Source organism: Streptomyces sp. NPDC051104, from assembly GCF_040682835.1.
Lineage (GTDB): Bacteria > Actinomycetota > Actinomycetes > Streptomycetales > Streptomycetaceae > Streptomyces > Streptomyces cynarae.
Window position 1 is genome coordinate 113,193 of record NZ_JBFBBS010000011.1, and the last position, 55,815, is coordinate 169,007.

Here is a 55,815-nt window from a genome sequence, read left to right on the forward strand (position 1 = left end):
ACCGACGCCGTCCTCGGTGAAGAACCGGGTGATCAGGACGTTGGTGTCGGGGAAGTAGAACTGCTTCGTGCGGCCCGGCACGGTCGCGGCGAGTTCGAAGCACCCGCCCCGCTCGGCGTCCAGGATCGCGCCGAAGACGCTCGGGCAGTCGAAGGAGGGGCAGCAGTACCAGTCGATGGTGCCGTTGCTCCCCACCAGCGCGACAGTGCGCATGTCACCGATCAGACCGTGGTCGGCGATCGGCAGGTACCGGGAGCGCCCGGGCCCGTACTGCTCGCTCGGCGTTTCGGCCATCGCAGCCTCCCTGACCACCGGGTACGCGCACCGCAGGTCCCAGAGTAGGCGCAAGGCGACGGGGCGGCACGGGGAGCGGATCCGCCCCCGGCCGCCGGTCGTCAGACCGTGATCACCCGGACGCCCGCCTCCTCGAACCGCCGCACCGTGTCCGCCCCGGCCGCCGTGTCCGTGACCAGGGTGTCCACCGCCTCCACCGCGCAGATCCGCGCGAACGCGCGCTGCCCCAGCTTGCTGGAGTCCGCCGCGACGACCACGCGCGCGGCGCGCTCGCACAGCACACGGTTGATCGCGGCCTCCGCCTCGTCGTGCGCCGCCGCGCCGTGCGTGACGTCCAGGGCCACGACGCCGAGCACGGCCACGTCCAGGGTGATCTGGCCGAGTACGCCGTCCGCGAGCGGACCGATCAGCTCGTACGAGTGCGGTCGCGCGACCCCGCCCGTGACCACGATCTTGAACTGGGGGCGCACGGCCAGCTCGTTGGCGATGTTCAGCGCGTTGGTGACGATCGTCAGCGCGGGCGAGCCCGACGCCAGGTCGCCGCGCACGGCAAGCGCCCGCGCCACCTCGGTGGTGGTGGTGCCGCCGGTGAGACCCACCGCCTCGCCGGGCGTGATCAGACCGGCCACCGCCTGTGCGATGCGCTGCTTCTCCGAGGCGCGGCGGGCGGTCTTGTAGCGCAGCGGCAGTTCGTAGGAGACCCCGTGCACCACCGCGCCGCCCCGGGTGCGCACCAGCATCTGCTGCTCCGCGAGCTGGTCGAAGTCGCGGCGGATCGTCGCGGCCGACACCCCGAGCTCGGCCGCCGCCTCCTCGACCTCCAGCCGGGCCCGCTCGACGAGCAGCTCCAGCAGCGCCTTCCAGCGGGCGTCGCGGGACATCCCCACTCTCCGTTTCCTTGACCTTGCGGGTGACCCTAGCGCACCGCACTTCCGTCACCATGCTTGATCGTGCTCGAAAGCTCGCTCTATCGTGCAACAACAAGCATCACTGGCATCGCTGGGAGGGTGCGGCATGACGTACGTCGAGCAGGAGCTGACCAGCCAGCCCGAGTGCTGGACGCGCGCCGCCGAGAGCGCGCAGGGTCACAAGGACGCGCTGCCGGCGGCGGGGGAGCGGGTGGCGATCGTCGGGTGCGGGACCTCCTTCTTCATGGCGCAGGCCGCCGCCGCGCTGCGCGAGCGGTCCGGGCAGGGCGAGACGGACGCCTTCGCCGCCTCCGAGTTCCCCCGCGGCCGGGCCTACGACCGGGTCGTCGCCCTCACCCGGTCCGGCACCACCACCGAGGTCCTCGACCTCCTCGGCCGGCTCCGCGGGCAGGTGCGGACCACCGCGATCACCGCCGATGCGCTCACGCCCGTGACGGAGTGCGCCGACGAGGTGGTGGAGCTCGGCTTCGCCGACGAACGGTCCGTCGTCCAGACCCGGTTCGCCACCACCGCCGTCACCCTTCTCCGCGCCCATCTCGGCCTGCACTCGGACGCCGTGGTCGCCGACGCCCGCACCGCCCTGAAGTCCCCGCTGCCCGAAGGGCTGGTCCAGCGCACGCAGTTCACCTTCCTGGGGCGCGGCTGGACCGTCGGGCTCGCCCACGAGGCCGCGCTGAAACTGCGCGAGGCCGCGCAGGCGTGGACGGAGGCATACCCGGCGATGGAGTACCGGCACGGCCCCATCAGCATCACCACCCACACCACCGCGACCTGGATGCTCGGCGAGGCACCCGACCAACTGGCCGCACAGGTCCGGGAGGCGGGCGGGCTATGGGTGGCCGGCGGCCTCGACCCGCTCGCCGAACTCGTCCGCGTCCAGCGGCTCGCCGTCGCCCTCGCCGCCGCCCGCCGACTCGATCCCGACCGGCCGCGCCATCTGACCCGCTCGGTGATCCTCGCACCCGATTCCCGCGCCCGGTGAGAAGGAGGAGCCGTGCCCCTCGCCCCCACCGGTGAGCTGATCGCCGCCGCCGCGGCGGCGGGCGGTGCCGTCGCCGCGTTCAACGTCATCACCCTCGAGCACATCGAGGCCGTGATCGCGGGCGCCGAGGCCGCGGGCGCCCCCGTCGTGCTCCAGGTCAGCGAGAACGCCGTCAAGTATCGCTACGGGCGGCTTCTCCCGCTCGCTCGCGCCGCCGCCGCGGCCGCCGCGCGTGCCGCCGTGCCCGTCGCCCTCCACCTCGACCACGTCCACAGCGACGACCTGCTCCGCCAGGCACCCGGCGCCGGGTTCGGCTCCGTGATGTACGACGCGGCCCGGCTGCCGTACCAGGAGAACCTCACCGCGACCCGCGCCGCCGCCGACTGGGTGCATGCCCAAGGGCTGTGGATCGAGGCGGAGTTGGGGCAGGTGGGCGGCAAGAACGGCGAACCGCCGCCCGGCCCGCACACACCCGGTGCCCGCACCGACCCTGCCGAGGCCGCCGCCTTCGTGGCGGACACCGGTGTCGACGCCCTGGCCGTCGCCGTCGGCAGCACGCACGCGATGACCACGCGCACGGCCGCACTCGACCACGCCCTGATCGAACGGCTCAGTGCCGCCCTCGACGTACCGCTCGTGCTGCACGGCTCGTCCGGACTGCCGGACCACGAACTGACCGCGGCCGTCGCGGGCGGCATCGCGAAGGTCAACATCGGCACCGCCCTGAACGTCGCGATGACCGGAGCCATCCGGGAGTTCCTCGCCGGGCGGCCCGAGGCGGTCGACTCGCGCGGCTACCTCGGCGTGGGACGGGAGGCGATGGCCCGGACCGTGACCCGGCTCGTGACCGTGCTGCGGGACGGCGGCACACCCGCATCGGAGCCCCCGCGCCCGTAGGCGTCCCCCCGGCACGCTCCACGCGGGGAACGGTCGCGGGTTCGGCTACTTCTTCACCGCCTTCAGCACGACGAACTTGGGGTCGCTCGCGACCAGTTCGCTGTTGCCGAAGAGGCGGCGCAGTTTCACGTGGTAGCCCAGATGACGGTTCCCGATCACCCACAGCTCGCCGCCCGGCCGCAGGGCGCGCCGCGCGCCGGTGAACATGCGCCAGGCGGTGGCGTCCGTCGTCGCCTGGTGGGAGTGGAACGGCGGGTTGTTGAGCACCAGGTCGACGCTGGCGGCGGGCACCCCGGACAGACCGTCACCGACCCGGAACTCCGCCCGCCCCCGGACGTTGTCCCGGTAGGTCGCCTCCGCCGAGGCCACCGCCTGGTACGACTCGTCGGTGAACAGCACCTCGGCCTCGGGGTCGGCCAGCGCGGCCGCCAGCCCCACGATGCCGTTGCCGCAGCCGAGGTCCACGATCCGCTCGGCGCCCCGGCCGCGCGGAAGGTGCTGGAGGAAGAAACGGGTGCCGATGTCGAGTCGGTCGGCGCAGAAGACGCCCGCGTGGTTGGTGACGGTCCGGCCGGACAACGGGCCGATGCCGTCCGGGAGTCGGTAGCGGTACGGCCACGGGTTGCTGCCCCGTTCGAGGTCCGGGGCGGGGGTGCAGAAGATCAGCCGGGCCTTCTGCTCGGCGAGCGAGGTACGGGTCGGCCCGAAGACGCGCTCGATCAGCTGCAGCGTCGAGGTGTGGATCTCCTTGACCATGCCGGTGCCGATCACCACCGTGCCCTCGTGCACTCCGGGCGCCAGCCGGTGCAGCTGGTCCTCCAGCAGCGCGAGGCTCTTCGGGACGCGGATCAGGAGCACGTCGACACGGGACGGCGGGTCGTCCCGAGTGCTGAGCAGCCGGACGGCGCCCGGGTCGACGCCGTTGCGTGCGAGGTTCGCGCGGGTCGCCTCCTGCACCAGGAACGAGTCGGTGATCTGTGTCGGACGGTGCGCCGCGAGAGCCGTGGTGAGCGCACCCCACCGGTCGCCGACGACCACGACCGCACCGTCGAGCGGGGTGCCGCTCGCCGCTAGGTGCCGCAGCAGATACGCGTCGGAGGCGTCCCAGGCGCGCAGCCGGTCGCGGGGGTCCTCCGGGAAGCGGGCCAGCGCGCACTCGCCCCACGGCGTGGTCAATCGGTCGTTCATGGTGCGTCCAGGCTAGCCGAGCCGCAGGTGGGGCCCCGTCCCCGGTGGGCCGGATACGTGATGATGGAGCCATGGACGCCGAGCTGTTCCCGCGGAGCCGCGCACAGATCGCCCCCGGCGCGGTCCATGTGCCCGACTGGCTCGACGCGGACCGTCAGCTGCGGCTCGTGGACGCCTGCCGGGAGTGGGCCCGCCCGCCGGCCGGACTGCGGACCGTGCGCACGCCCGGCGGGGGCACGATGACCTCACGGCAGGTCTGCCTCGGCCGGCACTGGTATCCCTACGGGTACGCCCGCACGGTCGTCGACGGCGACGGCGCCCCCGTGAAGCCGCTCCCGGACTGGCTCGCCGCACTGGGCCGCGACGCGGTCGAGGCCGCCTTGGGCCCGGGGGCGGTGGCGTCGGAGCCGTACGACATCGCCCTGATCAACTTCTATGACGCGGACGCCCGTATGGGGATGCACCGCGACAGCGACGAGAAGTCCGACGCGCCCGTGGTGTCGCTGAGTCTCGGTGACACCTGCGTCTTCCGTTTCGGCAACACCGAGACCCGGGCGCGCCCTTACACGGACGTGGAGCTGCGCAGCGGGGACCTGTTCGTCTTCGGCGGCCCGGCGCGGCTCGCCTACCACGGGGTGCCGAAGGTGCGGCCGGGGACCGCGCCGCCCGCGTTGGGGCTGACGGGCCGGTTGAACATCACACTCAGGGTCAGCGGCTTCGGCCGGGACCCGGAGCGGATCATGGGAGACTCGCCCTCATGAGCGGTAAGGCGGGCCCCCGGGCGGTAGGGGAAGGGAACACACGGACACGGCTGGACCGCGGGCGCGGCGCGCTCGGACCCGCGCTGGAGCTGGTGCACACCGGCCGTGCGCCGACGCGCGCCGTGCTCACCATCGAGCTGGGCGTCACCCGGGCGACCGCCGGAGCGGTGGCCGCCGAACTGGAGGCGCTCGGCCTGATCCGCGTCGACGCCCACCCGGGGGCCGCCGCCGGGACGCAGGGCCGGCCCTCGCACCGGCTGGAGATCGCCGAGGACGGACCCGTCGCGCTCGCCGCCCAGGTGCACGCCGACGGCTTCCGGGCCGCGCTCGTCGGCCTCGGCGGCCGCATCGTCGCGACCGCCCCCGGCTGCGAGACCGTCGACGCCGACCCGGCCAAGGTGCTCGGCTCGGTCGTCGAAGCGGGTGCCGAACTGCTGCGCGAGACCGGGCGGCGCTGTGTGGGCGCCGGGCTCGCCGTGCCGTCCGCGGTCGCCGAACCCGAGGGCCTGGCGCTCAACCCGCTGCACCTCGCCTGGCCTGCGGGAGCGCCCGTACGGGAGATCTTCGCCGAGCGGGTGCGCGCCGCCGGCATCACCGGGCCCGCCTTCGCCGCCAACGACATCAACCTGGCCGCGCTCGCCGAGCACCGGCACGGCGCGGGCCGCGGCTCCAGGGACCTGCTGTGCGTGGCCACCGGGCACCGGGGCGTGGGCGGTGCGCTGGTGCTCGACGGACGGCTGCACACGGGCAGTTCGGGTCTGGCGCTCGAGGTCGGCCACCTCACCGTGAACCCGGAGGGCCGCCCCTGCCACTGCGGCAGCCGTGGCTGCCTCGACGTGGAGGCGGACCCGCTGGCCTTCCTGGCGGCGGCCGGGCGCCAGGCCGGTCCCGAGGTCTCACAGCTTCAGCAGGCCAACGACCTCATCCGCACCGCGTACGCCACCGACCCGGCCGTCCGCGGCGCCGTCGAGCTGCTGATCGACCGGCTCGGCCTCGGCCTCGCCGGCCTGGTCAACATCCTCAACCCGGACCGCATCATCCTCGGCGGGCTGCACCGCACCCTGCTCGACGCCGACCCCGAGCGGCTGCGCGCCGTCGTCGCCGACCGCAGCCTGTGGGGCCGCAGCGGCCAAGTCCCGGTCCTCGCCTGCACACTCGACCACAACAGCCTGGTCGGAGCGGCGGAGCTGGCGTGGCAGCCGGTACTGGACGATCCACTGGTGGCCCTCACCTGACGCGGCTTCAGGCGCCGGACCGAGCAGAAGGTTGATTCGGCTCACCACCGCCGTCCCCACGGCAGCTCACCCGGTCCAGGTGCCGACATGGGCCGCCTCTGCAAGGAGCAGCACTCGCCCGCCCGCCTACTCCCCGGGAGGTATGCACACTGCCGCCGGCCGTACGACGACCCGGACCCCCTCCGGGAGCCAGTCTCTAGGCATCACCCGACAACCCACCGAGGGAGATGACCTCACGGTGCAGACCCTGGCTCACTGGGACGGCGGCCCCGGCCCGTGGATCCCGTTCTTCCCGCTGATCTGGGCGGCCGTCGTCGTAGGCGCCGTCACCGTCCTGCGCCGCACCGCCTGGCGCGGTCGCGGCGGCCCCTGGCGCCCGATGGAAGGCCGCCCCGCCGGCGACTCGCCGGTCGCGGTGCTCGGCCGCCGCTTCGCCTCCGGCGAGATCGACGAGGACGAGTACTGGCGCCGCCTGTCCGTCCTGGACGAGCAGTTCGGCCGCACGGGCAAGGGCGGTTACGCATGACCGCGGTGACCGGCACGCGGACGGCCGCCCGGGTCGATGACGCCGTCAAGGTGCGCGCCGGCGGCGACACCGCTGTGCGGGCCCCGGACGAGGTGAGTTCCGGCTTCCCGGCCGGCCGTTTCGCCTCGGTCACGGGCCCCTCGGCGTCCGGCGAGTCCACGCTGCCGCACTGCTCGGCGGGCGGCCCGCCTTGACGTCCTGCGGGCCATCCCCATGGAACGACCCGTCCGGCGCGCACCGGAAGGAGGGTCACCGCCCGGTCAGCCGGCAACGGCGGACCGGGCGGGAGCATGTCGGGTCGTGTGCTCGTCGACCGCCACCGGCCCGCGGGCGGGCACTTCGAGAGCCCGTTCGTACGGCGTACGGCTGCGCACCGGACCGTCCGGCGCCGCCGACGGCGCGGGAAGCGTGAACCAGACGACCTTCCCCGACTCGCCGTCCGGACGCGCCCCCCAACTGGCGGCCACAGCGGCGACCATCGCCAGACCGCGTCCGCTGGTGGCGGAGGGATCCGGCGCGCGCAACTCCGGCAGGCGCGGATCGTGGTCGTGCACCGAGACGGTGAGCCGGTCGAGCAGCAACTCCATCTCCACGGTGCACGTCTTGTCGGGCTGGGCATGCAGGTGGACGTTGGTCAACAGCTCCGTCACACCGAGCGCGGCCCGGTCGATCAAGGAATCGAGATGCCAGTAGCGCAACTGCGCCGATACGATTCTGCGGACCTGGCCGATCCGCGACGGCAGGGCTTGGAGCTCCACCGTGCAGTGCCTGCTTGGCTGGCTGATCACGGCTGCGACTCCCCGAATTGAGGTCCGGAAGAAGACACGGAGATCGGATCCAGCAGGGTGGCCGGGTGTGCACGCCGCCTGCTGTGCGGCTGAGTACTCCGGCCGCCTGGTGCGGAACGGCTTCGTACGGCGGCCGCCCGCTGTCGTGACCGGCGGCTGGTTCTTCAGCGTAATCGCCGGTAAACCGAGAGTGATGTGAGACCAGAGTGACGCAGGGCACGCCGCGCCGCAACTCACGCCGCGCTCAGCCGCCGCGACCTGCCGCCTTGCGGACCGCCTCGATGAACCGCCGCGCCGACGGCGGCCCCGGCTGCCCCGGTTCCGGGTCGTGATCACCGAGGGTCAGTGAATAGCGGGTGCCGTTCAGATCGGCCAGCGCCCGGTCCTCGGGCGCGAACCAGGGCTGGGACGCACACACCGCCTGCACCGGCGCGCTGTCGATCTCGCTGCCGTAACTGGTGAGCAGTCGCAGCCTGCCGTCGCTGATCCGGACCTGCCCGGCCCGGGTGAGCGACCGCAGCCCCCTCCCGATCCGCACACCCGTGGCCGTGAACTCCGGCTCCGCCATGATGTCCGCCCCCTTGTGCGTTCGGCTGGGCCCGCTGCGGATCCCGCCCGGCGGCGCGGTCCCACGGCCTCGATCGAGAGTTCGGTCGTGATCCAGTGTGCATCCCCGGCTCGGACGGGTCCTCCGGGCGGAGCCCGCCGCACCGGCTCCCGTCCCGCGGTGCAGTCTGCCCCGGGCCGGCGCGTCGCACCAGTGCGCATACCGAGGCGGCGGCGGCCGGCCGGCGCACTCGCGCGGATGCGCCCCACGGATTTGCGCCTGTTCCCCGCTCCCTTCCCAGGTGCGCCTTTGAGTGGCTCAAAGATGCGTTTATGCAGGTGAGAAGGCATGTGAAAGGTGCCTATGATGCAGAGGTCCGACCGAGTGATCCGGACATCGGCACGCCCCGGTAAGGAGTCCCGCCGTGAGTACCTCCCAGATGACCCGACCCGGCGAGACCCTCGACGTGGACCGCAGTGACCCCGAGTACCGGGCCTGGCTGAAAGCGGCCGTCCGCAAGGTCCAGGCCGACGCCAACCGTTCCGCCGACACGCATCTGCTGCGCTTCCCACTGCCCGAGCACTGGGGCATCGACCTGTATCTGAAGGACGAGTCGACCCACCCCACGGGCAGTCTCAAGCACCGTCTGGCGCGCTCGCTGTTCCTGTACGGGCTGTGCAACGGCTGGATCCGGCCGGGCCGCCCGGTGATCGAGGCGTCCAGTGGTTCCACGGCCGTCTCGGAGGCCTACTTCGCGAAGCTCATCGGCGTGCCCTTCGTCGCGGTCATGCCGCGCACGACGAGCGCCGAGAAGTGCCGCCTGATCGAGTTCCACGGCGGGCGGTGCCATTTCGTGGACGACCCGCGCACGATGTACGAGGCCTCGGCCGCCCTCGCGGAGGAGACCGGGGGCCACTACATGGACCAATTCACCTACGCGGAACGGGCCACGGACTGGCGCGGCAACAACAACATCGCCGAATCCGTCTTCCGCCAGCTGGAGTTGGAGCGGTTTCCGGAGCCCGCGTGGATCGTCGCCACGGCCGGCACCGGCGGCACCTCGGCGACCATCGCGCGGTACGTGCACTACATGGGGTACGACACCCGCGTCTGCGTCGCCGACCCGGAGAACTCCTGCTTCTTCGAGGGGTGGACGACCGGCGATCCGGAGGTCACCTGTGACCGCGGCTCGCGGATCGAGGGCATCGGCCGGCCCCGGATGGAGCCCAGCTTCGTACCCGGCGCCATCGACCGGATGATGAAGGTCCCGGACGCGGCCGCAGTCGCCGCGGTACGGGCCCTGGAGCGGGCGATCGGCCGCAAGGCGGGCGGCTCGACCGGCACGGGCCTGTGGGGTGCGCTGAAGATCGTCGCGGAGATGGTGGCCGACGGGCGCACGGGCAGTGTGGTCACCCTGCTGTGCGACCCGGGGGACCGCTATCTGGACAAGTACTACTCGGACGCGTGGCTGGCCGAACAGGGACTGGACGTCGCACCGTACGCGGCGGCGATCGAGTCATTGCTGCGGACGGGGGTCTGGCCGGGCTGATCCCGGCCCGGCGCCTCGGTGACGGGGCTGGGTCCCCCTGCTCGGCGAGTTGGGGGAGTGCGCCTCAGGCGTCGCGAGCCGGGCGCCCGTCCTGTTCGGAGCTCTGACCCGCGAGCCTGCGGTCCAGGGCCGTCACCGCGCCGCGGAACACCCGTGCCAGGGCACCGCGCGACAGCCTCACCAGCAGGCGGAAGAGCGCGTTGCCGTCGGCCGCCCACGTCCACTGCACACGGGTGCCCGTGCCGGCGGGGCTGAGCCGCCACTCCTCGAGCAGGGCGTGGACGCCGGGGACGGTCGCCTCGTCGACCCGGTACGCGTACAGCTCGTCGGGCTCGGCCGCGACGATCGTCTCGCGGAAGCGGGTGCCGCCGGCGAGACGCACCTTGCGTCCCACGCCCTCGTCGATGAGACCTATGGACCTCACCGCGGGAAACCAGTCGCTCCAGCCGGGGACGTCGTCGGCGAGGGCCCGGAAGACCACCTCGGGGGAGGCGGTCATCTCCCCGGCGAACACGAGCCGTACGGGAGCGGTCCGCGTGAACGCGAGTCCCACCGGGCGCAGGCGGTGTGCCATGGACGAAACCTCCTCGCGGGACGTGCGCGAACGGAAGCCGGCTCCGCTTCACCTTAGCTGCCGCGGTGTCAGCTGTCTGTGTCTTCCTCGGACTCTCCCGCGACCACCAGCCGCCGCAGATGCTCCGAGATCTCCATCCGCGCGTCCGTCGGCAGCCCCGCGTCGGTCACCAGCGTGTCGACCTCCTCCAGCGCGGCGAACGAACTCAGGCCCACCGTGCCCCACTTGGTGTGGTCGGCGACCACGACCACACGCCGTGCGGACTGCACGAGCTGCCGGTTGGTCTCGGCCTCCGCCAGGTTCGGCGTCGACAGGCCCGCCTCCAGCGATATGCCGTGCACCCCGAGGAACAGCACGTCGAAGTGGAGGGAGGCGATCGCCCGGTCGGCGACGGGGCCCACCAGCGAGTCGGACGGGGTGCGCACACCGCCCGTGAGGACGACCGTGGCCGCGCCCTGCCGCTGGCCCGAGGTGCGCTGCGCGGCGTGGAAGACGTCGGCCACTCGCACCGAGTTGGTGACGACGGTCAGATCCGGCACGTCGAGCAGGTGCTGGGCCAGCGCGTACGTCGTCGTGCCACCGGACAGCGCGATCGCCGTGCCCGGAGTGACCAGCTCGGCCGCGGCCCGGGCGATGTCCTCCTTGGCCGTCAGCTCCAGGCCCGACTTCGCCTCGAACCCCGGTTCGTGCGTACTGGCCTCGACCACGGGCACCGCGCCGCCGTGCACCTTCTCTAGCACGCCCTGGCGGGCGAGCGCGTCGAGATCGCGGCGGACCGTCATGTCCGAGACGCCGAGCTTGCGCGTCAGCTCGTTCACGCGGACGCCGCCGCGCCGTCGCACCTCGTCCAGGATCAGGGCACGGCGCTGCTCCGCGAGGAGGTTCTGATTCTCGCTCACGTCCGCTCCGTCCCCTTTCATCCCATCACATCCCGCATGTCGCCTATACCGGCTCGGACGAGGTCATTCTCCCGCCGCCGACACCGCGGACGCCCCATCCTCGCACGCCTCGCCGCAGGTGGCGGCATCGCCCGTCACCTGGGATCCGTCCGCCCTCCCCGCCGCTGTCACACGTATCGGGGAGATTCCGCGCCGGCAGGTGTGCGCCGCCGGCGCAGCGGAGATCCTCTCGCTGCTCGGGACACACCGTACGCAGCACGGCGGAAGAGCGGAACAGTGGAGCGTGCACGGGAACACGAGGGGGAGTGCGGCGACTTCGCCGAGCCCTCCGCGCCGGCCCTGGAACTCAGGGTGCACGGAGTCGGTGGCACCACGCCCGAGGAGATGCTCGGCGATGCGCGCACGGTGAGGATCACCGGTGACGAGACGGCCGCGGTGTACCGGCGCGCCGACGACGCCGACGCGGAACGGCGGCCCGGCGGGCACCGCGACGAGCCGGTGCCCGAGGCGTACGTCTGGTGCAACCTGACCTCCGGGAACGCCGCTCGCGCCCTGTGGTTGTTGCTGCTGCCGTTCATGGTCGCCAATCTCGCCCACTGGATGCGCCCCACGACCATCGGCCGGCGGCGGACCGTCCGCCTGTACGGAGTGATCGTCCGGCTCGTCGGGCTCTCCCTGACCGTGCTGCTGGTCGCCGCCGCCTGCGAGGTGGCCCTGGACCTGGTGGCCTGGCAGTGCGCGGGCACGCGCGCGTGCGCCGGGCGCCACAGCTGGCTCGGCTTCCTCTCGCCCGCCGTCTCCGGCCACGGCTGGTGGAGCCGACCCGGCAGGCGCCTCGCCCTGGCGTCGCTGATGCCGACGGCGCTCACCTGCCTGCTGTGGTACCTCTCGCACCGCACCTGGAGCGCCTACGAGTCCCAGCAGCCGATCTCACGCGATCCCGGGACCGACGACGAGTCCCACCGTGTCCCGCTCGGCCGCCCCGGGTTCTGGTACGGGCGCCGGTTTGTGGCCCGGCTGCGCGCCGCGCACACCGCCGCCGGCTTCCTGACGGTCACGGCGGCGCTCGGCGGCAGCGCCGCCCGCTACGACCGCCGCCACGGCTCGGTCCAGCTGGAAGTGCTCGGCTGGCTGCTGCACCTGGTGTTCCTCGGGGGCGCGGTGGTCGTGCTGTGGGTGGTGTGCCGTCGGGGGCGCTCGGAGAACCGGCTCGACGAGGATCTCGACCGGGCCCTGGTGCGATGGCTCCCCGCGGGCGCCCTCGCCCTGCTCGTCGTGACCATGGTCTACGCCGCCTGGTCCCGACCCGGCTGGCACTCGCCGGGCCGGCTGCCCGGCGAGGCGGCGTTCGGCGCGCTCACCCTGGCGCAGGGCGTCCTGGTGATCGCGCTCGGTGCCGTCGCCCACGTCCTGTACCGCACCCACCCCGACACACGCACCGCGATGCGCGGACTGGCCGGACCCGCCGTCGCGCTGCTGGCCTGCGCGCTCGGCGGCGTGATGTCCGGCGGCGTGGCCCAGCGGGTCGCCGACTGGCTGGACGGCACCGGGCACACCCTGACCGGCCCGCCCGCCCTGCTGACCTGGCAGGCGTCCACGATCCCGCCGCTGCTGCTCGTGCTGCTCCTCCTCGCCGGCCGGCTGGCCTGGCGCACCCGGCTGCTACGACGCGCCGGGACCGTCGCGGTCGAGGCGGAGTACCCGGGGGAGTCCAGGGACACGGCCCGCACCCTGCGGATCGCGCACACGCGGGCGATGGCCGCCCTCACCGACCGGGCACCGCTCGTCGTCGCCGTCACCTCCGCCATGACCCTGATCCTGGGCGCCGCCGCCCTGGCGGGGGCCTTCGCCACCGGTGACACTCCGGGAGGAGCCGCACGCGGCAGCCCACCGGTCATCCGGGCCGCCGCCGAGACCTGCCAGGCCCTCGGCTCCTGGCTGATCGGCATCGGCTTCCTGCTCTTCGTCACCTGGGGTCGCCGTGCCTACAAGGACGCCTCCGCGCGCCGCACCATCGGCATCCTGTGGGACGTCGGCACGTTCTGGCCGCGCGCCGCACACCCCTTCGCCCCGCCCTGCTACGCCGAGCGTGCCGTGCCCGACCTGACCTGGCGCATCGCCACCTGGACGAGCTCCACCGGAGGGCGCCTGGTCCTGTCCGGGCACTCCCAGGGCAGCGTGCTGGCGGCGGCCGCGGCCCGGCAGCTGGGGCCCTCCGTACGCAGGCGGGTGGCCCTCCTGACGTACGGCTCGCCCCTGGAGCGGCTCTACGGGCGCTGGTTCCCGGCGTACTTCGGCCCGGCCGCGCTCAGCTCCCTGCATCGCGAGGTGGACTGCTGGCGCAATCTGTACCGCCTCACCGACCCGATCGGCGGGCCGATCCGGCTGCACGGCGACTGCGGCCCGCAGGTGGACCACCCACCGCTCAAGGACCCGCTCGCCTACGGGCGGACCCCCGAGCACCCGCTGCCCGCGCCGATCCGCGGACACGGCGACTACCAGGCGGGCCCCGCGTTCGCCGAGGAGCGCGAGCGACTGCTGGCGCGCCTCAGACCCGGGCTGCCGGCGCCGCGGGAGGCGAACACCTCCTCGGCGCCGGGCGCTGCGGGAGGCTGGCGCGCTCAGCGCAGTTCCGGCAGGTCCTCGGGGTAGAGCAGGGACAGGTCGTCGGTGCTGGCGTCCGCGAGCTGGGCGACCCGGCCCGCGTGCCGCTCCACCATCGCCTCGAAGGTCTGGCGCGCGGTGCGGCCGTTGCCGAACGTCGGCCCCTTCGGGATCGCCGTGAAGTACTTCAGCAGCGCCTCGGCGGTCCCCGGTCCGAGCCGGTACTCGTGCTCCTCGGCCTGCTGCTCGACGATCCGCAGCAGTTCCTCCGCACCGTAGTCGCCGAAGGTGATCGTCCGCGAGAACCGCGAGGCGACACCGGGGTTGACGGACAGAAAGCGTTCCATCTCCGTCGTGTAGCCCGCGACGATCACCACCACGGCCTCGCGGTGATCCTCCATCAGCTTCACCAGCGTGTCGATCGCCTCACGCCCGAAGTCCCGCCCCGAGTCCTCCGGCGACAGCGCGTACGCCTCGTCGATGAACAGCACTCCGCCGCGTGCCCGGTCGAAGGCCTCCTGGGTGCGGATGGCCGTGGAGCCGATGTGCTCGCCGACCAGATCGACCCGGGAGACCTCCACGAGGTGGCCCTTCTCCAGGACGCCGAGCGAGGCCAGGATCTCGCCGTAGAGACGGGCCACCGTCGTCTTGCCGGTGCCGGGGGAGCCCGTGAACACCAGATGCCGCCGCACGGAGGCCGCCTTCAGGCCCGCCTGCTGCCGGCGGCGCCCCACCTCGATCATGTCGGTGAGGGCCCGCACCTCACGCTTGACGCTCTCCAGGCCCACGAGGGCGTCGAGTTCGCCGAGCACATCCTGCGAGGTGCGTGCGGGCCTCGGCTGCTCGGGGAGCGGCGTGACGAGTGGCTCCTGCTCGGTGGTGCGCTGGCTCGGAATGCCCAGCAGACCGGGCGACGGGCTCGTCGTCTGCACGGCCGTCTCCTGGGTCACCGCGGGCCGCAGTCCGGCGCTCTCGTCGCTGGCGCAGTCCTCGACGACCGCACCGCCCCCGCCGGGCGCGCCCGGGCCGCCGTCCGCGAACTCGTAGCCCCCGCGCGCACACCGCTCCGTACGGCACTTCCGCAGCGTGGCGCGGCAGCCGTCGATCACATGGAAGCCGTAGCCGCCGCTGCCCGTCACCCGGCAGTTCAGGAAGCTGCCCCGGCCCTCCGCCGAGACGTAGAAGCCCGCCTCCGCCGGCGAGGTCACCGTGCAGCGCTCGATGGTCGGATCGGCGCCCTTGGTGACGATCACGCCGGTCCGGGTGCCGTCGATGGTGCAGCCGGACAGCGTGCCGCCACTGCCGTGGTCCCGGAACCAGGCGCCCGTCGCCGCCTCCCGGACACGGCAGTCGTCCAGCTGAGCGGTGGCGCCGTCACTCACCGACACCGCCGTGTTGCGCACCTGGGAGAGGTCGCTGTCCACGACGTCCACGCGTGAACCCCGGTCGAGGACGAACAGGGCGTCCGGCACGTCGTGCACCCGGCAGGAGTCGAGCACCGCGGTCGCGCCGTCGCTGACCCACACCGCCGGGTAGTCCCCGGTGCTGTCGAAGATCTCGCACTGGTTGGCGTCCACACGAGTGCCCGGGTCCCACACCGACAGGCCGTTGCGGCCGAACTGCCGCACCGTCGTGCGGGTCAGCGTGAGCACCGAACGGGACCTGAGGTCGACCGCGTTCTCCGGGATGTCGTGGATGCGGCAGTCGGCCAGGGTGAGCACCGCGTCCGTGTCCATCGTGACCCCGTCCGCGGTGGTGCGGTGCACATCGCAGTCCGTCAGGTGCGCCGTGGCCCGCCCGGTGATCTGCACACCGGAGCCCTTCACCTCGTAGACCTCGCAACCGACCGCCTCCAGCGAGGAGTTCTCCCCGGTCGCCGAGAGGCCCGCGCCCGAGGTGTGGTGCACCCGGCAGCGCTCGAGGCGCGGGTGCGCTCCGCCGCGCACGGCGACGCCGGACTGGGCCGCCGCCACCACCTCGCACTCCTCGAACACTCCGCCACCGCCGTCCAGGACGGCGATGCCGATGCCGGCCGGGTTGTCGACCGTGCAGCGCCGCACCGTGGGGCGAGCGTTGCCGCGGACCTCGATGCCGGCCGCGGACCGCGTCATGATCCGCACGTCGACCAGCTCGGGCGTGCCTTCCTCGACGAGGAGCGCGGGCGCCGCCGCGTCCTGCCCCTCGACGTGCAGGTCCTGGACCACGGCGGAGGCCCGTACGGTCAGCGGCACGCCGTCCACCGGCGCGATGCGCACCGAGCCGGGGGAGCCCTCGGGCCCGCGCAGCGTCACCGCACGCTGGACGACGAGGTTCTCCCGGTAGGTGCCGGGCGCGACGGTCAGGACGTCCCCGTCGCCCGCGGCCTCCAGGGCGGCGGCGAGTGACGCGTATTCACCCGTGCGGCGCCGCCACCGCGATGTGCCGGTGTGCGTCACCTGGACCGTGCCCTGTGCCATGGCGCTGCTGTGCCCCCACCTCGTTGCTCACGCGGGTTCTCGCGAAGATGCCGGACGGCCCGGCGGGTCAACCGTAGCGTGCGGGGACGCGGCCGGTGACCGGAGGCCGAACGCCGTCAACTGCCCGTGCCGGTACGGCCCCAGTCCGGGCCTGCCTTGTCCCACGCCTGGTCCCAGCGGGCGTAGCGGCGGAGGACCAGGCGCCAGACGATCAGTCGGCGGCAGCCCTCGATGAGTCCCGCGGTCATCGCGGCCGCGCCGAAACCGGCCAGCACGGCGTGCGTCGTGGCGGTGGCGCTGTCCAGCGGGCGGGCGGTTGTTCGGCCGTGGTCGTCGGTCCAGAGCGGGAAACGGTCACCCGGGTGCGGGGAGGACAGGGTGGCCAGAACCGTGCCATGCTGCGCGGTGCCGTCCGGGGCGGTCCAGTCGGCGAGGACGCGGCTGTGCGCGTCCCGGGTCGTCGAGGAGTCCGGATCGGGGTCCAGCGATCCGCGGTTGAGCTGTTTGACGACGGTGGCCGCCACCTGGTGACGGCTGTGCTGCTGGTCCCGTACGGACCGCTGCAGGGAGTCCTGGGCGACCGAGCCGATCAGCGACCCGGCGACGGGCGCGGCGACGAGGATCAGCAGTAGGGCGACCAGCGCCACCCAGGCCTCGATCAGGTCGGTCGTGCGGCGCAGCGGATTGTGCCGCCAGCGCCACAGGCCGTTGATTGCTCGCACGTGCCGCACCCCCTTCCGCGTCCGTGATAACCCCCGCACCCGGCCGTTCACTCTCGAGGCCGGGGAAGAGAGAGGGAAATCACCTCTCTCCCGCCCCGCACGCCTCTCACGAACTTCTCACGCGGACTCAACGACCGCGGCCCTCGCCCGGGTTCCCACCCGTGCGTGGCATCGCGGCCTTTCGCGCCCCGGGTTCGGAACATCCTGTTCGCACTGCGGCGCGGGCAGCCGGAAACGGCTCGGCGCGGTCGGGGGAAACGGCCGGAGCGGCCGGCCGGGCCCTATTCGAGGATCGTGACCGGGTCGCCGACGCGGACCAGGCCGGTCGTCTCCGGTACGAGGTTCTGCCCGAAGGCGAGTCGGCCGCCGAAGCGGCGGTGGCGGGCGAGGGTGCGCAGCGGCTCCTTGCCGCGCTCGGCGGTGCTCTGGTCCGTGGTGGTCACGACACAGCGCCCGCACATCTTGGCGACCCGGAACGTGACCTCGCCGAGGGAGATCCGCTTCCAGCCGTCCTCGGCCCAGGAGTCGGTTCCGGCCACGACGAGGTTCGGCCGGAACCGGTTCATGGGCAGCGGGCCCTCGTCGGCGTGATCACCCTGTGCGATCAGGGAATTGAGGGCATCCAGAGAGGCGACCGAGGTGAGCAGCAGCGGGTAGGCGTCCGCCAGGCTCACGGTCTCGCCCGGGCGCCCGTACGGCGGGTCGTCGATCGGGCGGCGGGTGGCCGGATCGTCGAGGTGGACGAGGGTCACACGCTCACCGAGGAAGGCGCTGAACCACTCGCTCGCCTCTGGGCCTGCGGGAACCGTCTCGATCTTCTCTCCCGCCCACTTCGCGGTCGTCGTGCCGACGGGATCGGGCACGGCGACGGTCAGCGGCTCAAGAGCTTCCGCGGACACCCGGACACCGCCGCCGGGCAGCGGCTCGGCGGCCGCCAGCGCCAGAGTCGGGCGCTCGCGTTGGGTGACGACCTTGCCGGTGTCGTCGATCAGTGCCCAGCGCCGGTCCCCGGCCAGCCCCCATGGCTCCACCACGGCCTCGTGGGGCGCCTGACCCCGCAATGCCTTGACCGGGTGGACGTGAATCGAGTGCAGCGCTGAATTCGGCATGAGGCCATCGTGCCACCGGCATCGACGGCCTCACCCGGTCCGCGGATCAGTATCCGCGGTACTGCTGCCCGTTGTTGTACGGGTCCTGGTAGGGCGCCGGGGCCGGCCGCTGCGCCGCGGGGCGCATCGACTCGTAGCCCGAGGCCATCGGGCGCGGCTGCTGCATCTGCTGCGGGGCCGGGTAGCCGCGCGGCCCCGCCTGCTGCGGGATGTACGCGGTCGGGGCCTGCTGCAGCGGTGCGGGCTGCGGTGTCTGGGGGTAGCCGTAAGCCGGGGCCTGATGGGAGGGCCCGGACGGCAGCGCGGGCAGCGCCGACGGCAGTGCGGGCAGGCTGCTGCCCGGCGTCTCGTACGCGGAGGGGACCCGGATCGGAGCGATCTGCGGGGTGCCCCGCTCGGCGACGAGCTTGTCGTAGATCGGAGTGTCCGGGAAGGGCGACGCGGAGTAGTAACCGCCGCCATAGGTGGAGCGGGGGGAGGTCATGGGACATAAGTTAAGCCCACGATGTGCTGGTTGGGGAGACCGATAAGAGGGTTGTTTTCCGTGCCGTGGGTGACGCGGGATCCCCAATGCGAGCGAACTTGGCAAAAAAGGGCGGCAAACTGGGTCCGGATCGTGTAAAGGCCGAGTTCCGGGTGGGTTACCGGCGGTTGAGCAGCGGTCTCGCGGGGCGGGTCGTGGGAGTCCGGGCCCCCGGGGGAATAGGTTGGCCCCACGGATGCGAGGCGCTGCCCGGGCCCCGGTCCCGGCGTGGCGACAGGTGGATGGGGGCGGACATGTCGATGGCGAAGGGGTCCAACCTTCAGGTGCCGACCAAGGCGCTGCGCGTGGAACTGGGCCGGCGTTCCGGACCGGGCGTGCCCGACGCGGACGCCTCGGCGCTGCTGCTGGTCTCCGGCAGGGTCCGTACGGACGGAGACCTCGTCTTCTACAACCAGCCCGCGCATCCCTCCGGCGCGGTGCGCCACGAGGGCAAGCGGGACCTGGGCGGACAGGTGACGGACACCCTCCTCGTCGACCTCACGCGCGTGGAGCCCGAGGTCGAGACGGTGGTGCTCGCCGCCTCGGCCGACGGCGGCACGTTCGGCCAGGTGCCCGGCCTGTACATCCGGGTGCTCGACGCCCGGCAGGGCACGGAGGTCGCGCGCTTCGACCCCGCCGCCACCGTCGAGACGGCGTTCGTGCTGGGGGAGTTCTACCGCCGCCAGGGCGCCTGGAAGTTCCGCGCCGTCGGTCAGGGCTACAGCAGCGGACTCGAGGGCCTGGCCACGGACTACGGGATCACGGTGGACGAGCCGCAGCACGCCGCGCCCCAGCCTCCGCCCCCCGCCCCGCCGACGGCACCTCCCACCCCGGTACGCCTCACCAAGGTCACGCTCACCAAGCAGGCCCCCACCGTCTCGCTGGCCAAACAGGGCGGCACCTCCGGAGCGATGCGCGTCAACCTCAACTGGCAGGTGCGCGGGCAGCACTCCGGCGGGGGCCGCGAACAGGGCCGGGCGGTGCCCCGCCACGCGGACCTCGACCTGGACCTGTGCGCCCTGTACGAGCTGTCCGACGGCAGCAAGGGCGTCGTCCAGGCGCTCGGCAACTCCTTCGGCTCGCTGCACCGGCCGCCGTACATCCACCTCGACGGCGACGACCGCACCGGAGCCCTCGACACCGGCGAGAACCTCACCGTCAACCTCGACCACAAGGACCGCTTCCGGCGCATCCTCGTCTTCGTGACCATCTACGAAGGCGCCCGCTCCTTCGCCGACCTGCACGCCACGGTCACGCTCCAGCCGCAGCACGGCGCCCCCGTCGAGTTCTTCCTGGACGAGTGCACGGTGCCCTCCACCGTGTGCGCGCTCGCCCTCATCACGAACACCGGCGGCGACCTGGTCGTCCAGCGCGAGGCCCGCTATCTCGTCCCGGAGCGAGGGGTCAGCCCGCAGCGCACCGTCGACCGGGCCTACGGATGGGGCATGAACTGGACACCGGGCAGGAAATGACCGGATCGTGCGCCATCGCCATCGCCATCGCCATCGCCATCGCCATCCGGCCCGCTCAGCGCTCGTCCGGCACCGCGTCCGGGCGCGCGTACGTGCGGCCCTTCCATGCCGCGCCACGCCCCCGGTAGTGCTGCACCGCCGAATCGACCGTCATCAGCAGGTACAGGAAAGCGGTGACCGACAGCAGCGGAGCGAGCCACAGCGGCTGACGGTAGTAGCGCAGCATGGGCACGTACGTCGCCGTCATCACCGCCTTCGCGAGCCCGCCCACCACCACGGCCGCCACATCGCCGCTGACGATCCCGGCGACCAGCGCGACGGACGGCACCAGATAGACCAGGGTGAGTCCGAGCACCGTACCGACGAGCAGCAGCGGATTGTGCCTGAGCTGGGCGTAGGCACCGCGCGAGACCATCCGCCACAGGTCGTGCAGCCGCGGGTACGGGCGCACGCTGTCGACCCGGTCGGCAAGCCCCAGCCAGACGTGGCCGCCGCTCCTCTTGACCGCGCGAGCGAGCGCCACGTCGTCGATGACGGCCTGCCGGATGGCGTCCGGAATCCGCGCCCGCTCGGCCGCGTCGGCCCGCAGCAGCGCGCAGCCGCCCGCCGCGGCCGCCGTCCGCGACCCCTTCACGGCGATCCGGCGGAAGGGATACAGCTGCGAGAAGAAGTACACGAAGGCGGGCACGACGAGCCTGTCCCACACGCTCTCCACCCGCAGCCGCGCCATCTGGGAGACGAGGTCGAAGCCGCCGGTGTGCGCGGCCGCCACCAACTCCCGCAGGCTGTCGGGCGCGTGGGCGATGTCGGCGTCCGTCAGGAGCAGATACTCGGGCGCACGCGCGCGTGCCAGTCCGATTCCGTGGCGCACGGCCCACAGCTTGCCCGTCCAGCCCGGAGGAGGCCCGCCGGGGGAGCCCACGGTGAGCGGCAGCCCGCTGTGCCGCTCCGCCAGCTCGCGCGCCAGCTCCCCGGTGCCGTCGGAACTGCCGTCATCGATCAGGAAGACTTCGGCGCGCCCGGGATAGTCCTGCGCGAGCAACGAGGGGAGACTGTGCGGGAGTACGGCGGCCTCGTCCCGCGCCGGTACGACCACACAGACGGACGGCCACTCCTCGGGCTCCCGGCGCGGCGGCAACCGCACATCCGTACGCCAGAAGAAGCCCTGGCCGAGCAGCAGCCACACCCAGGCTGCCAGTGACGCGACGGCGATCCACACAACGGCACTCACCCGTGGCAGTCTGCCCCACCACGGGGTCCGTTGGGTGCATCGTCTATGGTTGCCGGGTGAAGATCGCGCTCATGGACTCCGGAATCGGACTGCTGCCGGCCGCCGCCGCGGTACGCCGTCTGCGGCCAGACGCGGACCTCGTCCTCTCCTGGGACCCCGACGGGATGCCGTGGGGGCCGCGCACACCGGAGGACATCACGAAGCGGGCACTGGCCGTCGCGGAGGCCGCCGCCGCCCATGGTCCCGATGTCCTGATCGTCGCCTGCAACACCGCGTCCGTGCACTCGCTGCCGGAGATGCGTGCCCGTTTCGAACCGGACCTGCCGATCATCGGCACGGTCCCGGCGATCAAGCCGGCCGCCGCAGGGGGCGGACCTGTCGCGATCTGGGCCACGCCCGCGACCACGGGCAGCCCCTACCAGCGGGGGCTCATCGAGGAGTTTGCGAACGGCGTGACGGTCACCGAGGTGCCGTGCCCCGGACTCGCGGACGCCGTGCACCATGCGGACGACTCCGCGACCGAGGCCGCGATCGCCGCCGCCGCGGCGCTCACCCCGGACGATGTCACGACCGTCGTGCTCGGCTGCACCAACTACGAACTGGTCGCCGACCGCATCCGCGAAGCCGTGCAGAAGCCCGGCGCGGCGCCGCTCATCCTGCACGGAAGCGCCGGGGCGGTGGCCGCGCAGGCGCTGCGCCGCATCGGTGAGGGTCCGGTGCCGGAGGCTCCCGCCGAGGGCGGTCTGACGGTCCTGCTGAGCGGTCGGGAGACTGTACTGCCGGCCGAGGCGCTGACGTACCCCGAGGGCAGGTTCCTGCAGGCGGTCAGCCCGGCGCGGTGAGCGACGCGGGCGACAGAACCGGCTCTTGGCCTAAACCGGTGATGCCGCACGATGCGGTGCCCCCGTTACGGAACATGGGTACTCTCGTGGCATGAGGGACCACCCCCACGGTGACGAAGCCCCGCACCCCGACATCTGGACAGGGCGGGCGACCAATCGGGCGCAGTGGCTGGCGGCGCTCGTCGGTGCGGCCTGCATGGCGCTCGGCATCGAACTGGCCGTCGACTCCGCCTGGACGTCCGGCATCGCCCCGCTCGTCATGTCGGTCGTGGGCTGTATCGCGGCCGGCCTGCTGGTCCTCTTCGGTACGCTCGCGTTCGTGCACGTCGCCGTGAAGGTCGACGAGGAATGCCTCGAGGTGCGCTGCGGCCACATCGGTGTGCCGCGCCGCCGCATCCCCCTCGCCCACGTCGCCGGTGCCGAATTCGTGCCCCGCGTCACACCACGCCAGTGGGGAGGCTGGGGCTACCGCTGGCGGCCTGAGAAGGGCACCGCCGTCGTCGTACGGCGTGGTGAGGGTCTCGTCCTGCGCCTGTGGGACGGTCACACCTTCACGATCACCGTGGACAACGCCGAGACGGCGGTACAGGTCATCCGTGCCCGGCTGCATCCGACGCTTCCCGGCGCCACGCACTGACTGCTGTCTTCCTTTTCCTCTATTACTCGTATTACTCGGATGGCCGGCCCGGCCTCTTCTTCGCTGACCGGTGGTATCAGTGGCCGGCCTCCTCTTCATTGGCCCGGCGGCTCCTCGTCCGCCAGCGGACGCGCGGTAGCGATCCCGGCCAGGAGTCCCGCTCCCGCCGTCACCGTGGTGAAGCTCAGCGCGTTGCCGAGCGACGCGATCACCGCCAGCGCCGTCAGCGCGGCGCCCGCCGTGAGCGCGAGCGGGGTGGGGCGCCGGGTGCGCCACAGCGCGTACAGCACCCAGCAGAAGACCGCCGCGAGCAGGGCCGCGCCGAGCAGCCCCTCCTCGGCGGCCTGCTGAACGGGCGCGGAGTGCGGTTTGCCGTCGGGCAGAAGGGACTGCGCGGCCGTGACGCTCAGATCGCCGAAGCGTCCGGGGCCCACGCCCAGCGCGGGGTCCCGGTGCGCCAGCGCCAGCGCGTCGTGCCAGAGCAGGACCCGGTGCCGACTGAGCTGGTCGGTCAGGAACGACCTGAGTCCGTCGGGGAGGACGTCCTCGGTGATCCCCCAGGTCAGGCCGGTCACCAGGGCCGCCACGAACCCGAGGGCGGCGAGTGCAGGGGCGCGGTGCCGGGTCCGGTCGGCGGCGAGCGAGCACAGCAGCACACCGGTGCAGGCCACGAGGCCGGTCGTGGAACCGATCGCCGCCGCGACCACCGCGATCCCGGCGGCCGACAGACGTAGCGCCAGCCGTGCCGCGGGGGCCCGGGCCGCCCACGCGGCGCAGCACGCCGCCCCCGAGGAGAGCGTCAGCAGCGCTGCGGTCCCGCCGGTGCGCCCGAGCGGCACGGCGAACTGCGGGCCCACCGCGACGTGCGGGGCGGCCACGGCGAATCCGACACCGGCCAGGGCGCCCGCGACGGGTGCCGCGACCGGGAGCAGCGCGCCGAAGATACGTCCGGACGCGTATCCCGCGGCGACCGCGAGCACAGCGAGCAGGACGCCCTCGGGCTTGCCGCCGTGTGCGGCGGCCGTGATCAGCGACCACACCGCGCACGCGCCCAGCACCAGGACGCCCGCCGTGTCCGAGGCGTTCCGTCTCTCGTCCTCCGTGTCCTCGGCCCTGGCCTCGGACTCCGTCCTCGTGGATCCCACCGCCGCCCCCCTGTGACGGACCCGACCGTCCCGGCCGCCCCGTCCGGCCGTGGTGCAGAGCTCCGGCACACCGTATCGGGTGGTGCGCCGGTTGTGGACGGGTTGTGCAGAAACGATGCAGCAGGGGGCGGCCCATGTCCGGGCACAAGGGGTGGACCGTCCATGGTGCAGCCACGGGCCGCGCTGTCCGCGCCGTGGTCGCGCGCCGTAGACTCCCCGGGTGACCGTCACCGCAACATCCGTGGGCGAGCCGGAACAGCTCGAACCCGCGGCCGCACCAGCACCCGCCCGTGGCGTCCGCCGGGTGCGGCGTGTCGTTCCGGCCGCCGTCGCCTCGCTGTCCGGCGTGCTGCTCTACGTCAGTTTTCCGCCCCGGACCCTGTGGTGGCTGGCCCTTCCGGCGTTCGCCGTCTTCGGCTGGGCCGTGCGCGGCCGTACCTGGAAGGCGGGTCTCGGCCTCGGCTATCTGTTCGGCCTCGGCTTTCTGCTGCCGCTGCTCGTGTGGACCGGTGTAGAGGTCGGCTCCGGACCGTGGCTCGCGCTCGTCGCGGTGGAGGCGATCTTCATCGCGCTGGTCGGCGCTGGCATCGCGCTGGTCTCCCGGCTGCCCGCCTGGCCGGTGTGGGCGGCGGCCGTGTGGATCGCCGGAGAGGCGGCACGCGCGCGCGTGCCGTTCGGCGGCTTCCCCTGGGGGAAGATCGCCTTCGGCCAGGCGGACGGTGTCTTCCTGCCGCTCGCTGCGGTCGGCGGCACCCCGGTGCTCGGCTTCGCGGTCGTCCTGTGCGGCTTCGGGCTCTACGAGATCGTGCGGCTCGTCGTGGAGTGGCGGCGCACCGGAAACGCGCTGCGGCGCGGGGCGGCCGTCGCGGCGCTGATCAGCGTCGCCGCTCCCGTGGTGGGGGCTGTCGCCGCGCGCTCCCTGGTCAGCGACAAGGCGGAGGACGGGACGGCGACCGTGGCCGTCATCCAGGGCAATGTGCCCCGCTCCGGACTCGAGTTCAACGCCCAGCGGCGCGCCGTCCTGGACTACCACGCGCGGGAGACCGAGCGCCTGGCCGCCCAGGTCGAGGCGGGCAAGGTCGCGCGGCCCGACTTCGTGCTGTGGCCCGAGAACTCCTCCGACGTCGACCCCTTCGCCAACCCCGACGCCGCCGCCGTGATCGATCGCGCCGCCAAGGCGATCGGGGTGCCCATCTCGGTCGGCGGCGTCGTGGAGCGGGGCGGCAGGCTCTACAACGAGCAGATCCTGTGGGACCCGGCCAAGGGCCCCGTCGACACCTACGACAAGCGGCAGGTGCAGCCGTTCGGCGAGTACCTTCCGCTGCGCTCGTTGCTGAACGCCATCAACCCCGACTGGACGGCGATGGTCCGCCAGGACTTCAGCCGGGGACACAAGCCCGGTGTGTTCACCATGGCGGGCGCCAAGGTGGGGCTGGTCACCTGCTACGAGGCAGCCTTCGACGGGACGGTGCGCTCGACCGTCACCGACGGCGCCCAGCTGATCTCGGTGCCCAGCAACAACGCGACCTTCGACCGCAGCGAGATGACCTACCAGCAGCTCGCCATGTCCCGTGTGCGGGCGGTGGAGCACAGCCGTACCGTCACCGTCCCGGTGACCAGCGGCGTCAGCGCCATCATCATGCCCGACGGGAGGATCACCCAGCGCACGGGCATGTTCGTCGCCGACTCGCTCGTCCAGAAGGTGCCACTGCGCTCCTACACGACCCCCGCCACCCGGCTCGGCACCCTCCCCGAGATGATCCTGGTGCTCATCGCGGCGGGCGGCCTCGGGTGGGCGGCGGCGTCGGCGGCACGCGGCCGCCGCGACCGTCACGTCCGGGCCGTCCGTCCCGAAGACGCGGGAGTGGCGGAACCGACCCGCTAGGGTCGGCCCATGGCTACTCCCGACTTCATCCGGACCATCCGGGCCTCCGCCGGTCATCAGCTGCTCTGGCTCCCCGGCGTCACCGCCATCGTCTTCGACGACGACGGCAGGGTGCTGCTGGGGCGCCGGGCCGACACCGGCCGGTGGTCGGCGATCGGCGGCATCCCGGAGCCGGGGGAGCAGCCCGCGGCCTGCGCCGTGCGCGAGGTCTACGAGGAGACGGCCGTGCGGTGCGTCGCCGAACGTGTGGTCCTCGTGCAGGCCCTGGCTCCGGTGACCTACGGCAACGGCGACACCTGCCAGTACATGGACATCACGTTCCGCTGCCGGGCCGTAGGGGGCGAAGCGCGTGTGAACGACGACGAGTCCCTGGAGGTCGGCTGGTTCCCGGTGGATTCTCTGCCGAAGCTGAACGAGTACGGCCTGCTGCGGATCAAGCAGGCCCTGTCGGATGCACCCACATGGTTCGAACCCACGAATCCACTGTGAAGTATGGGTGGTGACCATATGGGGTGGGGCACCGGCACTGCTTAGGGTCGGCACATGACCGTGCCCCACCCCCACACCACCTCAGTCGATCTCGGCGGACGAACCGCGCTCGTCACCGGCGCCGCCGGCGGCATCGGCCGCGCCTGCGCGCTGCGGCTGGCCGCCGCCGGGGCCAAGGTGAGAGCGGTCGACCGGGACGCCGCCGGTCTCGACGCCCTCGCCGGCGCGGCCCGCGATCTCGCGGGCACCGTCGAACCTCACGTCCTGGACCTCACCGACCTGGACGCCGCCGAACACGCCGCCGCCGGCACCGACATCCTCGTCAACAACGCCGGGATCCAACTGGTTCGCCCGCTCGAGGAGTTCCCGCCCGACGTGTTCCACACCGTCCTGACGGTGATGCTGGAAGCCCCGTTCCGGCTCATCCGCGGAGCGCTGCCCCACATGTACGGGCAGGGCTGGGGCCGTATCGTCAACATCTCGTCGGTCCACGGGCTGCGCGCCTCCGCGTACAAGGCGGCGTACGTCTCCGCCAAGCACGGGCTGGAAGGGCTCTCGAAGACCGCCGCTCTGGAAGGCGCCCCGCACGGCGTCACCTCGAACTGTGTGAACCCGGCGTACGTGCGCACCCCCCTCGTGGAGAAGCAGCTCGCCGACCAGGCACGGGCGCACGGGATCCCCGAGGAACGCGTGCTGTCCGAGGTGCTGCTCCAGGACAGCGCCGTCAAACGGTTGATCGAACCGGATGAGGTCGCCGAGGCGGTGGCCTATCTGTGCAGCCCGCAGGCGTCCTTCATCACCGGTACGTCGCTGGTCCTGGACGGCGGCTGGACCGCCCACTGAGCGGGGACATGTCGGACGTTGTCCACAGGCCCGGTGGGTCCGGGCCGGTCGTGGGCCATTCTGGGGACATGTCCCGCGATCACGTACAGTCCGCGCAGCGCCCCGGCACCGGCGCCGAGGCGCCCTTCCTGGAGCTCCTGGCCCGGGGCGCGTCGGCCGACGCCTACGAGCAGCCGGTGCTGCTCGCCCGCGCCGAGGGCCTGCCGCCCGAGCGCATCCGTGCGCTCGAGCAGGCCAAGCGGCTCGCGCTGCACGTGCGCGCCGAGATGGAAGGCAGACGCCGCCGCGAGGCGGAGCTGTCCGCGCTCTTCGAGACCGCCCACGACCTGGCCGGGCTGCGAGACCTCGACGCCGTCCTGCAGGCGATCGTCCAGCGCGCCCGCTCCCTGCTGAGCACCGACGTCGCCTATCTCACCCTGCACGACGAGTCCGCGGGCGACACCTATATGAGGGTCACCGAGGGGTCGGTCGCCGCCCGCTTCCAGCAGCTCAGGCTCGGCATGGGGGAGGGGCTCGGCGGGCTCGTGGCCCAGACCGCCCGCCCTTACGTGACGCCCGACTACTTCGAGGACGACCGCTTCCAGCACACCCGGACGATCGACACGGGCGTGCGTGACGAGGGGCTCGTGGCGATCCTCGGCGTGCCGCTGATGATCGGCGCCCAGGTCATCGGAGTGCTGTTCGCCGCCGACCGGCGGGCCCGGGTCTTCGAGCGGGAGGAGATCGCGCTCCTCGGTTCGTTCGCGGCGCTGGCCGCCGCCGCCATCGACACCGCCAACCTCCTCACCGAGACACGTTCGGCCCTGGACCGGCTGGCCCGTGCCAACGAGATCATCCGCGACCGCAGCGCCGTCATCGAGCGCGCCTCGGACGTCCACGACCGGCTCGCCGAACTCGTCCTGCGCGGCGGCGGCGTCCACGACGTGGCGGCGGCGGTGTCCCAGGTCCTGGACGGCACCGTCGAGTTCACCGAGGCGGATGCCGCGCCCGCCTCACCCCTGGAGGCGTCCCGTGCCGAGGGCCACGCCGTGCGGCACGGGGACGACTGGATCGCCGCCGTGACCGACGGCGGCGAACTGCTCGGCGCGCTGGTGCTGCGCGGCCATCCGGGGCTCGACCCCGTCGACCAGCGCACCCTGGAGCGCGCGGCCATGGTCACCTCCCTGCTGCTGCTCGCCCGCCGCTCGGCCGTCGAGGCCGAACAGCGGGTCCGGGGCGAGCTGCTGGACGACCTGCTCGATGCCCGCGACCGCGATCCGCGCGTGCTGCGCGAACGCGCCGCCCGTCTGCACGCGGACCTCGACGCCACCCATGTGGTGCTCGCCGCCCGCCTGGAAGGAGCCGCCGCCGACGCGGACCAGGAAGCGGCCGCCCGCCGCCGCCTGTGGTCCGCCGCGTCCCACCTGGCGGCCACACGGCACGGACTCGCCGCCGCCCGCGACGGCGGTACGGTGCTGCTACTGCCGCTCGAGGCGGGCGACACGGCGACGGACCTGGCCCGCCGCACCGCCCGGCACCTCGGCACCGCGGTCCACGAACCGGTCACCGTCGGCGCCTCCGCATCTGTCGAGGACCTCGCCGGCCACCCCGACGCCGTGGCCGCCGCCTACGCGGAGGGACAGCGCTGCCTCGACGCCCTTCGCCTGCTGGGCCGCGCCGGAGACGGGGCCGCCGCCGAGGACTTCGGCTTCCTGGGCCTGCTGCTCGCCGGGGACCGGGACATCGCCGGCTATGTCGAACGCACGATCGGCGAGGTCGTCGCCTACGACGAACGGCGCGGCACCGACCTCGTCCGCACCCTCGACGCGTACTTCGCCTGCGGGATGAGCCCGGCCCGCACCAAGGACGAACTGCACGTCCATGTGAACACGGTGGCGCAGCGCCTGGAGCGGGTGGGCCGGCTCCTCGGCGACGACTGGCAGAGCCCCGCCCGCGCCCTGGAGATACAACTGGCGCTTCGATTGCACCGGTTGTCGTCCCGGCCCTGACGCCGAGCGGCTCACTTGGTACGCCGCTGCTACGACGCGCACCGGCCCCGCACGCGTGAACGCACGGGGCCGGCCGGGAAGACTCGGACTCAGACGGTCCGCGCATCAGCGGCCCGTGCCCCCGAGGGCTCGGCGTCCGCGGCCTCGACCCGGGCGAGGTCGCGATCGCGCGTCTCCTTGGCGGCACCGACCGCGATCAGGGTCAGGACGGCAGCGGCGATCACGTACAGGGCGATCGGCGTGGAACTGTCGTAGTCGGACAGCAGCGCGGTCGCGATGAGCGGGGCCGGAGCGCCGGCCGCCACCGAGGCGAACTGGGCACCGATGGACGCACCCGAGTAGCGCATGCGGGTCGCGAACATCTCGGAGAAGAAGGCCGCCTGGGGTGCGTACATCGCCCCGTGCAGCACGAGACCGACGGTCACGGCAATGATCAGGTTCCCGAAGCCGCCGGTGTCGATGAGTGAGAAGAACGGGAACATCCACAGGCCGACCCCGGCCGCGCCCAGCAGATACACGGGCCGGCGGCCGATCCGGTCCGACAGCGCGCCCCAGGCCGGGATGACGGCGAAGTGTACGGCGGAGCCGATGAGGACGGCGTTGAGCGCGGTCTGCTTGGAGACGCCGGCCGACGTGGTGGCGTAGACGAGGATGAAGGCGGTGATCACGTAGTAGCTGATGTTCTCCGCCATGCGGGCGCCCATCGCGACCAGTATGTCCCGCCAGTGGTGACGCAGCACGGACACCAGCGGCAACTTCTCCGCACCGCCGTCAGAGGCCGCCTTACGGGCCTCGGCCTGAGCCAACGCCTGCTGGAACACGGGCGATTCATCGACGGAGAGACGAATCCACAAACCGACGATCACCAGTACCCCGGACAGGAGGAACGGAATGCGCCAGCCCCAGGAGCCGAACGCGTCGTCCGAGAGCACGGCGGTCAGCAACGACAGCACACCTGTGGCGAGCAACTGCCCGGCCGGCGCGCCGGTCTGGGGCCAGGAGGCCCAGAAGCCCCGCCGCCGGGCGTCGCCGTGCTCCGACACGAGCAGAACGGCGCCGCCCCACTCGCCGCCGAGCGCGAAGCCCTGCACCAGACGCAGCGTGGTGAGCAGCACGGGCGCGGCGGCGCCGACGGTGGCGTGCGTGGGCAGCAGCCCGATGGCGAAGGTCGCCCCGCCCATCAGCAGCAGACTCAGCACCAGCAGCTTCTTGCGCCCGAGCCGGTCGCCGTAGTGCCCGAACACCAGGGCCCCGAGCGGCCGGGCGGCGAACCCGACCGCATAGGTCAGGAACGACAGGAGCGTGCCGACGAGCGGGTCGGAGTCGGGGAAGAAGAGCTTGTTGAAGACGAGCGCGGCGGCGGACCCGTAGAGGAAGAAGTCGTACCACTCGATGGTGGTGCCGATGAGGCTGGCGGCGACGATCCTGGGGAGCTTGGCGGGCGTGGGTGGAGCGGATGCTGCGGAGGCCATGTGCGCCACTTCCTCGTGTGCGGTGGGGACGGGTACGTGTCGGCACACGGTAGAAACCTGCAGGTCAGGCGCACATGTGGTGGGGCAACATAGTTCGAGCGTTGGCTATGCGTGCGGCCACCATGCCGGCTCACGGAAGGGCGGTTCAGGGGCTCGAAGATGGTCGAAACGAGTGCTGTCCGGGACGCACGGTTCGGGGTGATTTGATGGTGCGGCGCTGGCTCCCGTGCTGGTTTGGTGCTGACTAAAAGCCCACGTCATCACCCGTGTTCACCCCTCTCGCGCTGACTTGGCTGACTGCGCTCCGTTGAACTCGGACACCTTGGGGCTGATCGGCTCGGGGCCGTTGCGTGGTCGGTGACCGGGCTGAGAGGCCGACCCGGCTTCACCGCTCGGCTCTTTGGGCACGGACAAGGCGTTGCGCCCGGGCGTGGTGCGCCTTCATCCCAGCAGATTCTTCGTCTGCTGGTGGTGTATATCCAAGGCGCCGCTGAGCTGTGGAAATGTCCACCGTGAGGTGGGTGGTGGCTTGGTGGCCCGCCGGCGCGACTCGTCCACGGTGTCGGGGTGGGTCAGGTGCCAGTCGCCGGACGAGTACGCCTGTTCCCGCTGGATGAGCCGGGAAGCACCGAGCCGGCCCATTTGAAGTGGTGGACCTGGGAGAAGGCCTCCTCGGCGGGGCTGAGCCGCCCTGTCTCGGCCACGTGCTCTCCCAGGTGCAGTCGTACGTCGCCGCGGGGCCAGGGTCACCTTGGACGATCGGCTCCCGGCAGGCACAGCGTCCCGAGCCCGGCGAGCGGGTACTGCGTCCAGATGGACTCGTGCCGCTTCAACGCCGCCGGACTGCCGCCGGCGGCCACCCGGTCCAGCACGGCGCCCTTGACGTAGTCGTACCCGCCGGCTTCGCACGCGGCGATGATGTCGGTCGGCGGCCGGTCGTGGACATGAGGAGGAACACGGCGGCGAGTGCGGACAGACCGGCACGGATCCAGAAGACGCTGCGGTGACCAGCCTGCGCGGTGACCACCCCGGTGATGGCTCCGGCCAGCATCTGGGCTACCGGGAAAGTGGACGAGAGAGTGCGGACACCGTGCCCGTTCCGCCGGAACCTCCTGTTGCACCACCACCATCGGGATACTCGTGATCACCGCGATCCACATGGCGTTCGGCATCTGGAGGGCGATCAGTACGGGCGCCGAGCCCGCCATCGGCAGGCAGAAGAAGACGACGGCGAGGACCACTGCGGCGGCCACGACCCGTATCTTTCCGACGCGGTCGACCAGGCGGCCCACCGTGATCACCAGCGGAATCTCCGGCGCCGCGCAGGCTCCGGCCATCCAGCCGACCAAGGAGGCCGACAGGTGCAGATCCTTGGTGAGTTTTCGGCGGCCGGTGGTCAGCAGGGCGAAGTACTGCTCCACCGGATGCGTCGGGCCCCAGAACGCCGCAGCGCATCCGCCCCGAACCGTACGTTGGTCTCCGTGAAGACGATGCCGTCGGGCTGATGGAATCCCTGCACACAGGACGGCCCTACGACCTGCAGTTCCTGCAGCAGTTCGGCGATGAGCTGTTCGAGTCGCGGGTGGTGGAAGATCTCGGTGACCGCGGACATGCCCGAATGGGCCCCAGGCAACTTCAACCCGGCCACACACAGGAGCGGCAGCCATGACAGCGCTGAGATGTGAAGAACCCCGGTCCCGTCCGGCGACGCCGGACGGGACCGGGGTGTTGACCGTCCCCGATGCCCGGACGCGCTATGGATAGCTGGTCAGGTCGGCCACGTTGGTGCTCGAGTTGGACGGGCCACCGGTGTTGTTGACGACATGGCTGATGGTGCCGACGCCGCCGAGGGATACGGTCACCATGCTGGTGAAGCGGACGCCCGCGTTGTTCGGCGCCTCGATGGCGTGTGCGGCGACGACGCTGGGGCTGACGTTGAAGTAGCAGTAACTGCCGAGGCCGAACGCCTGGTGGCTGGTGACGGAGTCGGTGACCTTGTAGGCGGCGTAGCCCTGGGTGGAGCCGTTCATCCAGGCGGACTGGTTCGGCGGGTCGTACGGCATCTCGTTCTGGAAGAAGTACGTCCGGCCGCCGTTGCCGTTCCAGATGGTCTGGTACTTCTGGAAGTGCTCCACGAACAGACCGTACATGGTGACGTTGTCGCCGTTGACGATCAGTCCGGTGTCCGCCGTGTTGCTGGTCCAGCCGACGCCGCTGCCGTGGTCGGCGCGCCAGATCCAGGTGTGGTCGCCTATGACGTTGTCGCTGTTGACGATCAGGCTCGTGGTCGCCTTGCCGACGCCGGCGCCGCCGACGCGGAAGTAGACGTCGTGCAGGGAGGTCGGGTCGGCCGCGTGGGAGGCGGAGGAGCCGGCCGGCCCGACCTCCAGCAGGGAGGGCGAGTTGGTGGTGCCGGCGTCGAAGAGCAGGCCGGCGATCTTGACGCCGTCCACGTCGGCGACCTTCATCGCGGTGACGCCGTTGTCGGGGACGAAGGTGGCCAGGCCCAGGCCGAGGACGACGGTGTCCGCGCGGTTGACCTGGAGAGTCTGGTCGAGGTGGTAGACGCCGGGAGTGACCAGCAGGTTCTTGCCGGCGGCCAGGGCGGCGTTGATCTGCGCGGCGGTGGCACCCGGCTTCACCACGTAGAAGGTGTCCAGCGACAGCGAAGTACCGGAGGGCCCGTTCGCCCAGCTGATCCCCGTGGAGTTGGCTCGCGGGGACGGCACGAACACCTTGTACGCGCCGTCGCTGTCAACGTAGAGGAACGGCTTCTCGCGGCTGGTGGGGGTCTGCGCGACCGTGGTGTACGGGGGACTGGGGAAGCTGGTGGCGGGGACGCCCGTGCTGCCGGCGAAGACCATGTTCCAGTTGGAGCCGGTCCAGCTGCCCAGCTGGGAGTTGCGGGTCAGCCACTGCTGCTGGCTACCGGAGTTGACCTGCCCGTCGACCTTGCTGTCCGCTAGCAGGCCGCCGCTGGACCAGCCGCCGTCGTCCAGGGCGAGGTTGCCGCGCAGGTGCATCCGGCGGTACGGCGCCGCCTGCGAGACCGCCCAGCGGTCGCTGCCGCCGGTCGGGTTGACGGACAGGTTCTCCGCGCCGCGCCAGAAGTTCTGGGTGGCGTTGCCCTGGAACCAGTCGGCCTCGGCGTGTACCGCCCCGTTGATCGTCACCGCGTCGGGCGACAGGCCGAGCCCCAGCACCTGGGTGTAGAAGCCGACGTTGACATCGGCGTTGTAGGCGCCCGGCTTGAACAGCACGGCGTAGCGCTGGGAGCCGAACTGGTTGGTCTGTTGCTGCTGGAAGATCGAGCCGAGCTTGCTCTGGATCGTCGAGGACGACATCGACGGGTCGAAGATGACGACGTTCGGGCCCAGGTCGGGGTTGGTGGCCGACTGGGTCACGGGGACGACCTGGAAGCGCTGGGCGGCGGTGCCGTTGCAGGTGTACTGGACGAACTGCACGCTGTCAGCGGTTGATGCCCCGGGGGCATCGAGGCACTTGCCGCTGTTGCGGTTGACGAAGTGGTAGGCGCCTCCGCCGTCGTTCACCGGCAGCCACTGCTGGTTGCTGCCGCCGCCGTACGTCCACAGGTGGACCTGCGCGTTGTCGGCGGTGGAGAGGTCGGCGACGTCCGCAACCTGATTGGTGTCGTTGCCGTTGTTGATGCGGACGTATCCGTCGCTGGTGGCGGTGAAGCTCCACTGCTGCGCCGTGGTGCCGTTGCACGTGTACTGCTGCACGACGGTGCCGTTGGCGGTGGCGGCGGCCTTGGCGTCGAGGCATCTGCCGCTCGCGGCGTTCATGACGGTGGCGAAGCCGGTGGGCAGCGCGGTGGTCGCGGCCCGTGCGGGGGCGCCGGTGAGCAGTGACGCGGCCGCCACGGCGACCAGTGCGGCCGCTATGGATCTGCCGCGGCGCGGTAGGGAAGGCATCGGTTCTCCTAGCCGGAAGCGGGGGGTTCGGCCGAGGTCAGGACGGCCGGGGGGATCAGCCGGTGTAGGCGGCGAAGACGCGCGTGTAGTCCCAGTTGGACTGGGAGACGCCGGAGCAGCTGTCGGCGGGGCCGCCGGTGCACGGCCGGTCGCGGTTGGCGGACCAGAAGGTCAGCCGCGCCAGGTGGTGCTGCTGGGCGTAGGCGAGGATGGTGCGGAAGTCGTTCACCGTGACGGTCTCGTTGTTGTCGGTGATGCCGTTCATGGACGAGATGCCCATGTCGCGGTAGGCCTGGTCGTCGCTGTAGTGGTAGGCGTTCTTCAGCGCGTTCTTCAGGCCCTCGGCGGCCTGGGTGGTGAGGTTGCCCATGTTCTGTCCGGCGCCGCCGAAGTCGAACGGCATGATGGCCCAGGCGTCGACGGTCAGCCCGGTGGACGCGGCCCGGTTGATGAGGCTGGTGTCCGGGCCGGACTGCCCGGTGCCCTGGGTGATGTAGACCTTCAGGCCGGGGTTGTTGGCCTTCACGGTCTTCAGCGCGTCCACGGTGCGCTGCTGCACGGTGGCGTTGCTGTAGGCGTCGGCCTCGATGTCGATGTCGATCGCCTTCAGGCCGTAGGCGTTGATGACCTTCTGATAGGCACCGGCGAGTTCGCCCGCGCTGGAGCAGGAGCTCTCCAGCTTGTTGCCGCTGTAGCCGCCGAAGGACGGGATGACGTCACCGCCGTTGGCCCGTACGGTGGTGACGGTCTGCTGGTCGACCCCGCCGGTCAGCGGGCGGCTGCCGTCCCACTGCGGGTTGCAGTAGCCGTTGCTGAGCACGAAGGCGAGGGTGAACCACTTCACGCCGGTGGCGTTGGTGATCGTGGTCGGGCTGGGCGGGCTGCCCCAGCCGTTGTAAAGGTACGGTGCCACGGCCATCGGCGCGGAGGGCGTCGGGGTGCCGCCCGCGGCGGGTGCGTTCCACTTCTGGTTGGCGCCGCCGCTGCAGGTCCAGATCTGTATGCGGCTGCCGTTGGCGGAGTTGTTGTCGGTGACGTCCAGGCACTTGTCGGCTTGCGGGTTGACGATGTCGTGGGCGGCGGTGACGGTCCATTTCTGGTTGGCGCCGCCGGTGCAGGACCACAGCTGCACCTTGGCGCCGTCGGCGGTCGAATTGCCGGTCACGTCGAGGCACTTGCCGAGGGCGCGAATGGTGCCGTCGGTGCCGACCGTCCACTGCTGGGCCGAGGTGCCGTTGCAGTCGTAGAGCTGGACGGGCGTGCCGTCCGCGGAGTTGGCGCCGGCGACGTCGAGGCACTTGCCGGCGAGGCCCGTAATGGCGCCGGTGGCGGCCTGGGCGGGTGAAGCGGTGAGCAGGGCGGAGGACATGGTGAGCGCAGAGACCGACAGGGCGGCGAATGCGGGGAAGTACCTGGCTCTGGCCATGGGGGGCGGCCTTTCGTGGGGGATGTGGTGCTCGGGCCGCGTTCGCCTTGCGAACGGTCGAGTGCACGCACGGGAGTGTGGTCGCCTGGAGAAACTAAAGGTACGGACCAGTTCCGTCAAGTCGTGAAGTAAGAGGTAAGGCAAGGGAGTTCGGTGTCGGTTCACTCCGTGCACAGCGGCCCGTGGTGTGTGCGGCATCCTCGTCCCCAACGAATCCCGTGATGTCGCCGACATGACCAACCGCCGCCCCATGGCCTCCGCCGCCGCGCCATCGTCGTGGGTTCCGAACGACTGGCCCTGTTCGGCGACGCCTTGATCGCCATCGCGATCACCCTGTTCGCACTCGCGATCACCGTCCCTGTGGGCCCGCCCGATTCGAAAGTCGCCCACGCGGTCCGGGACACGGTGCCCGCCATCGCCGCCTAGCTGCTCAGCTTCGCCGTCATCAGTGCGCTCTGGCTCGCCCAGCGCGCCCGCCCTGATCCACCTGATCAACTCCCGCTGGCGCAACCTGGGCTCAGGTCGCCGCAGGGTTCGGCGTCTCCACCGCCACCGCCGGGCGGTACGTCACCGAGACCGTTCAGCTCCTCGCCGCATGCGCTCCGAGGCTGCACGATGCTCCGCGCGAGCCGCCGCCGGAGCGGTTCGTCATCTTCGACGGCACCCTGATCGCCATCGACCGTGTCGCGGCGGATGAACCGTACTACTCGACGAAGCACCGCCGTCACGGGATGAACGGGCAGGTCGTGGCCCCCCCCGGATGGGACACCGCTATGGTTCTCACGGGCGCTGCCGACCGCACACACGACTTACTGATCGTTTCAGAATGAGGTTCGGAGTCGTCGCAGGCAGGTGATGCTGCAGGCGATGTGAAGCAGGCTCAAGCGAGGTCGGCGCGTATCTCGTAGCGGATGCGCAGGCGTTTGAACTGGTGCAGCCAGGCGGTTCAAAGTCCGCTCGACCATGCATCGGGTCTTCCCGAGTCCGGAGCCGGGGGCGACGCCGCGGCGCTGGAGGGCGCGGCGGTGGGTGTCGTAGTCGTAGCGGTGGTCGGCGAAGAGTCTGCTGGGTCGGCATCGTGGCCGGCCTCACACGGCCCGGTCCGGAGGGAGAGGCCGCGGAGAACGTCGACGAAGGCCGCAGGCATGGATGAGGCCTGCCCGGCGGTTCGCCACAGCACGCCGTAGTCCATGGTCGGCCCGTCACGGAAGGGAACGAAGACAATGCCGGGACGGTCGTGGTAGCGGGCTGCGCGGGCCGCCACGATGGACACGCCGAGACCGGCCGCGACCAGGGAGGACCGACTACCTGGAGCACATCGTCGCGCACTACCGGAGACGCTGCCGGCCCCCGCCCGCGCGGCGCTGGGCGTGACCGCGCCCGGCACGCGCTTCGACACCGTCGTGGAAGGCCGCCGTTCTTACCAGCTCGGACTGGACGCGGGCATCACCGACGCCTATCCGCACCTGCGGCACTATGTCTTCTCCCGTACCCTCGACCAGAGCCCGGATCCGGCCGTGGAAGTGGTCGCCGACGACCCGGCAGCGAAGATCCGCGAACTCAAGACCCAGGAGGGCAAGGGGATCTGGCTGGTCGGCGGCGGCGAGCTGGCCGGGGCTCTCTACCCGGAGATCGACGAACTCGTGCTCAAGGTCAACCCGGTCACCGTCGGCGCGGGCATTCGTCTGTTCGCGGGAAAGGTCGAGGCCGACCCGCGCCCGTTCACGCTCACCGGCCACACCGTGCTGCCCAGCGGCGCGGCGTTCCTCACTTACCAGCGCACCTGACGACCATACGGGCCGGCCATCGCGTGACCGTCATTCCGGCTGCGGCCGACGGAGGCTACGTGTTCGCTGACGAAGGGGTGGACGTGGAACCGCCGGTGGGACTCGCCGAGCGGGCACAGCGTGCGCGTGGTCGCGCTGGAGCGGTTGACCGAGCCGGGCGTGCAGTCCCGGGGACCGGGCCTGCACGCGCGCAGCGTTGAGATCATGGACCAGCGCGGCCTGCCGGCCAGGTTCCTCGCGGTCGGTGAGAAGTGCCGGGTCGGCGGTCTGTTCGGCGGCGTCGCCAAGCCGTGGCAAGACCGGCTGAACGCGGCTCACGCGTCCCCTTGCGCAAGCTGACCTGCGTTGACCACTGCTGCTGACAGCAAGACCGGGCCCCTGCCTGGCAGAACCCGGAATCCCACGAAAGGAGACCCACTGCATGCGCATGCTGTTGATGGCCTACGGGTCACGCGGAGACGTCGAACCGCTGGTGGCGGTTGCCGTGCAGTTGCGGGAGCTCGGAGTGGACGTGCGGATGTGCACGCCTCCGGACTTCGCGGAGCTGTTCGACTCCGTCGGCCTCCCTCTGGCGCCGATCGGCGAGCCGGTGCGCCCGTTCGTGAAGGGGGTGCTCACCGGGAAGACGAAGGCGCCCGTGGAGGGAATGCCCGCACGCGCGGCCGCGATGACCGCCACGACGTACGAGGCGGTCGTCACGGCTGCCGAGGGATGCGACGCGATCCTGGCAACCGGTCTGCTCCCGGCCGCGGCCGGCGCAAGGACGGCAGCCGAGCAACTGGGCATCCCATATGTGTTCGTTGCCTACTTCCCCGCCTACCTGCCCTCGCCACACCACCCGCCGTTCGAGCGGCCGGGCCGGCCCTTCCCGCCCGGCGTGACCGACAACCCAACGCTGTGGGACCTGGACACCGAGACCATGAGCGAGCTGTTCGGGACCGGTCTCAACACCCACCGGGCGTCCATCGGTCTGCGGCCGGTGAGCCACTTCCGCGACTACGTCCTCACCGACCGCCCCTGGCTGGCCACCGACCCGGTCCTCGGCCCGTGGCAGGAGCCGGCGGACCTCGACGTGGTGCAGACCGGCGCGTGGTTCCGGACGGACGACCGCCCGCTGCCGGCCGACGTGGAGGCGTTCCTGGACGCCGGCGAACCGCCGGTGTACGTGGGCTTCGGCAGTATTCCCCTGCGCGACGCGGACGACGTGGCCCGGGCGGCCGTCGAGGCGGTCCGGGCGCAGGGCCGCCGTATCCTCCTCTCCCGCGGCTGGGCCGACCTGGCCGTGGCCGACGACCAGGACGACTGCCTCGCCGTCGGCGAGGTCAACCACCACGCCCTGTTCCCGCGTGTCGCCGCCGTCGTCCACCACGGCGGCGCGGGCACCACGACCACGGCCGCCCGGGCCGGTGCGCCTCAGGTGGTCGTACCCCAGCTGGCTGACCAGCCGTACTGGGCCGGCCGCGTGGCCGACCTCGGCATCGGCGCGGCACACGACGGCCCGAACCCGACCTTCGAGTCCCTGTCGGCCGCGCTCGGTGTCGCCCTGGCTCCCGAGACCCGAGCCCGGGCAGCCGCTGTGGCCGGCACGATCCGCACCGACGGCGCGACGGTGGCCGCGAAGCTGCTGCTCGACAAGATCGGCTTCGGCTCCGGTGCCCATCTCGTCCCCGACCCGCGGTGATCCGCGGGCTGCCGCCCTGTGCCCTGGCAGTGATCGCCCGGCTCGAGTGGACTCGGGAAGACCTGTGACCCGACAAGGTGGGGACTGGCCCGCGGATGTGGTGAGTCCGTCAGCCCTACCGTCGCTTGCGGGTGGTCAAACCCTCCGGAGCCGCGGGAGGCAGATGAGGCTGCAGACCAGTTCGAGCAGGCCTTGGTGGAGATCGGCACGTCGTTCGTGGCGGATGCGAAGGCGCTCGGCCAGGACACTGCTGGTCAGGAGCAGTTCCTCGCGTGCACCACGAGAATGTTACTTGTGGCCGCCGTTGGCGCGCTTCGGCCCGCGGCGGACCGTGATGCAACGGCTTCGATGTCCCCTCAGTGGTGCATCGATGTCTCAGGCGTAGGGGTCGAATGGGATTCCGGAGGGCTTGGAGTAGGCGAGGTTGTCATTGAAGGAGCCGTCCTTGATCTTGATCGTGGCCTCGCCGAAATCGGCGTTCATGAGCTTGTCGCGGTAGCCGGCCGGATAGCCCTCCCAGCCGACGAGGCGCGGGTAGAACCAGCCGCCGGTGGCATTCTCCGGAGGTTCGTCGTTGGTGTTCGCGAAGCGGAAGTCGTGGGTCGACACGCCGTCCTTGTGGTACACGATCTTCGGGTGGGTTCCGTCGAAGCGCACCGAGGAGCTCGGACTCACCAGGTATGAGGAGTGCTGCGACACGGAGACGTACTGGACCTGGTTGTTGGAGATCCACACGATGACGTGTTCCCAGTCGTGGGTGTGGCCGATGGCCGCCGGTCCCAGCGTGGCCTGGTCCTTCTCGAAGTAGCTCGCGTACATGACGGCGCACCAGCCGTTGTTGCACTTCTCGCGCGAGTACGTGTTGGCGTTCGCCAGCTGAGCGGGATCGTGGCAGTGGCCGTTCACGTCTCCGCCCAGCGGCAGGCCGGGATTGATGGTGCCGTCCGCGCCGATCGCGGCGGTGGCGTAGCAGCCGTCGCCGTCGTAGTCGTAGGCGGGGGAGAACGTCTGCTCCAAGCCGTCGGCGTTCTGCGGCAGGAGGGTGAGAACGTTGGCGTTCGCGTCGGTCGGGAGCGCGATGACCAGGGCTGCGGCGGCAAGGGCGCTGGTGAGAGCGAGTTGGCGGATCCTCTTGCCGGGGCGTTTCGTTTGGTGGGCAGCGGTTTCCGTTTGCGGGACCGGTGATGAAGATGTGTTGTGCACTGCAACTCCTCTTGTAGGAAGGTGAGTTGAGGTGATCCTCTTCGTTTCCTGCGTCGAGATCAAGGGCCGTCGCGGATGTTCCTGGTCGTGCCCGGACCGGTGGCCGAGCGAGACGCGCCGACCGCTCCGGTTCCGTACTGGCCGGTGATCCGTGTGGACTTCTCCCGCGGGCCGACGGCCGTGCCGCCGGCGATCAGGAGGCACAAGGTGATTACGACGAGGTCGGTCAGGGTGTCCGCGAACCGGCCGATGCGCGAGAACGCCGGCGGGCGTCGGTGAAGGGCCTCTCGGGCAGTGCCTGGTTGGCGAACACTGCCGTGCCGCCCGACGTGGCCAGCGGTATGAAGGCGCCGCTGGTGTGGCTGAACGGGTCACCGGACTGGCCGCCCTCGATGTGCATCGGGCGCTGCGGTTCGGGATGCTCGGCAACGCGGACGAAGGTCCCGACCAAGGCGTGCAGTCGCTTCAGTGGCACGGCCGATTCCTCGTCGGCTGCCTGGGGCTCCGCCACAAGATTCCCGAACCCCAAACCGTGGGTGGTGAATGCCGGCAGAGCCGCCGGGAGGACCCGTTCGTCGGGTACGGCAGCGGCTTCTTCCTTGGGAGGGCGCCCCTTGGGGGGTACGGGCTTCACCACGCGGGTCGGTACAAACGGACCTCCCTGGGCAGTCGATCGACCCATCGAGTTCAGTTGCTACTGGTGGCGGTTCCGGTGTCGGCGGACGTGCTGAGCAGGCCTACGAACATGGTCTGGTGCAGCGTTTCCACATGGCGCCGGGCGACTTCCCCAGCTGCCGCGGTGTCCTGGCGGCGCAGGGCATCGAGGAGGCTGAGGTGCTCACGGTTGGAAGCGCGCAGCTCGTCCAACGGGTAGGGCAGGTAGTAGCGGTAGAGCTCGCGCAGAACCGCGCCGTAGGGTGATCGAGGAGCTGCCGGTCGCCTCGGCGAGCCGGAGGTGGAAGCGCTCGTCGCAGCTGTGGAACTCGGCCCAGCTGGGCGCGCGGTCCATCTCCTCGACGAGTTCCCGCAGCTCGGACAGGTCCTCGTCGGAGGCACGCACCGCCGCCAGGTGGGCGATGCCGCATTCCAGGGCGAGCCGGTGGTCGATCAGCCGGTGCACGGCGTCGCCTGCCATGCGGTAGGCGTCCGTGGTGAGGACAGTCCCGGGGGTGGGGTGCGCGGCGACCAGCGTGCCGCCGCCGCGCCCGCGGCGGCGCTCCAGAACGCCGTCGTTACACAGAGATACCAGGGCTCGACGGGTGGTGATCTCGCTGACGTCGAGGGCCGGGGCGATCTGGGGGGTGCCGGGCAGGCGGTCGCCGGGGGCCAGTAGGCCCAGATCGACGGCGAGAGCGATCCGGGCCCGGACCGCTTCCAGGGCGGACAGCCTGCGCACGCCGCTGAGTTCGGGGGCCGTGAGGCCGGTGGTCGAGGCGTTGTCACTGCCGGGCATGGCGTCACCCTAACCAGCTGCGTCGATCACCGCTGAAAAAAGCTCATCTTGAGCACTCTTGTTTAACTGCTCATATTGAACTAGTTCGCGTTCCATGTCCCGCCCCCTGCCCCTGGCTCTCGCCCAGCTCCCCCCGAGGCCCGCGCATACCCCGCTCGCGGGTTTCGCGGCTGAGGCGGAGAGCATCTTGGCCCGCTTCCCGCACACCCGGATGGCGGTCTTCCCCGAGCTGCACCTGTGCGGCGTCGACGCCCTCGGCGACCAGGCACACGAACAGCTGCGGGAGATCGCCGAGCCCCTGGACGGCCCGCGGGTCAAGGAGCTCGCCGCGCTGGCCGGAGATCTGGGCATCTGGCTGCTGCCGGGCTCGGTGTGCGAGCGCGGCCCGGCCGGGGAGCTGTTCAACACCGCCCTGGCCTTCTCCCCGCAGGGGCGTCTGGCGGCCTGGTACCGCAAGGTGTTCCCCTGGCGGCCGAGCGAGCCCTACGATCCCGGCGACCGGTTCGTGGTCTTCGACGTCCCGGAGGCGGGGCGGATCGGCTTCGCGATCTGCTACGACGCCTGGTTCCCGGAGGTCGCCCGACACCTGGCCTGGCAGGGCGCCGAGGTCATCGTCAACCCCGTGATGACGACGACCGCCGACCGCGCGCAGGAGGTCGTCCTGGCCCGCGCCAACGCCATCGTCAACCAGGTGCACGTGGTCAGCGTGAACACCGCGGGCCCCATGGGCAGCGGCCGCAGCCTGGTCGTCGACCCCGAGGGCCGGATCCGGGCCGAGGCGCCCGGCGACGGCAGCACCATCCTCACCGACGTGATCGACCTGGACGACGTGACCCGCGTCCGGACGTACGGCACCGCAGGCATGAACCGCATGTGGGACCAGTTCACGGACACCGACGCCCCCATCGAGCTGCCGCTGTACGGCGGCCGCATCGACCCGCGCACCTGGCGTCCGGGAGCCTGACACCTCGGCTCTCACCCTTTTTCCGTCCACACCCGTACGTCCCCGGAGCCCCTCCATGGCCAACGTCGCCCCCGGCGCGCCCGCACTCGCGCGCACCCTCACCCTCAGAGCCGTCGTCCTGTTCGGTCTCGCCTACATGACCCCGCTGATCGTGCTGGGCACCTTCGGCGTGGTCGCCGCCGGTACCGGCGGCGCGGTCCCGACGGCGTACCTGCTCGCCCTGGTCGCCATGCTGTTCACGGCCCACAGCTACGGAAAGATGGCCGCCACGTATCCCGTCGCCGGCTCCGCCTACACCTACGTCCGCAAGGCGATGGACGGGCGCCTCGGCTTCCTCGTCGGCTGGGCGACCCTGCTCGACTACTTCTTCCTGCCGATGGTCATCTGGCTGATCGGCGGCGCCTACCTCCAGGCGCAGTTCCCCGGTGTGCCGCACTGGGTCTGGATCATCGGTTTCGTCGCCGTCACCACCGCGCTCAACATCCGGGGCATCAAGACCGCCGAGCGCGTCAACGACCTGCTCATGGTCTTCCAGGTGCTGGTCATCGGCATCTTCGTCGCCCTCTCGGTGCGCCACGTCTTCCACACGGGCGGCGCCGGTGCGCTGGTGAGCACCACACCCTTCGCCAACGGCGCGACGACCGCCGCCGGGATCTCGGCAGGCGCCGCCATCGCCGCGTACTCCTTCCTCGGCTTCGACGCGGTCACCACGCTGACGGAGGAGACGGTCGACCCGAAGCGCACCATGCCGCGCGCGATCCTGCTCACCGCGCTGATCGGCGGCGGCATCTTCGTCCTGGTCGCCTACACCACCCAGCTCGCCCATCCGGGCAGCGCCTTCGACGACCCCAGCTCCGCCGCCTTCGAGATCGCTAAGACCATCGGCGGCGACCTGTTCTCCTCGGTGTTCCTGGCCGGGCTCGTGGTCGCGCAGTTCGCCTCCGGCATCGCCGCGCAGGCGAGCACCTCACGCCTGCTGTACGCGATGGGCCGCGACGGCGCCCTGCCGCGCAGGGTCTTCGCCCGCCTCCACGAGCGCTACCGCACCCCCGCGCTCAACATCCTGCTGACCGGCGCGGTCGGCCTGATCGCCCTGCGGTTGGACGTGGCCGCCTCGACGTCCTTCATCAACTTCGGCGCGTTCACCGCTTTCACCTTCGTCAACGTCTCCGTACTGGCCACGTATGTGCGGCGCCGCCGCGCCGGTAAGGTCTTGAACCCGCTGTCGTACGTCGTCGCCCCCGCGATCGGCGCGGTCGTGGACCTCTACCTGCTGTACCACCTCGACGGCAGGGCGCTCACCCTGGGCCTGATCTGGCTCGGCCTCGGCGTGGTCTACCTGGCCTACCTGACCCGGATGTTCCGCGTCCCGCCGCCGGAGATGTCGTTCACAGAGACCGCACCGGACGACGTCCAAGGCGCCGCGCCGCTGCAGAACACGAAGTGACCGGGTTCGATCAGCAGTACAGGTTGCCGCCGGGGCTGACGCCGAGAATCGACGCGAACCGCTGGTAGGCGTCCACGCGGCTCTGCACCTGGGCGGGGTTCTTGCCGTCACACTCCAGGGAACCGTTGATGGAGCGGATGGTCTGCCCGAAGCCGGCCTGGTTCACCATGGCGTTGTGCGGAGTCATGGTGCCGGGGCCGGATTGGGTGTTCCAGTACCACAGGCCGGTCTTCCAGGCGACGGAAGCGTCGTTCTGCACCAGCCAGGGGTTGTCCAGGAGATCGATGCCCAGGGCGTCGCCGGCGGCCTTGTAGTTGAAGTTCCAGCTGAGCTGGAGGGGGCCACGGCCGTAGTAGGCGGCCTGGCCGGCCGGGCAGCCGTACGACTGACTCCAGTCGCAGTAGGTGGGGTAGTTGGCCGTGTTCTGCTCGACCACATACACCAGCCCGCCGGTCTCATGGCTGACGTTGGCGAGGAAGGCGGCGGCCTCCTGCTTCTTCACGGTGTCGCTTCCGGTGTTGGCGAAGGCCGGGTAGGCGCCGAGGGCCTGGACGAGGCCGCTGTAGGTGTAGAAGCTGTTCCGGTTCGGGAACATCTGGTTGAACTGGGCCTCGGAGACGACGAATCCGGACGGGGTGCTGCTGCCGCCGCTCGCCGGGGCGTTCCACTTCTGGTTCGCAGCCCCGGTGCAGGTCCAGATCTGCAGACGGGTGCCGTTGGCGCTGCTGTTGTCCCGCACGTCGAGGCACTTGTTCGCAGCCGGGTTGACGATGTCATGGGCCGATGTGACCACCCACTGCTGGTTGGGCCCTCCCGAGCAGTCCCACAGCTGGACGGCCGCGCCGTCGGCCGTGCCGCGGTCGACGACGTCCAGGCACTTGCCGAGTGCCCGAAGAGTTCCGTCACCGGGGTTGGACCACTGCTGGGCAGCGGTGCCGTTGCAGTCGTACAGCTGGACGGCGGTGCCGTTCGCGCTGGCGGCGCCGGCTACGTCGACGCACTTCCCGGCGAGTCCGGTGATCTGGCCGTCGGCGGCGTGGGCGGGCGCGGTGGTGAAGAGTGCGGCGAGCACGGCGGCGACGACGGCACCGGCCGCGAGTCGGCCGAAGGCCATGCGTCTGGGAAAGAGCCGTATGACGTGGGGGGTGGACATGGCTGAGGTGGCTCCTTGGTCGTGTTGCTGATGGTGAGGGACTCAGGCACTCACATCGGGACGAGCGCGACCCTTCAACGTCCTTGACGGGTACGGGCGTTCTGGGCTAGCGGCGCTCTCAGTTCGGAACCTGCTGGTGACGACGATGTGACCGGCGTCAGGATCAAGGCTTCCGCCGAGCCGGGCGAAGGCTCCGTCGGTCAGGTCGAGGCACTTGGGTTCCTGGGGCGTCTGGGCGAAGGTGCCCCGGTCGTTGATGCGTACGACCAGCGACCTGCCGTTGGCGACATTGGTGACCTGGACACGGGTGCCGAACGGCAGCTGAGGCCGACGGCTGAGAGAAGTCGCAGCGGTGTCCGCGTTGTCGTCGAAGAGTTATCCGTCGGCGGTGAGGGCGCCCGGTGGCTGGGGCCCGTAGTGCGTGGCCCAACACTGGTCGCCTGCCTTCTGGGGGGCGGCCAGTGCGGTGGAGGCTGTCGGAAGACAGGCCGAGAGTGCGAGCGTGGCCACGACGAGGCTGCACCGTAACGCGGCGAAATGTGTGGGGGAGTGTCCGGCCATGGAGGACGATCACAGCCTTTCGGAAACAAGGGGGCACGGGGACGACACGCCAGCTCAACTGACGTGAAGCCTGGGTGCGTTCATGAAGCCCGTCGGCCGGAACCTAGAAGGTCTGTACCAGACACGTCAAGTGGTGAACGGTGAAGAGGGCTTGGGATCGGCCAACTGAACGGGTTCCGAAGAGGTCGCGCAGTGCTGTGCCTGACTCCGTCGTCACAGACGCAGGTGCGCCGTACCCGGGCCTGTGAACTCCGCTGGTTTCGCGTTCGGTTATTGACGCCGGGCAGAGGCGGGAGTACAAACCCCGAGAGCGCTCTCACACCTGCTGTTCCTCCAGCCCCCACGCCCGCCCACTCGGCATCCGGAGACCCCCCATGCAGACTTCCTTCACTGCGCTCACGCGCAGACCGGCAGCCCAAATGGCGCGCTCCCGCACGGCTCTGGGCCTGGTCATCGCCCTGCTCGCAGCCTGCTTCCTAGCCCTGACGCCCTCGCCCGCACGGGCCGCCGACCAGCTGCTGTCCCAAGGGCGGCCCGCCACTGCGTCCTCGACCGAGAGCGCGTCCTTCCCCGCCGCCGCAGCGGTTGACGGCAACCCCGGCACCCGCTGGTCCTCGGCCTTCGCCGATCCCCAATGGCTCCAGGTGGACCTCGGCTCCGTCCAGCAGATCACCCGGGTCACCCTCACCTGGGAGGCCGCCTACGCCAAGGCCTACCAGATCCAGACCTCCACCGACGCGACCAACTGGACGACGGTCTACTCCACCACCACTGCCACCGGCGGCACCCAGAACCTGACCGTCACCGGCAGCGGCCGATACGTGCGCCTCTACGGGACCGCGCGGGCCACCCCATACGGCTATTCCCTCTGGGAGTTCCAGGTCTACGGCCCCGGCGGCGGCACCACTCCGCCGGACGACTTCTGGGGCAGCACCAGTGACATCCCGCCCGCGCAGAACGCCGTAGAGGTGAAGATCCTCAACCGCACCAACGGCAAGTACCCTGACAGCCAGGTCTACTGGAGCTTCAACGGCCAGACGCACTCCATCGCCGAACAGCCCTACCTGGACATGCCGGCGAACTCCGCAGGTCGCATGTACTTCTACCTGGGCTCGCCCAACAGCCCTTACTACGATTTCATCGAGTTCACGGTCGGCAACAACGTCTTCAACGGCAACACCACACGCGTCGACGCCTTCGGCCTCAAACTCGCCATGCGGCTGCACGCCAAGGACGGCTATGACGTCGAGGTCGGCGAGAACCGGCAGACCTTCGCCGAGGACCGCGCCACCACGTTCCAGCGCTTCACCGACGCGGTCCCGTCCCAGTTCAAGGTACTTGCGCAGACCCAGGCCCCGTATCGCATCATCGCCCCCGGCAGCGACCCGAGCTTCCGCGCGGGTGGCGCCAACGCCAACTATTTCACCTCCTACGCCCAGTCCGTCGGCGTGAACGCGGCCACCTCCGACATCTTCGGCTGCGCCGCCTCGCTGGCCGGTAACCCGGACATGTGTGCGGCCCTCAACCGACACGTGGCCACGCTGCCGGTCTCCCAGCAGGCCGACCCGAGCCAGTACTACAAGGCCGCCCCGGCGAACTACTACGCCAAGTTCTGGCACGACAACGCCATCAACAACCTCGCCTACGGCTTCCCCTACGACGACGTGGCGGGTCAGTCCTCCTTCATCTCCCACAGCAACCCGCAGTGGCTGCTGGTCGCCGTCGGCTGGTAGCCGCCGACGCATGCAGAGGGGTTGACCGCGGGGCCATCGCACTGGAAGGTGTCGCTGGCCCCGCACAGCCCGTCCCGTCGCAGGAGTCCCATGTGAGACATCGAAGGTTGCGCAGTCGTCTGAGCGCCGTCGCCGCCGCGACGGCGCTGTTCACGGGCGCTGCCGTCACAGCCCAAGCCGATCCGACAACGTTGTCGGCAGCGACGGCAACGTTGTCGCAATCCGCGAACGTCTCCCTCGTCGACGACCCGTCCCGCTTCTTCGATCGGCTGATCGGCACGGCCTGAGCGCCAACTCGTTCGGTGAGGTCAACAACTTCCCCGGCCCCGCCGCCCCGTTCGGGACGATGCAGCGCGCCGTGAGCAAGGGAGCCAGGCTGGACTTCACGCTGGGAGAGCGCGGACACCACCTGGGCGACCGGCGCGAAGGCCGCGCCGCCGTCGTACCGGGAGGGCGAGCACCCGTTCCTGGCGAGCGTCTCGCCCGGCCAGGTCACCGTCGGCCGGGGCAGGTCCGCGACGTTCACCGTGGCCGCGCAGCGCCTCGGCGGCAAGGACCGGACGCTCCCGACGGCAAGCTGATCGCGTCGGTCACCCTGCCGGAGAACGTGAACATGCACCTGTTCGGCATCGGCGTCGGCTGAGCTGAGAGGGAACACCGGAGGGGGCTTTGATGAGCCGACGCTCATGAAAGCTCCCTCAGCGTTGCGCCGGCCCTGGCCCGGATCACTTACAGGAGTTCCTCAGATCAGCCTAAGCGTCGTCATATGAACGGACGGCAGGCTCTGTGGCGTCACCCCAATCGCGAGGAGTGCGATCATGAACGACTACGACCCGACAAGCCACTCGCCGGCCGGTTCAGCCCCGGCGACCGCGGCCGCGCAAACGCGTCGGCCGGGTGTGCGGCGGTTGCTGTCGAAGAAGAGAAGCGGATGGATCGTGGGCGCCGGACTGACGTGTGCGGTGGCTGGACTCACCGGCACCTCCGCCGCGGCGGACTTCTCGTCGTCCGCGTCGTCCCTTTCAGCCGCCGACACGTCCTCACCGGCTCCATCGCCCAGCCTGCCCGCAGGCGGCGGGTCCCGTTCCGCCCCCGCCGCCGGGGGTGCGACCGGCATCGTCGACACCACGTCCGCGTCGGGCTTCACCTTTTCGACGGCAACGGGCGTGGAGGTCACCGTCGACGTGGCGAAGTCCACCACCTATGAGAAGGGAGTTCATCGCGCCTCGGCCAAGACCGTCAAGAAGGGCGCAAGCGTCCTCGTCCTGGGAACGGTCGACAGCGCGACCATCACGGCCACGCGGGTCATCGTGCAACCCGGGGGCGATGGTGGAGCTGCGGCTGCCAAGGCGGCGGGGGTGATCCCCTTCCAGCAGGGCACGCCGTCACCGGTGAAGTCGGTCGGTCGGATTCCGGACTACACCGAAGGAGAGGGGACGATCGTCAGCGGGACGAAAGCGGACAAGGCGACGAAGGCCGCGCAGGCCGTCGTCCCCGGAGGCATCAACGACCGTGTGGTGAAGCTGAGCGACGGCGAGTACGAGGTCCACAACATCAGCGTCAACTGGCCGCACCACATCTTCGTCAGCAAGGACTTCAAGGTCCTCGGTTACGAGTAGCCGCCGCGGCAGAGCGCCGGTGCCCGTCGCCGGCCCGGGTTCCCACTGGAGGCACGCCCCCAGTGGGAACCGGTCTTCCGGCCCCCGCTTTCCCGGCGGTTCGGCGCTCAGGCAGTCGGCCTCCCCACCCCCGAGGGCTCCTCCTGGGCCCTGCATTCGGGCCGGGTGTCTTCCAGGCGGCGCGAGCGCGACGGCCGCCGCACAGTGCTGCAGGGCCGGGCCGGCGGGTTACGCGGTGGCCATGGTGAACTGCTCCCAGGTTCCGATGGCCGTCCGGTTGGCGATCAGTGGGGACGTTCCGGTGTTGTCCGCGCAGACGTACTGGTTGTTGGCCAGCGCCTTGAAGCTGACCGTGCCGTTCGAGTTCCTGATCAGCTGGAAGCTCTCCCAGGTTCCGATGGCCGTCCGGTTGGCGATGAGCGGGGACGCACCGGTGTTGTCGGCGCAGACGTACTGGTTGTTGGAGTGGGAGAGCAGCGCTACGTTGCCGCTGCCCGCGTCGACGAGGGTGAACTGCTCCCAGGTTCCGACGCTCGTCCGGTTGGCGATCAGTGGGGATGTTCCGGTGTTGTCCGCGCAGACGTACTGGTTGTTGGCCAGCGCCTTCAGCGAGATCACCGAGCCGACGCCGGGCGTGGTGCCCGAGAGCACCGGCTGGGTGGGGCGGGTGGCGGTGAGGGCGATCTGGCCCTTGAGCATCCTCCCGCCGTCACCGGTGAGCCTCAGGTAGTAGTCGGAGGAACAGGCGGTGCCGTCCTCGTCCAGGGCCAGCATGCCACTGTTGGCCGGTGTCCAGGCCTGGGACTCGGCTGTCTTGGCGATCTGGTTGCCCTCGTTGTACTCGTCGAACATCGAGATGTAGATGCCCTGCACCCCGGCCCGCACCATGTTGTAGAACTGCCGCCACATGAAGTCTCCGTGCGCTCGCTGCCGCGCCGAGACGTCTCCGGGCAGGACGCACGGCTGGTAGTCGATGCCGTGCGCGGCACAGTCGGCGACGTCCGGCACGGTCGCCACGTTGTAGAAGTTGTCGGCGTCGGCGACAGTGCCGATCCGGCCGACCATCCACGGGGAGATCATGTCGAAGGCGTGATAGGTGTCCAGGAACCCGGTTCTTGAGTCGCCGGTGCCGGTCCGCCACCAGGTCGGCACGCCGCCGATCACGTAACACCCCTGGGACTTGAACCAGTTGATCACGTCCAGGGCCTGCGCGGCGGTGGCCGGGTGATTGCTGTCGTTGAAGCCGAAGCCCCATATGCAGACGACCGGCTTGCCGTTCTGCTTCGCGTACGCCGAAGACGCCGTGTGCGCCTTCATCTTGTCGGACCAGTCCGTCTTGATCTCGGACTGCATGTTCGTCCAGCCGGTGACGTCGTACATGATGTAGAACTTGCGGCCGTACGACTCCGCGGCGCTGCGCACCTTGGTGGCCATCGCGTCGCGGGTCGGGCCCTCGGCGCCGTTGGGGTTGAACCGTTGCAGGGCCGCGGTGTCGATGTTGTTCTGCTGCATCCACAGGAAGTGTGTGTTCACCGTCTGCTGGTCGTACGACGAGAACAGTGTCGCCGGCCGGCCGTTGCCCAGCGCGGCGAAACCGGTCTGGTAGGTCCTGGTGTACTCGCGTACGTCCGGCCAGCACTTGATGCCGTTGTTCGACGGGGACGGCGCCTGACTGGAGTTGGGGCTCCAGTGCCACCAGGCATTGATCGGCGCGCCGTCCCCGATGCACGCGAACCAGCCCTGGTAGCCGACCGTGATCTTCCCGACCACGTCTCCCGGCGCGCTGGACGCCGATGCGGTGGGGGCCAGGCCGAGCACGGAAAGCCCCGCGGCCGCCGAACCGCCGACCGCCGTGGTCAGAAATGTACGACGCGTCACACCCATGTTGACTCCAATGTTCAACAGCTGAACGCAGCGTCCCTGACTCGCGTGCGTGCGCAAGGCCCACAAATTCGTGAAAGATTTCCGCTTTGTTTGCGCAGACTTGCGGTGGGGGAGGCGTGGGCCGGAGCGGGCGCACACCACGCTGAGCGCTACTGCATCTGCGGTTTGAGGTATGCGGGGATTCAACTGCTGAAACAAAGACCCCGTCAAGAGGTCTGGACCAACCGATCTTTCAGTTCTCAGTCCATCAATTTCCTGTGATCTGCTATTCATTGCATCCGCTGGAACGCGCCGGGGTCGGGACGACCGGCTGCACGGGTTCAACGTCCGATGCATCCGGAGCAGCAGGGTTGCCGTCGCGGTGCCCTTGCGGCGGAGGTGCCGACTGCTCCGTATGGACGCGTCGGAAGCGAGGTCCGCTTGACTTGCCCGTTTCGGGCACCTTGCGCGAAATGCGCATTCGTTCTAGTGTCCATCCGCCGGCGGAGCGCGCAGTTCCCCTTCTTTGGGAGGCGGGCGCGCCCACTTGGGCCGGTCATCAAGATCGATTCGTCATCGTGTTCAGCCGGAAGGGGCATGACGTGCAGGTTTCTCTGGTGACTCTCAAGATCAAGCCGGACCGGCGTCCGCAGTTCCTCGCGGCCGTTGAGGACAACGCCACCTGCTCGGTACGTGACGAGCCGGGGTGTCTGCGCTTCGAGGCCTTCCAGGACGCCACCGACCCGGACACCTACCACCTCGTTGAGGTCTTCCGCGACGAACAGGCGGTGGCCGCGCACCGCGAGACCGCTCAATACGCCCGGTGGGCGAAGGCATCGCAGGAGTTCCTCGCCCAGCCCCTCTCGGTCAAGCAGGTTCGTGACGTCCTGCCGCTGACCCTGCCGTCCTGATGCTCCTGAGTGAGGGCGGGTGACGGGGTCGTTCGGCGCTGCCCCGCGGCGTTCAGCAGGACATCGGCGCCGCCGAGGCGTTGATCAGTTTGCCGGCCGCTCAGCGCTGGGCGGCATCAACGGGTCGGCGGTGTCAGCGGTCGCCCACGCCTCCACCGCTGTGGTCACCGGCGCCCCCGTCCGCGCCGACTCCTCGATCGCCATCGCCAGCAGATGGTCCTGGCAGCCCTCGGCCAGCGGATACGGTTCCGGGCCCGCGTCCCGCACCCATGCGCCCGTACGGCACAGCAGATCCATCACGGCGAGGTCGTCCTCGGACAGGCTCGCGCCCAGATAGCGGTTGCGCCACATCACCCGTCCGTCGAAGGAGATGTGGTGCACCTCGGCGCCTTCCAGGTTGAGGTCCGTGCCGGTGCGGCGCCGCATCAGGGGGGACTCCACGGGCGTACGCGGATCGGCCATCCGCACCACGGTGTCGTCCACGATCTCGCCGAGTGATCCACGCACCACAACGCGACGGGCCCGCAGCGGGTTCCACCACTGGTTGTCCGTGAAGTCGTACAGACCCGTGCGGGCCCCGCCGAAGTCCAGGAAAGCCAGGGTGGTGACGGCGTCCTTGGGCGTCAGGTCGTCCGACCAGCCGCGGGGGGACAGCGGGTCGGCCAGCGGGGCGGTGAAGGCCCGGGCCGTCACTGTCGCCGGCCCGGAACCGACGTCCAGCGTGTGCCGGATCAGCGACATCGCGTGGTACATGTGCGTCGAGGACACCTGGACCGACGTGACCTCGCCGATCAGGCCCTCCCTCACAAGCGCGATACGAGCGGCGTGGCCCGGCATCAGCGGGTACTGCTCGGCGACTTGGACGAGCGCACCGCCGCCGACGCGCGTCGCGCCCCCAACGGCGCCCCACAACTCCCGCAGCCCTACGACGTCGGGTGCCGGCGGTGTCTCGGCGAGGACCGGTACCTCGCGCTCGACGAGTTCTCGCACGACCTCTGGCGTGACGTCCCACGGCACCGACGCGACCACGAACTCCGGCCCGGCGCCGCACAGTTCGCCGACAGTCCGGAAGACGGGTACCCCCCACGCCGCCTCAACCTGCGCGGCTCGCGCTGCCGAGCGCGCAACCACGCCGGCTACTGCCAGCCGTTCCGGGAGTGCCCGCGCCAGCCTTGCGAAGAACGCAGCGCGCCAGCCACTGCCTACGATGCCGAGACGTACGGGTGCTGCGCTCACGTGTCCCCTCCTTCATACATCCGGCCGGGGAGTCTACCCCCCCGTGCCCTTCCCGCCCGCAGTCCCGGTCGGGGGCCCGAAGCCGGTGGCGGGCATGCCCGCGACGACGACGGCGCGGGCTTCGAGCCGCAGCGCGCGGACTACGGATGCAGGTGTCATGGAGTCACAGCAGTTCCAGGCCCACCGGCGAACACGTTGCCACGCAGGACCTCGCCCGCGGGCTCCGGCACGAACTCGACGGCGATGTGGTCGGCGAGGCGGCGGTGCGGCTCCGGCCAAGAGGGGAGAGGCACGTTTGGATCAGTTGCGCTCTTCGGGGTGGGGCCCGACCCGCTCGCCGGTTTCCAGTTCCGTGATGGCGGCTATGTCCCCAGCGTCGAGCTCGAAGCCGAAGACATCGATGTTCTCCTTGATGCGCGACAGCGCAGTACCACCTGGGCGGGCGTCACGTGTGACACCTTCGGCCTCTCGGCGTCTGCGACGGTGTCGGTCTGTGCGATGTCGAGTGGGCGGACCCGCGCCGCGGCCGGGACTTCGTCTCCACCGGGCACGGGGACGTCCCCTGGGAGGCGTGCTTCCGGATGCTCGACTCGATCGGGTACGACGGACCCATCTCGGTGGAGTGGGAGGACGCCGGGATGGACCGCATGGTCGGTGCCCCGGACGCCCTGCAGTTCATCCGCCGGCTCGGGGCGATCGAGCCGGGGTCCGTCCTTCGACTCGGCTTTCTCCTCCGGTGGCTGACGGCTTCACGACCAAGGCCTGACCCCCGCGGTGGCCGACGACCGGTAAGGGCCGTCGGCGCGCGGGTGCCGAACATCCCATCTCAGCCATCGCCGCGATGCGCTCGGAGGTCCAGGCGGCAGGCGGCGTAAAGGTGAACCGGGTGCCGGGGCCACGCGTCGCCCGGGTCTCGTTGTGGGCGCGGCCGTGGCCGGTGTCCTCGGCGTCCGGTCCCTCACCGCGCCGACGCGTGGCAGCCTCGCCATTCGGGCGAGGTGTGGCACCGACCTTGCGGGGTCGCCTGCGTCGGGCTGGTTCCGCTCCTGCCGGGTGCGACCCGCCGGGCGGGCCGTCAGACCGCCGGGGAAGTGTCGGGCAGTTGCCGCTCGAGCTCGGCCAGCCTCTTGTACAGGGCCTTCTCCGTGTTCCGGCGCTCCGTGACCTCGCGCATGACCGCGGAGATTCCGGCGATCCGGCCGTTCTCGTCCCGCAGCAGCGCCACCGTGAACTCGATCGACAGGCGGTGACCGTCCCGATGGGTGGCCGGCACGCCGAGCAGCGTGTCGCCGTATCGGGTCTCGCCCGTGGCCATCGTGTGCCGGTAGCCCTTCCCGTGCCGCTCCCGCAGCTTTTCCGGGATGATGAGGTCAAGGCTCCGACCCACGGCCTCGGCCGCCGTGTGGCCGAACATGCGTTCTGCGCCGTTGTTCCACACCTGGATGATCCCGTCCGGGTCGGCCACCACGATGGCCTCGGACGACTCGCGCACGATCGCCTGGGCCAGCCAGGCCTCCGGCTCGCCGATGCGCTCGGGGCCGGAGCTCGCCATCCCTGTCGAGGCCTCGCTTCCGGCTGTCGTGTTGCTGCTCTCGCCCACGGTGGTTTCCCCTTCTCCAGGGCGCGGCCCACGACCGCAATCACATGCGTGTGGCGGGCGCGCCATCTCCGATTCGACGTCGTCGAGGTACTGGCGCGACCCTACTGAATAAAGAATACTGCATACAATTGGTCGTCGATGATGCGCGGCACGGACAGGGACCGGCCCAGTCCTGTGACCCGATCCAGGCCCAGAGGAGCCGCTCATGTTGTTCCGGCAGCTCGAGTACTTCGTGGCGGTGGCCAGGGAGAAGCACTTCGCGCGCGCGGCGGAAGCCTGCTACGTCTCGCAGCCGGCCCTGTCGATCGCCATCGCCAAGTTGGAGCGAGAGCTGAACGTCACGTTGATCAACCGAGGGCACAACTTCGAGGGACTGACCCCGGAGGGCGAGCGGCTCGTCGTCTGGGCCAAGCGGATCCTTGCCGAGCACGACGCCTTCAAGGCCGAGGTGGCCGTCATGCAGTCGGGCATCACCGGAACGCTGCGGCTGGGGACAGGACCGACCGTGTCGACGACGACAGGGCTCCCGGTGGCCGCGTTCTGCGCGATGCACCCGCTGGCCAGGGTGAAGGTCTGCTCCCGGCTGTCCTCCGCGGAACTGGTGCGACAACTGCGCGACTTCGAGCTGGACGCCGCCATCGCCCACTTCGGTGCCG

52 protein-coding genes and 9 pseudogenes (2 of these 61 running past the window's edge) are annotated in these 55,815 nt (G+C 70.9%); 29 read left to right on the plus strand and 32 right to left on the minus strand.

The features are described from left to right. Together AB0N14_RS18620 and AB0N14_RS18625 are read right to left on the minus strand one after the other, a co-directional pair. Positions 1-294: the start of a glycoside hydrolase family 15 protein gene (locus AB0N14_RS18620; RefSeq protein WP_366026750.1), read on the minus strand. Its footprint begins 1,542 nt before the window's first position; only the first 294 of its 1,836 coding nucleotides appear in the window; the start codon lies at positions 292-294; its stop codon lies off the left edge, out of view. A 101-nt stretch (positions 295-395) separates the two neighbouring features. Next, the gene (locus AB0N14_RS18625; RefSeq protein WP_366026751.1) at positions 396-1,175 is read right to left on the minus strand and encodes a DeoR/GlpR family DNA-binding transcription regulator; all 780 of its coding nucleotides are present in this window, start codon (positions 1,173-1,175) and stop codon (positions 396-398) included. A gap of 133 nt (positions 1,176-1,308) precedes the next feature. Between AB0N14_RS18625 and AB0N14_RS18630 the strand changes: the two genes are divergently transcribed. Further along, on the plus strand, positions 1,309-2,205 hold the full coding sequence (locus AB0N14_RS18630) for a sugar isomerase (protein WP_366026752.1): 897 nt from the start codon (positions 1,309-1,311) through the stop codon (positions 2,203-2,205). A 12-nt stretch (positions 2,206-2,217) separates the two neighbouring features. Beyond that, complete coding sequence (locus tag AB0N14_RS18635; protein WP_366026753.1) at positions 2,218-3,102, plus strand: class II fructose-bisphosphate aldolase; 885 nt, start codon at positions 2,218-2,220, stop codon at positions 3,100-3,102. Positions 3,103-3,147: 45 nt separating this feature from the next. On the opposite strand, the gene AB0N14_RS18640 is transcribed toward AB0N14_RS18635, so the two are convergent. Beyond that, entirely contained in the window at positions 3,148-4,290 is a 1,143-nt protein-coding gene (locus AB0N14_RS18640; protein WP_366026754.1) for a methyltransferase, read from the minus strand. 71 nt (positions 4,291-4,361) lie between these two features. Here AB0N14_RS18640 and AB0N14_RS18645 point away from each other — a divergent pair, with 71 nt between their 5' ends. The 4 genes and pseudogenes from AB0N14_RS18645 to AB0N14_RS18660 form a co-directional block, all read left to right on the plus strand. Continuing rightward, a complete protein-coding gene (locus tag AB0N14_RS18645; RefSeq protein WP_366026755.1) occupies positions 4,362-5,051 on the plus strand; it encodes an alpha-ketoglutarate-dependent dioxygenase AlkB in 690 nt (229 codons plus the stop codon). Then, positions 5,048-6,286 carry an ROK family protein gene (locus AB0N14_RS18650; RefSeq protein WP_366026756.1) on the plus strand — a complete coding sequence of 413 codons (1,239 nt, stop codon included), beginning with the start codon at positions 5,048-5,050 and terminating at the stop codon, positions 6,284-6,286. The genes AB0N14_RS18645 and AB0N14_RS18650 overlap by 4 nt, the downstream gene beginning before the upstream one ends. A gap of 238 nt (positions 6,287-6,524) precedes the next feature. Beyond that, positions 6,525-6,812, plus strand: coding sequence for an SHOCT domain-containing protein (locus AB0N14_RS18655; RefSeq protein WP_366026757.1), 288 nt, complete (start codon positions 6,525-6,527; stop codon positions 6,810-6,812). Further along, a pseudogene (locus AB0N14_RS18660) lies at positions 6,809-6,994 on the plus strand (ABC transporter ATP-binding protein); the annotation flags it as partial. The gene AB0N14_RS18655 and the pseudogene AB0N14_RS18660, both read left to right, overlap by 4 nt. A gap of 78 nt (positions 6,995-7,072) precedes the next feature. Here AB0N14_RS18660 and AB0N14_RS18665 read toward each other — a convergent pair. Beyond that, the gene (locus tag AB0N14_RS18665; protein ID WP_366026759.1) at positions 7,073-7,600 is read right to left on the minus strand and encodes an ATP-binding protein; all 528 of its coding nucleotides are present in this window, start codon (positions 7,598-7,600) and stop codon (positions 7,073-7,075) included. Positions 7,601-7,844: 244 nt separating this feature from the next. Continuing rightward, the gene (locus tag AB0N14_RS18670; RefSeq protein ID WP_366026760.1) at positions 7,845-8,168 is read right to left on the minus strand and encodes a hypothetical protein; all 324 of its coding nucleotides are present in this window, start codon (positions 8,166-8,168) and stop codon (positions 7,845-7,847) included. 418 nt (positions 8,169-8,586) lie between these two features. Here AB0N14_RS18670 and AB0N14_RS18675 point away from each other — a divergent pair, with 418 nt between their 5' ends. Beyond that, entirely contained in the window at positions 8,587-9,696 is a 1,110-nt protein-coding gene (locus AB0N14_RS18675) for a PLP-dependent cysteine synthase family protein (protein ID WP_366026818.1), read from the plus strand. A gap of 64 nt (positions 9,697-9,760) precedes the next feature. On the opposite strand, the gene AB0N14_RS18680 is transcribed toward AB0N14_RS18675, so the two are convergent. Both AB0N14_RS18680 and AB0N14_RS18685 read right to left on the minus strand, forming a co-directional pair. Then, complete coding sequence (locus tag AB0N14_RS18680) at positions 9,761-10,270, minus strand: SRPBCC family protein (protein ID WP_366026762.1); 510 nt, start codon at positions 10,268-10,270, stop codon at positions 9,761-9,763. A 68-nt stretch (positions 10,271-10,338) separates the two neighbouring features. Beyond that, positions 10,339-11,169, minus strand: coding sequence for a DeoR/GlpR family DNA-binding transcription regulator (locus AB0N14_RS18685; RefSeq protein WP_366026763.1), 831 nt, complete (start codon positions 11,167-11,169; stop codon positions 10,339-10,341). 384 nt (positions 11,170-11,553) lie between these two features. On the opposite strand from AB0N14_RS18685, the gene AB0N14_RS18690 reads away from it, so the two are divergent. Continuing rightward, a complete protein-coding gene (locus tag AB0N14_RS18690; RefSeq protein ID WP_366026819.1) occupies positions 11,554-13,821 on the plus strand; it encodes a hypothetical protein in 2,268 nt (755 codons plus the stop codon). On the opposite strand, the gene AB0N14_RS18695 is transcribed toward AB0N14_RS18690, so the two are convergent. The 4 genes from AB0N14_RS18695 to AB0N14_RS18710 form a co-directional block, all read right to left on the minus strand. Continuing rightward, positions 13,791-16,229 carry a right-handed parallel beta-helix repeat-containing protein gene (locus AB0N14_RS18695; RefSeq protein ID WP_366026764.1) on the minus strand — a complete coding sequence of 813 codons (2,439 nt, stop codon included), beginning with the start codon at positions 16,227-16,229 and terminating at the stop codon, positions 13,791-13,793. The genes AB0N14_RS18690 and AB0N14_RS18695 overlap by 31 nt on opposite strands. Positions 16,230-16,345: 116 nt before the next feature. Then, on the minus strand, positions 16,346-16,951 hold the full coding sequence (locus AB0N14_RS18700) for a hypothetical protein (protein WP_366026766.1): 606 nt from the start codon (positions 16,949-16,951) through the stop codon (positions 16,346-16,348). A gap of 281 nt (positions 16,952-17,232) precedes the next feature. Then, positions 17,233-18,060 (minus strand): MOSC N-terminal beta barrel domain-containing protein, encoded by an 828-nt coding sequence (locus AB0N14_RS18705; RefSeq protein WP_366026767.1) that lies wholly within the window; start codon positions 18,058-18,060, stop codon positions 17,233-17,235. Between the two features lie 46 nt (positions 18,061-18,106). Further along, on the minus strand, positions 18,107-18,544 hold the full coding sequence (locus AB0N14_RS18710; RefSeq protein ID WP_366026768.1) for a DUF6643 family protein: 438 nt from the start codon (positions 18,542-18,544) through the stop codon (positions 18,107-18,109). A gap of 281 nt (positions 18,545-18,825) precedes the next feature. Here AB0N14_RS18710 and AB0N14_RS18715 point away from each other — a divergent pair, with 281 nt between their 5' ends. Next, positions 18,826-20,055 carry a TerD family protein gene (locus AB0N14_RS18715; protein ID WP_366026769.1) on the plus strand — a complete coding sequence of 410 codons (1,230 nt, stop codon included), beginning with the start codon at positions 18,826-18,828 and terminating at the stop codon, positions 20,053-20,055. Between the two features lie 55 nt (positions 20,056-20,110). Here the strand turns inward: AB0N14_RS18715 and AB0N14_RS18720 are convergent, their stop codons facing one another. Further along, on the minus strand, positions 20,111-21,286 hold the full coding sequence (locus AB0N14_RS18720; RefSeq protein WP_366026770.1) for a glycosyltransferase: 1,176 nt from the start codon (positions 21,284-21,286) through the stop codon (positions 20,111-20,113). 56 nt (positions 21,287-21,342) lie between these two features. On the opposite strand from AB0N14_RS18720, the gene AB0N14_RS18725 reads away from it, so the two are divergent. Together AB0N14_RS18725 and AB0N14_RS18730 are read left to right on the plus strand one after the other, a co-directional pair. Next, positions 21,343-22,128, plus strand: coding sequence for an aspartate/glutamate racemase family protein (locus tag AB0N14_RS18725; RefSeq protein WP_366026771.1), 786 nt, complete (start codon positions 21,343-21,345; stop codon positions 22,126-22,128). A 91-nt stretch (positions 22,129-22,219) separates the two neighbouring features. After that, positions 22,220-22,765 carry a hypothetical protein gene (locus AB0N14_RS18730; protein ID WP_366026772.1) on the plus strand — a complete coding sequence of 182 codons (546 nt, stop codon included), beginning with the start codon at positions 22,220-22,222 and terminating at the stop codon, positions 22,763-22,765. Between the two features lie 95 nt (positions 22,766-22,860). Here the strand turns inward: AB0N14_RS18730 and AB0N14_RS18735 are convergent, their stop codons facing one another. Then, the gene (locus tag AB0N14_RS18735; RefSeq protein WP_366026773.1) at positions 22,861-23,910 is read right to left on the minus strand and encodes an O-antigen ligase family protein; all 1,050 of its coding nucleotides are present in this window, start codon (positions 23,908-23,910) and stop codon (positions 22,861-22,863) included. Between the two features lie 220 nt (positions 23,911-24,130). Here AB0N14_RS18735 and lnt point away from each other — a divergent pair, with 220 nt between their 5' ends. The 4 genes from lnt to AB0N14_RS18755 all read left to right on the plus strand — a co-directional run bounded on the left by lnt (position 24,131) and on the right by AB0N14_RS18755 (position 29,115). Beyond that, on the plus strand, positions 24,131-25,795 hold the full coding sequence (lnt, locus tag AB0N14_RS18740) for an apolipoprotein N-acyltransferase (protein WP_366026774.1): 1,665 nt from the start codon (positions 24,131-24,133) through the stop codon (positions 25,793-25,795). Positions 25,796-25,804: 9 nt separating this feature from the next. Next, a complete protein-coding gene (locus AB0N14_RS18745; RefSeq protein WP_366026775.1) occupies positions 25,805-26,284 on the plus strand; it encodes an NUDIX domain-containing protein in 480 nt (159 codons plus the stop codon). A gap of 54 nt (positions 26,285-26,338) precedes the next feature. Next, complete coding sequence (locus AB0N14_RS18750; protein ID WP_366026776.1) at positions 26,339-27,127, plus strand: 3-hydroxybutyrate dehydrogenase; 789 nt, start codon at positions 26,339-26,341, stop codon at positions 27,125-27,127. Between the two features lie 68 nt (positions 27,128-27,195). Further along, positions 27,196-29,115 carry a GAF domain-containing protein gene (locus AB0N14_RS18755; RefSeq protein ID WP_366026777.1) on the plus strand — a complete coding sequence of 640 codons (1,920 nt, stop codon included), beginning with the start codon at positions 27,196-27,198 and terminating at the stop codon, positions 29,113-29,115. An 89-nt stretch (positions 29,116-29,204) separates the two neighbouring features. Here the strand turns inward: AB0N14_RS18755 and AB0N14_RS18760 are convergent, their stop codons facing one another. From AB0N14_RS18760 to AB0N14_RS18780, 5 genes are all read right to left on the minus strand, one after another. Continuing rightward, positions 29,205-30,587 carry an MFS transporter gene (locus AB0N14_RS18760; protein WP_366026778.1) on the minus strand — a complete coding sequence of 461 codons (1,383 nt, stop codon included), beginning with the start codon at positions 30,585-30,587 and terminating at the stop codon, positions 29,205-29,207. 746 nt (positions 30,588-31,333) lie between these two features. Continuing rightward, entirely contained in the window at positions 31,334-32,008 is a 675-nt protein-coding gene (locus tag AB0N14_RS18765; RefSeq protein ID WP_366026779.1) for an MFS transporter, read from the minus strand. Further along, positions 31,984-32,199, minus strand: coding sequence for a hypothetical protein (locus AB0N14_RS18770; protein WP_366026780.1), 216 nt, complete (start codon positions 32,197-32,199; stop codon positions 31,984-31,986). The genes AB0N14_RS18765 and AB0N14_RS18770 overlap by 25 nt, the downstream gene beginning before the upstream one ends. A gap of 142 nt (positions 32,200-32,341) precedes the next feature. Beyond that, positions 32,342-34,522 carry an RICIN domain-containing protein gene (locus AB0N14_RS18775; RefSeq protein ID WP_366026781.1) on the minus strand — a complete coding sequence of 727 codons (2,181 nt, stop codon included), beginning with the start codon at positions 34,520-34,522 and terminating at the stop codon, positions 32,342-32,344. Positions 34,523-34,577: 55 nt separating this feature from the next. Continuing rightward, entirely contained in the window at positions 34,578-35,891 is a 1,314-nt protein-coding gene (locus AB0N14_RS18780) for a lectin (protein WP_366026820.1), read from the minus strand. A gap of 333 nt (positions 35,892-36,224) precedes the next feature. Here AB0N14_RS18780 and AB0N14_RS18785 point away from each other — a divergent pair, with 333 nt between their 5' ends. Together AB0N14_RS18785 and AB0N14_RS18790 are read left to right on the plus strand one after the other, a co-directional pair. Next, positions 36,225-36,374 carry a TMEM175 family protein gene (locus AB0N14_RS18785; protein ID WP_366026782.1) on the plus strand — a complete coding sequence of 50 codons (150 nt, stop codon included), beginning with the start codon at positions 36,225-36,227 and terminating at the stop codon, positions 36,372-36,374. 83 nt (positions 36,375-36,457) lie between these two features. Next, positions 36,458-36,743 (plus strand): annotated as a pseudogene (locus AB0N14_RS18790) (IS5/IS1182 family transposase); the annotation flags it as partial. A 26-nt stretch (positions 36,744-36,769) separates the two neighbouring features. Here the strand turns inward: AB0N14_RS18790 and AB0N14_RS18795 are convergent. Together AB0N14_RS18795 and AB0N14_RS18800 are read right to left on the minus strand one after the other, a co-directional pair. Further along, positions 36,770-37,060: pseudogene (locus AB0N14_RS18795) on the minus strand (IS5/IS1182 family transposase); the annotation flags it as partial. Between the two features lie 65 nt (positions 37,061-37,125). Beyond that, positions 37,126-37,221, minus strand: a pseudogene (locus AB0N14_RS18800) (LysR family transcriptional regulator); the annotation flags it as partial. A 29-nt stretch (positions 37,222-37,250) separates the two neighbouring features. Here AB0N14_RS18800 and AB0N14_RS18805 point away from each other — a divergent pair. The 3 genes and pseudogenes from AB0N14_RS18805 to AB0N14_RS18815 all read left to right on the plus strand — a co-directional run. Next, positions 37,251-37,735: pseudogene (locus AB0N14_RS18805) on the plus strand (dihydrofolate reductase family protein); the annotation flags it as partial. A 114-nt stretch (positions 37,736-37,849) separates the two neighbouring features. After that, positions 37,850-38,053 (plus strand): annotated as a pseudogene (locus AB0N14_RS18810) (FAD-dependent monooxygenase); the annotation flags it as partial. 103 nt (positions 38,054-38,156) lie between these two features. After that, complete coding sequence (locus AB0N14_RS18815) at positions 38,157-39,416, plus strand: glycosyltransferase (protein WP_366026783.1); 1,260 nt, start codon at positions 38,157-38,159, stop codon at positions 39,414-39,416. A gap of 135 nt (positions 39,417-39,551) precedes the next feature. Here AB0N14_RS18815 and AB0N14_RS18820 read toward each other — a convergent pair. The 5 genes and pseudogenes from AB0N14_RS18820 to AB0N14_RS18840 all read right to left on the minus strand — a co-directional run. Beyond that, a pseudogene (locus AB0N14_RS18820) lies at positions 39,552-39,653 on the minus strand (IS5/IS1182 family transposase); the annotation flags it as partial. A gap of 138 nt (positions 39,654-39,791) precedes the next feature. Beyond that, positions 39,792-40,544 carry an NPP1 family protein gene (locus AB0N14_RS18825; RefSeq protein WP_366026822.1) on the minus strand — a complete coding sequence of 251 codons (753 nt, stop codon included), beginning with the start codon at positions 40,542-40,544 and terminating at the stop codon, positions 39,792-39,794. A gap of 301 nt (positions 40,545-40,845) precedes the next feature. Continuing rightward, positions 40,846-41,094: a hypothetical protein gene (locus tag AB0N14_RS18830; protein WP_366026784.1), complete on the minus strand. Its 249-nt coding sequence runs from the start codon at positions 41,092-41,094 to the stop codon at positions 40,846-40,848. 212 nt (positions 41,095-41,306) lie between these two features. After that, entirely contained in the window at positions 41,307-41,486 is a 180-nt protein-coding gene (locus tag AB0N14_RS18835) for an FCD domain-containing protein (protein ID WP_366026785.1), read from the minus strand. Further along, positions 41,458-42,072 carry an FCD domain-containing protein gene (locus AB0N14_RS18840; protein WP_366026786.1) on the minus strand — a complete coding sequence of 205 codons (615 nt, stop codon included), beginning with the start codon at positions 42,070-42,072 and terminating at the stop codon, positions 41,458-41,460. The genes AB0N14_RS18835 and AB0N14_RS18840 overlap by 29 nt, the downstream gene beginning before the upstream one ends. A gap of 94 nt (positions 42,073-42,166) precedes the next feature. Here AB0N14_RS18840 and AB0N14_RS18845 point away from each other — a divergent pair, with 94 nt between their 5' ends. Both AB0N14_RS18845 and AB0N14_RS18850 read left to right on the plus strand, forming a co-directional pair. Continuing rightward, positions 42,167-43,036: a carbon-nitrogen hydrolase family protein gene (locus tag AB0N14_RS18845; RefSeq protein WP_366026787.1), complete on the plus strand. Its 870-nt coding sequence runs from the start codon at positions 42,167-42,169 to the stop codon at positions 43,034-43,036. Between the two features lie 55 nt (positions 43,037-43,091). Further along, entirely contained in the window at positions 43,092-44,483 is a 1,392-nt protein-coding gene (locus AB0N14_RS18850; RefSeq protein WP_366026788.1) for an APC family permease, read from the plus strand. A gap of 10 nt (positions 44,484-44,493) precedes the next feature. On the opposite strand, the gene AB0N14_RS18855 is transcribed toward AB0N14_RS18850, so the two are convergent. Both AB0N14_RS18855 and AB0N14_RS18860 read right to left on the minus strand, forming a co-directional pair. Further along, positions 44,494-45,597, minus strand: coding sequence for a glycoside hydrolase family 19 protein (locus AB0N14_RS18855; RefSeq protein WP_366026823.1), 1,104 nt, complete (start codon positions 45,595-45,597; stop codon positions 44,494-44,496). 81 nt (positions 45,598-45,678) lie between these two features. Then, a complete protein-coding gene (locus AB0N14_RS18860) occupies positions 45,679-45,957 on the minus strand; it encodes a septal ring lytic transglycosylase RlpA family protein (RefSeq protein WP_366026824.1) in 279 nt (92 codons plus the stop codon). Positions 45,958-46,571: 614 nt separating this feature from the next. On the opposite strand from AB0N14_RS18860, the gene AB0N14_RS18865 reads away from it, so the two are divergent. The 4 genes from AB0N14_RS18865 to AB0N14_RS18880 all read left to right on the plus strand — a co-directional run bounded on the left by AB0N14_RS18865 (position 46,572) and on the right by AB0N14_RS18880 (position 49,549). Beyond that, positions 46,572-47,930, plus strand: coding sequence for a beta-1,3-glucanase family protein (locus tag AB0N14_RS18865; RefSeq protein WP_366026789.1), 1,359 nt, complete (start codon positions 46,572-46,574; stop codon positions 47,928-47,930). A gap of 107 nt (positions 47,931-48,037) precedes the next feature. After that, a complete protein-coding gene (locus AB0N14_RS18870; protein ID WP_366026790.1) occupies positions 48,038-48,217 on the plus strand; it encodes a hypothetical protein in 180 nt (59 codons plus the stop codon). A gap of 71 nt (positions 48,218-48,288) precedes the next feature. Continuing rightward, complete coding sequence (locus AB0N14_RS18875; RefSeq protein WP_366026791.1) at positions 48,289-48,573, plus strand: hypothetical protein; 285 nt, start codon at positions 48,289-48,291, stop codon at positions 48,571-48,573. A gap of 175 nt (positions 48,574-48,748) precedes the next feature. After that, positions 48,749-49,549: a hypothetical protein gene (locus AB0N14_RS18880; RefSeq protein WP_366026792.1), complete on the plus strand. Its 801-nt coding sequence runs from the start codon at positions 48,749-48,751 to the stop codon at positions 49,547-49,549. A 228-nt stretch (positions 49,550-49,777) separates the two neighbouring features. On the opposite strand, the gene AB0N14_RS18885 is transcribed toward AB0N14_RS18880, so the two are convergent. After that, positions 49,778-51,433: a xylosidase gene (locus AB0N14_RS18885; protein WP_366026793.1), complete on the minus strand. Its 1,656-nt coding sequence runs from the start codon at positions 51,431-51,433 to the stop codon at positions 49,778-49,780. A 596-nt stretch (positions 51,434-52,029) separates the two neighbouring features. On the opposite strand from AB0N14_RS18885, the gene AB0N14_RS18890 reads away from it, so the two are divergent. Next, positions 52,030-52,323 (plus strand): putative quinol monooxygenase, encoded by a 294-nt coding sequence (locus AB0N14_RS18890; protein ID WP_366026794.1) that lies wholly within the window; start codon positions 52,030-52,032, stop codon positions 52,321-52,323. Between the two features lie 84 nt (positions 52,324-52,407). On the opposite strand, the gene AB0N14_RS18895 is transcribed toward AB0N14_RS18890, so the two are convergent. The 3 genes and pseudogenes from AB0N14_RS18895 to AB0N14_RS18905 form a co-directional block, all read right to left on the minus strand. Beyond that, on the minus strand, positions 52,408-53,559 hold the full coding sequence (locus AB0N14_RS18895; RefSeq protein WP_366026795.1) for a Gfo/Idh/MocA family oxidoreductase: 1,152 nt from the start codon (positions 53,557-53,559) through the stop codon (positions 52,408-52,410). A gap of 33 nt (positions 53,560-53,592) precedes the next feature. Beyond that, the gene (locus AB0N14_RS18900) at positions 53,593-53,718 is read right to left on the minus strand and encodes a hypothetical protein (RefSeq protein ID WP_366026796.1); all 126 of its coding nucleotides are present in this window, start codon (positions 53,716-53,718) and stop codon (positions 53,593-53,595) included. A 141-nt stretch (positions 53,719-53,859) separates the two neighbouring features. Then, positions 53,860-53,979 (minus strand): annotated as a pseudogene (locus tag AB0N14_RS18905) (aldo/keto reductase); the annotation flags it as partial. 80 nt (positions 53,980-54,059) lie between these two features. On the opposite strand from AB0N14_RS18905, the pseudogene AB0N14_RS18910 reads away from it, so the two are divergent. Then, positions 54,060-54,303, plus strand: a pseudogene (locus tag AB0N14_RS18910) (TIM barrel protein); the annotation flags it as partial. Between the two features lie 331 nt (positions 54,304-54,634). Here AB0N14_RS18910 and AB0N14_RS18915 read toward each other — a convergent pair. After that, the gene (locus AB0N14_RS18915) at positions 54,635-55,159 is read right to left on the minus strand and encodes a PAS domain S-box protein (protein WP_366026797.1); all 525 of its coding nucleotides are present in this window, start codon (positions 55,157-55,159) and stop codon (positions 54,635-54,637) included. Between the two features lie 205 nt (positions 55,160-55,364). On the opposite strand from AB0N14_RS18915, the gene AB0N14_RS18920 reads away from it, so the two are divergent. Next, positions 55,365-55,815 carry the start of a LysR family transcriptional regulator gene (locus AB0N14_RS18920; RefSeq protein ID WP_366026799.1) on the plus strand. 536 nt of this gene lie beyond the right edge of the window, so 451 of the gene's 987 nt are visible here — the first part of the coding sequence; the start codon lies at positions 55,365-55,367; its stop codon lies off the right edge, out of view.

Coding starts and splice junctions, on each gene's coding strand:
- AB0N14_RS18625 (WP_366026751.1), bottom strand. CDS start 1,175: ATGTCCCGCGACGCCCGCTGGAAGGCGCTGCTGGAGCTGCTCGTCGAG.
- AB0N14_RS18630 (WP_366026752.1), top strand. CDS start 1,309: ATGACGTACGTCGAGCAGGAGCTGACCAGCCAGCCCGAGTGCTGGACG.
- AB0N14_RS18640 (WP_366026754.1), bottom strand. CDS start 4,290: ATGAACGACCGATTGACCACGCCGTGGGGCGAGTGCGCGCTGGCCCGC.
- AB0N14_RS18645 (WP_366026755.1), top strand. CDS start 4,362: ATGGACGCCGAGCTGTTCCCGCGGAGCCGCGCACAGATCGCCCCCGGC.
- AB0N14_RS18650 (WP_366026756.1), top strand. CDS start 5,048: ATGAGCGGTAAGGCGGGCCCCCGGGCGGTAGGGGAAGGGAACACACGG.
- AB0N14_RS18670 (WP_366026760.1), bottom strand. CDS start 8,168: ATGGCGGAGCCGGAGTTCACGGCCACGGGTGTGCGGATCGGGAGGGGG.
- AB0N14_RS18675 (WP_366026818.1), top strand. CDS start 8,587: ATGACCCGACCCGGCGAGACCCTCGACGTGGACCGCAGTGACCCCGAG.
- AB0N14_RS18680 (WP_366026762.1), bottom strand. CDS start 10,270: ATGGCACACCGCCTGCGCCCGGTGGGACTCGCGTTCACGCGGACCGCT.
- AB0N14_RS18690 (WP_366026819.1), top strand. CDS start 11,554: ATGCTCGGCGATGCGCGCACGGTGAGGATCACCGGTGACGAGACGGCC.
- AB0N14_RS18695 (WP_366026764.1), bottom strand. CDS start 16,229: ATGGCACAGGGCACGGTCCAGGTGACGCACACCGGCACATCGCGGTGG.
- AB0N14_RS18705 (WP_366026767.1), bottom strand. CDS start 18,060: ATGCCGAATTCAGCGCTGCACTCGATTCACGTCCACCCGGTCAAGGCA.
- AB0N14_RS18710 (WP_366026768.1), bottom strand. CDS start 18,544: ATGACCTCCCCCCGCTCCACCTATGGCGGCGGTTACTACTCCGCGTCG.
- AB0N14_RS18715 (WP_366026769.1), top strand. CDS start 18,826: ATGGGGGCGGACATGTCGATGGCGAAGGGGTCCAACCTTCAGGTGCCG.
- AB0N14_RS18730 (WP_366026772.1), top strand. CDS start 22,220: ATGAGGGACCACCCCCACGGTGACGAAGCCCCGCACCCCGACATCTGG.
- AB0N14_RS18745 (WP_366026775.1), top strand. CDS start 25,805: ATGGCTACTCCCGACTTCATCCGGACCATCCGGGCCTCCGCCGGTCAT.
- AB0N14_RS18750 (WP_366026776.1), top strand. CDS start 26,339: ATGACCGTGCCCCACCCCCACACCACCTCAGTCGATCTCGGCGGACGA.
- AB0N14_RS18755 (WP_366026777.1), top strand. CDS start 27,196: ATGTCCCGCGATCACGTACAGTCCGCGCAGCGCCCCGGCACCGGCGCC.
- AB0N14_RS18760 (WP_366026778.1), bottom strand. CDS start 30,587: ATGGCCTCCGCAGCATCCGCTCCACCCACGCCCGCCAAGCTCCCCAGG.
- AB0N14_RS18770 (WP_366026780.1), bottom strand. CDS start 32,199: ATGTCCGCGGTCACCGAGATCTTCCACCACCCGCGACTCGAACAGCTC.
- AB0N14_RS18775 (WP_366026781.1), bottom strand. CDS start 34,522: ATGCCTTCCCTACCGCGCCGCGGCAGATCCATAGCGGCCGCACTGGTC.
- AB0N14_RS18780 (WP_366026820.1), bottom strand. CDS start 35,891: ATGTCCTCCGCCCTGCTCACCGCTTCACCCGCCCAGGCCGCCACCGGC.
- AB0N14_RS18815 (WP_366026783.1), top strand. CDS start 38,157: ATGCGCATGCTGTTGATGGCCTACGGGTCACGCGGAGACGTCGAACCG.
- AB0N14_RS18840 (WP_366026786.1), bottom strand. CDS start 42,072: ATGCCCGGCAGTGACAACGCCTCGACCACCGGCCTCACGGCCCCCGAA.
- AB0N14_RS18845 (WP_366026787.1), top strand. CDS start 42,167: ATGTCCCGCCCCCTGCCCCTGGCTCTCGCCCAGCTCCCCCCGAGGCCC.
- AB0N14_RS18850 (WP_366026788.1), top strand. CDS start 43,092: ATGGCCAACGTCGCCCCCGGCGCGCCCGCACTCGCGCGCACCCTCACC.
- AB0N14_RS18855 (WP_366026823.1), bottom strand. CDS start 45,597: ATGGCCTTCGGCCGACTCGCGGCCGGTGCCGTCGTCGCCGCCGTGCTC.
- AB0N14_RS18865 (WP_366026789.1), top strand. CDS start 46,572: ATGCAGACTTCCTTCACTGCGCTCACGCGCAGACCGGCAGCCCAAATG.
- AB0N14_RS18880 (WP_366026792.1), top strand. CDS start 48,749: ATGAACGACTACGACCCGACAAGCCACTCGCCGGCCGGTTCAGCCCCG.
- AB0N14_RS18885 (WP_366026793.1), bottom strand. CDS start 51,433: ATGGGTGTGACGCGTCGTACATTTCTGACCACGGCGGTCGGCGGTTCG.
- AB0N14_RS18900 (WP_366026796.1), bottom strand. CDS start 53,718: ATGACACCTGCATCCGTAGTCCGCGCGCTGCGGCTCGAAGCCCGCGCC.